The following is a 55,696-nucleotide window of genomic DNA, read 5'->3' on the forward strand; positions in this document are numbered from 1 at the left end:
GGCGCAGCCGATTGATGGTGTGGAGCGGGGACGCATAATCCGAAGGACAGCAGCAAAAAACGTCAGGGTCGGGTGCGACGAAGGAGCGCCCGGGCCTTATCAGGCCGGAGCGAAGCGAGAGGACCATTGCCCTGGTTGGAGCGCCAGCGGAAACCAGGGAAGCACTACAGGTGAGACACCCGCGGCCGCTGGCCACGGATGGTTTTTCCCCTGGGCCGTAGCGACTGGGAACGTGCTCGCCATAGGGTGAGCTGCATGCGTGGCGTCGCCAATCTCCTAGTAAAGCTCGCCCTCATCGTCGGCCTGGTGTTGGTGGCCAGACTGGTCTTCAATCTGAGCACAGCGGGCGTGCTGGGTGGTGGCGCTGCGGGGCTGGGCTTAGCCGTTGCCCATTATGTGAGGACCCGCAGGGAAAAGCGCGTAGCCGGTTCGTGGTGCCGGCAACCGGCCACCGGAGAGTTAAAAGGTGGAAGCGGGAGCTGCACCACCAGCTCCCGCTTCCGTTTCTTGCGTTTCCCCGCAACGAGGAAATCTATAGGGCCCGGTTCTTCTCTTCCTCGAGAGTCCGTCGGCCTGGCCGGAGGGCCCCCGGTGCTACCGGTTCCCACTTCCTGCCGTTGTTGTGCTTGCGCTGCAGGCGCTTCACTTCGCGCATCACAGCCGCTTCGATCAAGTCTGTCACAGACCGGTATCCCTCGGCCTGGCCTGCGGCGAGGAACGCAGCTCGCACCTGGTCGGCGTCCGCTTGCGTGAAGTACGGGGTGAACGAGGCCGGCTTCCGTTTACTCATCCGCTCGACCCACCGCCGGGGGCGCCGTCGTCGCGGGCGAAATCCCGTCGGGCTTTTGTGTAGGCGGCGGTGATGTAGTCCTCAAGCTTGGTGCGCTCAATCCGCCACTGCCCGCGGCCGCCGACCTGAATCGCTGGCAGTTCCCCTGACAGAATGAGCCCGCGGACGGTCGGAGATCCAGTGTTTAGCTCATCTGCTACCTGCTGCGGGGTGAGAAAACGTTGGGGTCTGGGGTGCTTATTCATGGGCGACCACCGGGTGTTTCGTCATGTGGCTGGCTTTGACTTACCACCAGTCACCTCTGCGCTGGGGACGCTTGGCTTTTGGGTCGGGGTGGTTGTCGTGGCCGGGGTGGGTGGGGTTATTCGTTCGAGCAGCGCGTCATAGGCGCCCTGCAGGGTGGTGATGTGCGTTTGCGCGCTTGCCAGGTCCCGGCCCGCGTTGACAGCCTCCTGCCGGGTTTCCTGCACATCCGTCCGAGCCCGCTGCAATTCCTCATCCTGGCTTCTCAGTTGTTCCTCGAGCGCCGCCACCTGGGCGGTGAAATCAGCGACCAAGGCGTCTTTGTCGGTGGCAGCCTGATCAAGGTCAGCGACGAGCTCTATCATCTCCGTGTCCTTGTCCTTGCTTTCCTGCTTCCACGTCGCTTCCACGGCAGCGTGCCGTTCCGCGGCGATCCTCGACGCTTCAGCCCAGCACTCCCCCGCCAGACGAGAGGCCATCTCGAGCAGCGCCGGCGGCGCCGCCGCGATGGTTCGGTGCGCTGAGAGTTTCTCCTCGTTCCATTCCTTCAAATACCGCGTCGCGTCAGCGTTACTGACCCCGGCCTCAGCGCGCACCGTTGACACCGTAGGCCGGCGATCGGCCCCGATCCGCTCCGCCGCTGCGTACACCCGGTCCCGGGCGCTTAACCGACCCTGAGGGCCCTGCACCTCAACATTCACGCTTTCACTCATATTCAACCCCTTCTATGTGGCGTCAATCAGTTAAAGTAGTAGTAGTAGTAATCCTACTACTACTGAGGCTCGCACACTGCGTTCTGCCGCGTCCTTCCTGGCGCCTCCCTGATCGAGGGGGGTAGCTCCGCCACTAGGCGGGATACCCCTCACGAGGTGCCGGTCAGAACGGTGGCTCGCTGTCAGCGGGTCCGTTGCCCCATCCACCGGCGGTATTCACGCCTGCTGGGGTTCCCCAAGGATCATCGGCGGACTGCTGACCCTGGTTGTACTGATTGCCCTGCCGCCCTCCCCCATCCTGCCCGCCCGCGCTGCCGCTGCGTTGGGTGCGGCTGACCTTCGCGGAAGCGTAGCGCAGGCTCGGTCCGACCTCGTCGACCTCGAGTTCCATGACGGTACGCTTCTCGCCTTCCTTGGTGTCGTAGCTGCGGGACTTCAACCGGCCCTGGGCGATGACGCGGGTTCCCTTGGTCAGGGTCTCGGCGACGTTCTCGGCCGACTCGCGCCACACACTCGCGCGGAGGAACAGGGTTTCCCCGTCTTTCCAGTCGTTGGTCTGCCGGTCGAACGTACGCGGGGTGGAAGCGATGGTGAAGTTTGCGACCGCTGACCCGCTGGGGGTGAACCTGAGTTCGGGATCTGCGGTGAGGTTCCCAATGACGGTGATGACGGTTTCTCCGGCCATGATGCTCAACTGCCTTTCGTATGGGTGCTGGTGCTGTCGTTGATGAGTAAATGAGTAAATGAGTAAATGGGGTGGGCTATCGCAGCTCGGCTACTTGCCGTCGAGGGCGATGACCTGGCTGATCTTGGTGGGATTCAGGCCGGACCAGTGGTCCTCGCTGCCGTCCTTCTCGTACACAACGACGGGCGCCTGGCTGTAGCCGAGCTCCTCTGAGATGTAGGCCAGGGCCTGGTCGTTGGTGGTGATGTCCACGGCCACGAACGCGACGCCGGCGGCGTCGAACAGTTCCTTCGTCTTCTTGCATCCGAAGCATCCTGTGGGTTTCTCGAAAACAGTGACGGTCATAGCACTCAGTCCTTGGGTTACGTGGCGGGCATCGGTGGGAGTCGACTGCTGTGCTGCTACAACCAATTCTAGCGTTTATTCATCTGAATAAATAGGCTCTTGGCGCTTGTATTCAGTGCTTTTCCCGGCCCGTTATGGCTGTTTTGCGGCTGTCATGGTGGGTGGTGGGACGGGCGCCCTGCCCGTGTGAAGGGGCAGAGCACACGCGGTAACCAGTGCCCTGGTGTTAGAAGGGTGTGGTGTATTCGGCGGACAGCTCGGCGGCGGTCTCGGGTAGGTCCTTCGGCCCGTCGGACTGGCCCATCTTCCAGTACCAGAACACGTCCGTGGTGACCGCCTTGTTGTAGGCGTCCTGGCTGCGATACCAGCGAGTAAAAGTGTCGCCCTCGATGTAGGTCCCGTACCCGTAGAGGGGGCCTGTCTCGTCCTCATGGGTGGCGACGGCGAAGATGATGTAGGGCCAGGACCCGGCGTCCCATCCATCGGTGCCCCACGCGCCCATCTCGGACCATTCAGTGCCTTGCAGGGTGCCCATCCAGTCGTAGCCATCTCCCCACCTGTCATCGGCTGGAAGGGTGGGCGCGGTGACGGTCTCGCTGGTGTCCTTCGTGGTGTGCTGAGCGTTCATGGTTGGTGCTCCTTGGTTGTGGTGGTGGCGGCGGGACCCTGTAGTGACCAGCAGTAGGTCCCTTCCCCTCGTGTTTTTTGCCTGCTGGCGAGCTCGCTCGCTCGCTCCCGGGCGCAGCAGTGCTCAACGCCGTAGGTGCGAGGGTGCGCCCGTTCTGGGAGGAAATAAGCGACGAAGGAGCGCCGGACAGGATGGGTGTGCCCGATGCCGGCGGAGCCGGTTGACGCTGTGGAGCGGGGGCGCATAATCCGTAGGACAGCAGCACAAAACGCCAGGACCGGGTGCGACGAAGGAGCGCCCGGGCCCTTTCAGACCGGAGCGAAGCGAGAGGACCGCTCAGGGATTGAGAACGCTGGGCAGGCTCGGCAGATGACGGCCGTGCCAGCCAAAGGACCCACCCCGTTCGTGTTACGCGCTACGACGTACTACACGACCTCGAGGTGGCTCCGCCGCCGAGTGCGTGTCTTCCGCTAGGACGTCCTATGGGATGACAGCACCGGCTTCGCCGCCGCTGAGGACGCCGCGCAGGAAGCCCTGCTGGAGGCGGTCCGGGTATATCCGGGCGACCCGCCGCGCGACCCGAAGGGCTGGCTGGTCACGCCGAGTCGGCCCGGGCGGCAACGAACCTCGCCGAACGCGCACACCTGACGTGCCAGGCCGCCCGGCTGAACGCCGGCGCGGCCGAGGCTCAGCCGAGCCAGTCCGGGGGGCCGGCGAGGCCGACCCGGTAGCGCGCCGCGTCCTCGGAGGGGCTGAACGGCCCGAGTGCCAGCTGGAAGGTCCTCAACTGCCAGCGGGTGCGCTGCAAGCGGAGGCGGGCCGCGGGCGAGCGGTCGCCGCGGCCGGGCACCCCGGCGAGGGGGGCCACGGATGGGGAGAGCACCAGCGCCCCGGCGCTGGCGAGGCCGTTGTAGAAGACCCGCTCGGCCCGGTTCAGCCCGTCCGGGGCGGCGAGGAAAGTGAGGAGCTCGGCGGGGACGGGTTCGAGGTCGGGCTCCACCGCGCGCAGGGCCTCGGCGAGTTCCCGGCGGTTGACCGGGAGGTCCTCGGCCCCGAGGGCCCGGGCGCTGCGGGACCAGTCGGCGACGTAGGTGTCGGCCCAGTTGCGGCCGAACTGCGGGGCCAGGTCGTGGCCGACGGCCTCGTGGGCCCCGAGGAAGGCGTCGGTGAAGGCCAGGTGCACCCAGCGGAGCAGGGCGGGGTCGGAGGCGGAGTAGGCGCGGCCGTCGTCGGTGTTGCCGCGGACCCGCCCGTGCAGGCCGCGGACCCGCGCCGAATCCCGCTCGGCGAGCTCCGCGGAGCCGAAGGTGCTCACGGTGAGCCAGCGCGCGGTCCCGGCGAGGCGGGCCCAGGGGTCGCTGCGGTAGGAAGAGTGCCGCGCGACGCCGGCCATCGCCAGCGGGTGCGCGCCCTGCCCGAGGAGGGCCGCGACCCCGCCGACGAGGGTGGAGAGGTCGCCGTGGACCCGCCAGACGACGCCGTCGGGCTCGAACCAGCCTGGTCCCTCCCCGACCAGGGCGATGTCGCGCACCCAGTCCGGCGCCCCGGTGGGGTCGCCGGAGACCCGGGCGCGGAAGGCGCGGCGGACGCGGTGGGCCAGGTCGGCGGGGTGCGGTGTCGGGCTCACATGCTTAACTGTAGCCACCGCTACCCCCTGTTCGGGCAGCTGATCCGGTCGTCGGACCGGTCGCGGTGGTCAGGGTTTGCAGGCCGGGCTGTCACATGCCGGTGATCGCCCAGCCGATGCCGCTCGTGGTGATCAGGTCGCCCTCCCATAGTCAGAAGAGCGTTGGTGCTCCTGGGTCGATGCCGGTGAGCAGGGGGCGGATGATCGGCTCGTTCCATCCGTGCTCGAGGAGAGCTGCGCGCAGTGTGAGCGACTGGGCGCAGAACTGGGCGCGGCCGACGCCGCGCCACCGGAAGGTCGAGGCGTTGGCATGCCGGCCTTTCTGGGACCGGTCGACCATGTTCAGCGCTTGGGTCCCGGGCAGCAGGTGAGTTTCTGTCCCGGTACTGGCATGGACGCAGAGCGGCACGTCACAGACGTGCATCAGGGCGATGCCAGGGTGCAGGGTCTCTCCGGTGAGGTGTTCGTAGGCGTAGCGTTGCGGCCGCAGGGCGCGTTGCTCGCCGTCCCTTGTGACCCAGAACCGGCCGTAGCCGTCGTCGGCCACTGCGCCGGTCCAAATCCAGCAATCGTTGGACTTTAGGCCCTTGACCACTTTCTCCCAGAATCGATCCTCTACTGCCCTGCGCTGTCTCACTGCCCGCTCCCCCACCACGACGTCACCAGACCGCGGCGGGCCGTCGCTGAGAGATCGGTTTGCGCCCTTCCATACGCACAGTCCCGGCAATGACCAGGACAGCAGCGGCGGCGACCATCAGCTGACCCCACCACGGCGCGGCGGCCGCAACGACGACGACGTACAGGCCGGCGAACCAAAGCGCGATCGCCAGGGCGCCAGCGACCTGGTTGCGGACCCGCGGCGGAATGGGCAGCAACAGCAGCGGCAGCCGGAGGATGAAACGGACGAACCGGTAGCTATACCGGATACTCGAGGTGAGCAACCAGCGGATGAGCCTGATCATGATGCGCTCCTGATGACCGACGAGTTCTGTCGCTTGCGGTCAGCCCACATGGCCTTGAGCCGCATGTGCTTGCTGGTGCCTGTATAGGGTTGCTCTGCTCCAGCCGACGAGGTGCGCGGCTTCTGCTGCGGTCTTTCCCTTCTTGCGGGCGTCGACGACGACGTCGAGCTTCGCTGCGATGACCTTCGGGTCGGATCGTGGCCGACCGAAGCGGGTGCCGTTCTGTCTGGCCGCGACGAGGCCGGCGTTCACGCGTTCGACGATGAGTTCACGCTCGTACTCCGCCAGCGTCGCCAGCATGTTCAACATCAGCCGTCCCGTCGAGGTTTCCGGGTCGATGCCATCGGAGAGGGATCGCACTAGAATCCCTTGCTCGCGCAGCGAGTTGACTGTGTTCAGCACATCGATGAGGGACCGGCCCAGCCGGTCGACGCGCCACACCACCACGGTGTCGCCTTCATCGGCATACTCGAGGAGCTTCTTCATCCCGGGACGCTCAAGAGCTGTCCTGCTACCCGAGGTGACATCAGCGAAGACATCGCGCTTTTGTACGCCGGCAGCGACGAGCGCATCGAGTTGCAACTGCGCGTCCTGGGACGATGTACTCACGCGGGTATAGCCGAGATGCCTCATTTCAACAGTCTGCCTCACAAAGTCCTAGCGACGCGACTGCTAAGACACTTCATGATGAGGCAACTTTCCAAGACAGTCGAAGTCCCGAGACCTCGCCAAAGTTCTCGGGCCTCGATCAGGAGGAGGTGGTGTCTTGTAAATCTGTAGTTTTTCGAGACACTCCGAAGCGGGTTTCGGTTCGTTTCGGTGTTTCACATATGGGGCGTGCACCGGGCATTAAGTCGGGCGGTTCTTATGGGAATGGAGGCTTGTGTCGTGAGTAGGTCGAGTTAGCCGGCTCGAGGCAAGCTGTCGGTGTACCGGTGGCGGACCGGCTTGCGGGCCAAGCAGAACCGGAAGGCGATTGCTTCAACGAGATTGACCGCGACTAGGATCGCGCCATGAAGGAGAGCAGCACCGGTCATCGGCGCTCCTTATAAGGAGCGGAGCGAGCGAACTGCTGGAGGAACTCCGCGTACTAGCTTCAACGACTGGCTGAAGAATCTCTCAAAGATGCGGATCGTGTCCCGCTAGGATCGAATTATGAACTGGGGGTCTACGACGTGAAGCTACGCCGCTTCGCCGCATCCCCGGAAGTACTAGCGTGGGCCCGCACCTCAGCGCGACTTTCGGATGAAGAAGCCGCGCGGCGCATCGGAGTGTCGATCACTCGAATAACGGAGTGGGAGCGTGGTGAAATTGAACCCACCATCAATCAGCTACGAGTTGCGGCAGACGCCTACAACCGCCCACTCGCTGCCCTCTTCCTCTCCGCTCCACCAGAGGAAGATAACGTCTTCGAACTACCCGACTTCCGCCGCCCAGAGTCGGAAGGTGAAGAGTCATCACCACTTCGCAAAGCGATTCTGCGCGCTAAGCGCCAGCAGGAGGCGCTTTCAGATATCCACGAAGAACTCGGTGAAGACTTCCTGCCGCCGCTTCAGATTTTCCAGATTGACGCAAAGGATCCAGAAAAAGCGGGTCACCAGCTTCGGGAACACCTTGGCTTGGACAAGCTTCCGGCCCGTAGCCTGATCCAGCCCCTGGAGTTACTTCGAACACTCGTGAGAAGGGTAGAAGAGCGCGGGTACCTGGTAATTCAGGTACAACGTGTGCCCGTCACCGAGATGCGCGGCTTCTCTATTTCAGGAGACCCTGCGCCCGTCATCGCCCTGAACGGAGCTGATTGGCCGCGAGGGAAGATCTACACCTTCCTCCACGAGCTGGCACATATCAGCTTGCGCCATAGCGGGCTGTGCGACCTCAGTCGCCAATCCTCGGCCCCCGAGGAACGATACTGCGACCGAGTGGCTGCCGCCGCTCTCATGCCAGGACAAGCATTCGCCGCCTTATCCCGGACCCTCAGTATCAACCCGACCTCCTACACGGATCTCCGAACGGTTTCGGACAAATTCGGCGCCAGTGCCGAAGCAGGGCTAATCAGGATGATTCACCTCGGACTGGCTACCTGGGACGACTATGCCGAAATGCGCGGCGAATTCCGCCTAGCGTACGAACGTCATAAGCAAGACGAGAAGGATGCTCGAGGCGGACGGGATACCCCCATCTATTACCAGCTCAAAGTACGTGACCTCGGTCGACCCTTCATCGCCTCCATGGTCCGCGCTCATCACGAAGGTGCCCTGAGCTCCAGGGACACCGCCCGACTGCTCGACGTCTCGTACGACAAGATCCCGAAGCTTGTTGAACGAATTACTTCCGCGGAGGTTCCTGCGTGACCCCTCTGACCTACTCGCTCGATACCAGCGCCTTGATCGACGGGATCGAGCGGTTCTACCCGCGGCGTCACTTCCCAAAGCTCTGGGATCATGTGGACGCTCTCATCTCCAACGGTCGCCTGCTCATCTCTGAAGAGGCTTGGGCGGAAGCAATCTCCACCGACGCGCCCTTGAAGGAATGGTGTGAAGAAATCGGCATGGGGCGAGCATCAAGTATGTACGCGACGACAACTGAGGTCGCGTCAGTCGCCGGCCAGATCGTCGCTCAATATCCCCAGTGGCTCAAGCAGGGAGGTAAGAACGGCGCCGACCCATTCGTCATCGCCGTAGCTGAAGTGAAATCGGGCATGGTCATTTCCGGCGAGACCAATGGCGGGCCAGCCAAACCGAAGATTCCTTATGTTTGTGAACAGAGACAGATCAATCACGGGAAGCTGATCGACCTGATCCGCACGGAAGATTGGGTCGTTGGATGACACAGATGAGCGGCCCCCTCAGGTCATTCCCTCGCTCATAGCTTGGGCAGTGTTGCCAGAGCAGGCGGCTTTGGCCGAAACGACGCCTGATTCACATGACTTCGAACATCTCTGCGTCCGCAGTGCCTTGCACTACAGACGCCCCTCGGCGGCTCCCACTGCGGCCGACTACGGAATCTGACAAGCCCTGTCGGTCCTCGCGGTCGTCGCGCAACTCCTTGGGGTTGCCTGCACGGGCGGTGGACCATCGCAACCGTGCACGCCCGACCGTCTCGAACCGTGCCCGATGAGAGGCCACTCCCCCACGAACTACTGCCGGGCAGGCGTTGCGTGACGTCTAGACCCTCGAACGTCTCTGTTGCAGAAGCCGTGAACGGACCCTAGAACCACGTAATTCCAGCGCTGATGCGCTGTTGCATTGGGGTGTACTCGGCGCAACGCTGTGATACCCGCCGGCAGGACCTGTCGGACTCCCGCGATTCGGCATGAGCACCGGCACCCGGCCGCCGTACCTGCTTCCATAACCGAACAACCTCGATAGTTGGAAGCCCCGGCAACACCATCTATTGACACGATCTGATTGCGTGGGTGATAGTTAGTTATTCCGGCACGGCCAACTATTAAAGGAGAACGAAGATGCTGCACATCACGGTCACCGCAAAAAAGTCTGTCGATCCCGAACTGGATGGTCTTGGCCGCCCCTTCGTGGGATATGAAGCCGGCATGACGCCCGATGAGATGTACGAGGCGAATCACGGCGAGTGGGCTCTCGGAGCTAGAGCCAAGAATGAGCGATACGCTCTTTTTTCCTTCGGCAGAACGGTCATCCAGGCGGTCGAGATCGAATCGCGCGAACTGACTAATGAGCGCCAGCCCGATGACACGAGAGACCACCGCTACACCATCCACGGCAAGATCCTGTCCGAAGGACACCCGGTCTTCGACAAGTACGTCGGAGAACCGACCCCCGTCAGCGTTGCCAGGAACCCTGTCCGGTACTTTAACGACGAAGAACTCGATGGCGGGTCCGGAGCACTCTGCCGGTGTGGCTGTGAGGGATGGACAACACGAGGCGAATTCATCCCCGGCCACGACCAGCGGGCCATTCACGAACGGATTGCACGTATCGGCACTGTTGCTGAGTTCCTGGACTGGATGGATGTCGTCAGGCCCGCGTCGCTTAGAGCCTGATCACCCGGCTTCCACCTGGGCAAACTATCCGGGCGGAAGCACGCCGTGCATGCAGGTCAGGATCATGAGCGCAGCCCAGAGCTCAATCACGTCTAGTGGCATACCACCGCCTTCCGCGCTCCCTTTCACCAAAACCCTGAGATACCGACGTCTAATGCTCGAGCATGGTCGGTTGCGTGGCTCAGACACGAGCGTCAGTACTTCGGTGTAGGTTTCGAGCAGAACCCTGCAGGCTTGGATCAGCAGGAGCACGCCACACGATGAGGGGAAGTGTTGCATGACCGAGAACCACGATGAAACGACGAGGATCGTCGAGGCACTTCGAGAGTTGAACCCTCAACCTCGGAAGGATCGATGGGGCCACCTATCCTTATGCATCCTCTCCGCCACGTTTTCTATCTCCGTGAGCTATGACAAAGTAGTCGCTCCTCTCGTCCGTCGCTACGCTACCCACGCGGGCCTGTCCTCTGTTCTTCTTACTGGCGATGCGCTCAAACCGCCTGTCAGTCCCCGGTCGGACGAGCAAACACTGAGCCAGTTCCTCGCCTCGATCGAGGACTTGGACGACGAAGCTTTTGCGGAGGTACTCGACAGTCGGCACCGCACCTCAACCAAGAGCGGCATCTTGAAGTCGGCAGCAGTCAGGCAGATAGCGCAGATCCTTGTCGAAAAACACGGCATTGAGACCCTGGCTGACTTCGCCGAACTCTCGGCGGACCCCGAGCGGACCGCTGCTGTCGAGGAGGACCTAGAGGCAGTGAAGGGAGCCGGCCAAGACGGAATCCGAACTGGATACATCTGGATGACGGCTGGGGACGACGACCGGGTGAAGCCCGACCGACATGTCTTGAGATGGCTCAGCACCTGCCTAGGGCGACGAGTGACCGTCGCTGAAGCACGCGTGCTGCTCAAGGACGCCGCCAAAGTACTAAACGTCACGCCGTGGTCAGCGGATCACGCTATCTGGGAGTACCAGGCAAGGCCTCCTAAATAGTCCCTCAGAGTGCCGACATACATCCGCATTACCAAGTGCATGCTTGGCCAGAGGAACGCGCAGATCCGCATTGGCGCGGCCTAGAGGTCTCGCAGCTCCTGCCACCTGTCGCCGTCCCACAACCAGCCCAGTCGGGACCGCTCGTGCACGACCCACAAGTGTGAAATGGCGGGATCCAGCTGCGGCTCCGTCGTGGGGAGACCCCATCCCCCGTCCGCCCAAGTAGTTGCCTCACGGCTGAGTGGGCGGACGATGTTGTACGAAGTGTCGTCGTTTAGCCACACAAACAAGTGGCACTGCTCGGCGCCGGATTCACGCAGCTTCGTCGGATTGTCGCTCTTCTCATTAAGCACCTTCATCAGTCGGCCCAGTGACTCATCACTGCCGCTCACCGAGCCGCCACTTCCGGGGCTAACCCACATACGGTGAACGTGATCCGGATCCGCCGGGCCGTCCGGATGCGGGCCGTGAGTTGCTCTCTCGACGCCAGCCCTCAGTAGCGGCAGGTAGACATGCGAAAGGTCACCCTTCTCGATAACCTGCACCATCGCATGCTGATCGTCGAAGTACGTCTCGCCCGCGAACTCCAGTGCCGCGATCGCCGGCTGCACTCGCTGAACGAAGGTTTTCATCCGCGCCTGGGTGTCCGAGGCGAACACCAGCCAGCAGCCCTGCAATCTCGTCGGAGAACCCTTTGCCTCAGACCTCGCAAGCGCGGCACGAGCGCCCTGCTTCTCGCCGTCGGTGACAGCCGTAACTTCGAGGGCGACGGTGCCATCGATGGAAATGTAATCGACTCCGCCGATGGTGTCCGCATGCTCGAGCTGAATTCCCATCACCCGCTCAACGATCTGCTTCGCGATGGCCTCGTTCGGACGCTCCTGGTTCATCGGCCTCTTCCGCTCGCAAATGCTGTTCGTGTGTACCTGAAGTAATTGTGCCCGGACTTCTCCCTCGCCATGAGTATTAGGTGCCCGCTGAGGGATCGACTCACGGGCGCCGTAGCGGGAAAGTAAAATGCACACCTAAAACTTTCTACTTGCGAAAGTGATAAGCAAGTGCCATGCTTTCCGGTATGGACAACCTCGACGCAGACCTCCGCTCCACTGACCGCGCGGCTGCCGCCCCTTTCACCCAGACGCCGCGTATCTCTGCCTGGTACCCGTTCGCCATGGCCACCTACTTCACAGTCGTCGCCGTAACCTTCCCGCTCATGCGAGACGGCAAGATCATTCTGGGCATTGGCTTGCTCCTCGTGGCCGTCACCGCCGTTCTGATTCTGACGCTGACCATCCGGGCTCGGTGGGGCACCTGGCCACGACTGTCTGTAGCCCCTCCCGAGATCAAGCGCGCGTTTACGCTCTTCACAATTCTGGCTATGGCCGCCCTGATCGTTTCCGGAGCCATCTGGTTATCATTCGGCGATATCGCAGGGCTGATCGCGGTCTTCCTCACGGCACTAGCCATCGTTTGGGCGTACGAGTTCCGGCTGTATCCCGTCGCCGCCCAGCAGGTACGGCAGCGCCTGGCATGACTTCCCCCCTCGAGGGACTCGATCCGGCACTGAACCAGCCCAAACGCCTCGCCGCCATCGCCATGATCGCGGCGAGCACCTCATGCGACTTCGCGTTCCTACGCGACCAACTCCAACTCAACGACTCCGACCTGTCCAGACATATGACCGCACTCAACCACGCCGGACACGTAACGGTGCGCAAGACCGGCCGCGGCCGCGGCAGCACCACCACCTACTCCATCACCCCCGCCGGCCGTGCCGCCTATGGGCGACACCGCGACACACTGACAGCCTTCCTCGCCGCCCATGACCCCAGCACGCCGTCCCCATAAGCCGATCCCTCAGCGGTTCCGCAGCCGAGTCGACCGGTCGGGGACGAGACCGGGCAATGACCGGATGCCGTGCAATTTTCGTTTGGGGATGCGGCCAGAACGACCAGTTGGGGCATCACTCTCTTGGAAGGCTGCATAGCGCTCGGCGTGACCGTCGATTACGTTCGAACTCATGAGTGATCCGAAACCAGTCAGCTGCCCACAATGTGGTGCAGAACTTCAAGTATTGAAGCGAAATTCCACGACGTCTCATGGCTACCCGCAGCCGGTTCGAGTCGATTGGGACTTTCGCTGCGGTGCCAATTTGGCACACGATTCGATCCACTGGATCGAGTATCCGTAAAGGGTTCCCAACGTCGGCGTTGGGTCGGCTCCTAGAATCGTCAGATGGTAGCTACCCACCTCCCGCTCGATGTGGTGCCTGATGAAGACGATCCGCTATGTGCAACGGTGTGGGTCACCGTTGAGGTTGGCGAGGACCGCATCCCTTTCGTGCTGGATTCAGGTGCTCGACGAAGCCAGGTGCGCGCTGACCTCGCGAGCAACTGGCCCGTCCTCAGCGAGGACAAGTCCTACACAGTGTTCTCGGAACGCCGAAGCCTCTACGTCACAGCGCCCCCCTTGCGCTTAGGTGAGCTGCTGATCGAGGATCTGGAGGTAAGTCGAGCCCTGGATGATGCCGTAGGCGCTCACAATCTCCTGGGACTCGACGTACTACGCCATCACAGCTGCATCCTCAATCTGGCAGAGAAGACACTGACCCTCGACGGCCCGACGGACACCACAGGAGCAACGATGCCTCTGTACCTGGACGACGTCGGCCACGCCTACCTTGATGTAGTCGTGGAATCCGAGACAGCATCCGCGGTATGGGACACCGGCGCCGGAATCACCGTGGTCGACACCTCGCTCATCGCCCAACACCCACAGATGTTCTACCAAGTAGATCCGACAAGCGGGACAGACGGCGCCGGCCAGACACAGCAGACACCGACCTATATCATGGGTCCGGTCACCACCGCTGGCGTCTCCTTCGAAGCCCAGAAGGTCGCGGCCGTCGACCTCAGTGCAGCGAACGCCACGCTAGACCGACCGATGGACCTCATTCTGGGCTACCCCGCACTAAATCAAGCCACCTGGTACATGGACTTCCCTCGACGCCAATGGACGCTCTCGCTGCTACTTCGCTGAGTAGCTGACGCCTCTCCAGGAATTCGATCCCTCTGAGTGTCCCGCTCGAGGATCCACTACCAAACGCAGGAAGCTGGCATCTTCAGTTGAGACTCACAGGTGAAGGAGCCGTTGTCATGCAGATCAACGAACCAGTTATTAAAGAAGCCGGTGCGCTCATGCGTACTGTGGCCGGGTCCCTCTTTCGAGCTGTCGATCCCGCTTACCGTGATGCCGCTCTTACGGGATCACGGTCCGCCGGCCGGTATTCACCGCCGGACGTGCCGACTCTGTACCTCAGCTCGTCGCAGGCTGGTGTTGCCGCTGCAATGATCGCTCACACACACGACCACACTCCCAAACTCGAAGTGCTGGAGTTCGATGTCGAGGCGGATCGGATCGTGGATCTTCGCGATCATCAAGCACTCAGGTCAGTTGGGGTTGATCCGGCAGACGCTGCAGCCCTGTCTGTCAGCATTGGGTGAGACACCGCGTCCTTTCCCACTGACTCCTTAAGGGCGAGATTTGGAAACCGATTCCCTGTGACCACCGCACTTGCTTCGCCCACCGCCAACACCGACGGTGGATCCATGGCTGATCCCGAAAAACCTAGTGCAGATCGCCCCCTCCGCCGCTCCTTCACCCCAGGGGAAAAACTCTCGATCCTGGAAACCTACGAGTCCCTCGACGGCCCCGGAGCCAAGGGCGCCTTCCTCCGCCGCGAAGGCTTGTTCTCCTCCCAAATCACCACCTGGCGCCGGGCACGCAACGCCGGCGCCCTCACCGGCCTCGCCACCGCCGCCAGGCCCGTGAAGAAGAACAGCCCCGAGGCCCAGCTTGAGGCCATGAAGACCCGCGCCGAACGGGCTGAAGCGAAGCTCGCACGGACCGAGGAGGCGTTGAGCGTGATGGGAAAATTACACGCTCTCTTGGAGGACATCTCCACGAGAGCGGACAACGACAAGCCGTGAGCGCCGCAGTAGACGAGGCCTTCACCGGGCTCACCGGGCTGCTTCCCGTACGGATCATCTACACCCTCACGGGACGCGCCCGGGCCACGCACTACCGTTCCCGGGCCCCGAAGGTCCACGGACCCAAACCCCGGCGCCCGGTCCCTGCCAACAAGCTCACCAGCGGGGAGGTGGCGCAGGTGCTGGAGGTGTTGAACAGCGAGGAGTTCGCCGACAAGGCCCCGGCCCAGATCGGCGCGATCATGCTGGACCAAGGCGCCTACCTGTGCTCGGAATCAAGCATGTACCGCATTCTTCGCGGCCGCGGCCAGGTGCGTGAACGCCGACGCCAGGCCACCCACCCGGCGAAGAAGAAACCCGAACTCGTGGCGGTGAAACCTAACGACGTCTGGTCCTGGGACATCACTAAACTCCCCAGCCCCATCCGGGGCGTGTACTACGACCTGATGGTCATCATTGACCTGTTCTCTCGCTACGTCGTCCACTGGCACATCACCACCCGCGAGTCCGGGCTGGGCTCCAGGGAGTTCATCGCTGACGCGGTCATGATCCACGGCACCCCGGGCGTGATCCACGCCGATCGGGGGACGTCCATGACGTCCAAACCGGTCGCCGAGCTGATGATCGACCTGGGCATCGACCGCAGCCATTCAAGGCCGCGCGTGTCCAATGACAACCCCTATTCCGAAGCTGCGTTCAAAACTACGAAGTACCACCACAGCTACCCCGGGCGGTTTGGCTCCCGCCAGGACGCCACCGTCTGGGCCAACGAATTCTTCCTTTACTACAATTTCGAACACCGCCATTCCGGGATCGGGCTCCACACCCCCGCCACTGTCTTCGACGGCACTTACACTGCGATCCAGGCCCTCCGGGCCGCGGTACTCCAGGACGCCTACGCGGCTACCCCGCACCGGTTCGGCCAACCGCCGGTGCCGCCGGCAGGCCCCTCAGCTGCGTGGATCAACCAGCCACAGCAAAGAGAGGTCCCCTCACACGCCTAACCACTTGGCTGTGTCTCAAACGCCTTGACAGATTCCGCAGCGGATTGGCAGGACGTGGTTGCTGCGGGTGGTTCACCTTCATCATGGAGAGTGCGTGAAACGCTAGAGCGTTTAGGTGCACACGGGCTTATTGATCCGTCTCGAAAGCAGCCCCAGCTCTGGCATCTGACGCTCTTTAAATGGAACACCAACGGCGCTCCTACGGTCCGAGAGGTACGCGACCGGTAGAGGATCCTTGGGCGGGACGCTTACTCAGCGGTGGACGAGTTCAGTGATCGAGGGCTGCAAGGAGTTTTGCGAGAGTGTTCTGCTGCTCTGAGCTGAGGGCTTGAATGAATTCATGTTCTACAGCCACATGAACCGGAAGAACACTGTCGACGATGGTGCGGCCTGCGTCGGTGAGGTGAACCAGCTTCCCGCGGCCGTCGCGCTGATTCGAGGTTCGTTCGATTAGCCCCTCGGCCTCGAGCTTGTTCAGGCGTTGAGCGATCGCACTCGAGGTCACCATCGAGGTCTCGACCAGGTCCTTCGGACTCAGAGCGTAGGGAGCCCCGGAGCGGCGAAGAGTCGCCAGTACGTCGAAGGTCGCCGCATCGATTCCCTGAGCCGCGAAGTTCTCACCCAAGCGCACCTCGATCCTTCGCGCCACGCGGGAGAGTCGGCCGATCACGGCCATCGGGCTCACATCCACGTCAGGCCGTTCACGCGCCCACTGCTCCAGCACAGTCGCAACATGATCCTCATCAGTCGTGTTGGTCATGCCACCACCCTAGCTAAAAGCTAAGCGCTAAGATATTATTGCGTAGTGCTTAGCAAACAGTGGATGGTCCTGCTCCTCACAGCCGTCGCTCCCTGCGTGTGGGGAACGACGTACCTCGTCACTTCCGAGCTCCTTCCACCTGACCGGCCGCTCCTGGCCGCAGCCCTACGGTCCCTCCCGGCAGGTGTGTTGCTGGTCATCCTGGTCCGCCGGCTACCTACGGGGTGCTGGTGGTGGCGAGCCGGTATTCTCGGGGTGCTGAACATCGGGGTGTTCTTCGCGCTCCTCTTCATCGCCGCATACCGGTTGCCCGGTGGCGTCGCAGCCACCATCGGGGCTGTGCAACCGCTCCTGGTCGCTGTCCTTGCCTCGGGCTGGATCGGAGAGAAACTGACACCAGTGAAACTCACTGCAGGGGTTACCGGCCTGATCGGGGTGGCCATGCTCGTCCTTCAAGCCCAAGCCCGGCTCGATCTCGTTGGGGTCATCGCCGCTCTTAGCGGTGCGGTCGCCATGGCAAGCGGTGTCGTACTGACCAAGAAATGGGGTAGACCCGACACCCTGCTGGCCACCACGTCCTGGCAACTCGTTGCCGGCGGACTCTTCCTCGCCCCCATCGCTTTCCTCGTCGAGGGTCCACCGCCGCAGGCCCTGACCCTGCCGAACATCGCAGGATATCTTTACCTCGGTGTCATCGGCACCGCCGTGGCTTACACCCTCTGGTTCCGCGGGGTACACCTGCTACCAGCATCAACAACGGCGATACTAGGTCTCCTCAGCCCACTGGTGGCAACACTCGCGGGGTGGGCAGTCTTTAATCAGACCCTGACCTCCGGTCAACTCATCGGGGCGATCATCATCCTGAGCACCCTCGTTCTAAGTACGATTCGACCACCACAGAGCACGACGCCCGGCCCATATCCTGCCGCCCACCAAACTAACCCGAAAGCAAAAAACGCACGGTGAACGATCCCCTTGCGGCTGACTGTGACAGGTTTGAGTGGCCCCGTGTGACGGGGTGGATTCTAACGATCGCCACAATGGGGCCATCTACGGTTGACACAGTCATGCGGCAATCCCTGTTGCGCTGGGCGTACTCGGCGCAACACCTTCATCGCAAAGTGCACACCCAACGCATTAAGGATGGCGTGTGGAAGAACTTCGTCTCGGCTCCGCCACGCGGGTAAGGTTCAAGTGAAGTTCGTGCCACGCGATCAGCGATAGGACACGGGCTTCACTCATGTAACAGTAAGGATGGGGATGTCACGGCTTACCGACCTTCTGCGCGCTGCCAAGCAGCTTGATCCGCAGCTCGGCAAGGACCTGGAAGACGAGATTCAACCGTTGCAGCAGCGCCTACCATTTGGTCTTAACTTCGAACGACATGCACCTGAGGCAGTCGAGCTCGCAGGCCATAAGGTACGTCGGGGGAGCAAGGTCCGCGTTCTTCCCCTTAGGGGATCCGCGACATCTGGTGACAAGCGCCTGTGGCGAGTGGATGCTATCCGTGGTGACACCGTCGATATTTCGCTTCTAGACACTGCCGAGATTGAAACCCGCACAGTACAGGGCGATGACCTCATTCTTGTGGCTGAGTTCCGAGACTGGATTTATCCTGGGCTTCGCCCGGATGGGACTGTCGAGCGTGGAGGCAGTAAGTCCTTTCACACTGTTATTAACGGTGAGAACTTTCATGTTCTTGAACAGCTCACCTTTACCCACGCAAAATCCATTGACGCAATCTATATTGATCCACCTTACAACACAGGCGCTCGAGACTGGAAGTACAATAACGACTACGTTGAGGGTGACGATCTATACCGGCATTCGAAGTGGCTGGCCTTCATGGAGCGCCGACTCGAACTAGCAAAACTTTTACTAAACCCAAACGACTCAATTCTTATTGTGACAATCGACGAAAAGGAATACTTACGATTAGGGCTGCTTCTAGAGCAAGTATTTCCAGATGCTTCAATACAAATGATTAGTGATGTCATCAACCCGAGCGGTTCATCGCGACAACAGATGTTTTCACGTTCTGACGAGTACGCATACTTTGTATTTTTAGGAAATTCTTCGATAGCCGAATCCTCCGACGACATGCTTAACACTTCAAGAGAGTTGGGTTCTAGGGAAGTACGATGGGACTCTCTTATGAGGCGCGGCGATAATGGCCGTCGTTCACGACGGCCAAACCTCTACTACCCGCTCTACTTCAGCATCGACGACGGTTCATTTAGCGGCTACGGACCAGCCTTAGCAGAGAATGAAGTAGGAGCCCCACCGCGCGAAGGTCAACTCGCAGTACTTCCCGTCCGCGACGACGGAGCTGAAATGACGTGGGGAACGTCAGGCGAAATTTTTACGAACCGCCTTCGAGCGGGCTATGTTCGTCACTATTTCAACAGTAGTAGTCGAATGGTTATCAGAGTTCTTCAAAGCGGGACTATCCAAGAGATTGAATCTGGATTAATCGATCGTGTAGGTATGGACGCATTAGGGTTTGATAAGTTCGTGTACAAGCATGCAAAGCAAGTACGCCCCATGACCACTTGGCACCGTGGATCTCACTCCGCATCCGACTACGGAACCCCTATATTATCAGCATTAATTCCGCGTAGGCGTTTTCCGTTTCCGAAATCTCTCTATGGGGTTGAAGATGTATTGCGATTTGCGGTTGGCAACAAACCCGACGCCGTGGTTCTCGACTTTTTTGCGGGGTCTGGTACAACGGCCCATGCAGTGATGCGCCTAAACAAGCAAGACGGAGGATCGCGCCAAGTAGTTCTCGTTACAAATAACGAAGTTTCTTCCGATGAACAACGCAAGTTACGTGCTAAAAATCTTCGACCCGGTGATCCCGAGTGGGAGCAGCACGGGATCTGCGAAGCAATTACAAAACCTCGAATCCGAGCTGCCATTACTGGCCGTACGCCTGAGGACGAACCAATTAAGGGCGACTACAAGTTTGTGGACGAGTTCCCGATGTCAGATGGATTTGTAGAGAACGCGGCGTTCTTTACGCTGACGTATGAGTCTCCGTGGCGTGTTAGCACGGACCGAGCGTTCGCGGCAATTGCGCCGATGCTGTGGTTGCGTGCTGGCGCTAAGGGACAGCAGATCGACAACCTATTGGAGGGATGGGCTGTCGCTGAGGCGTATGGCATCATCAAGAACCTTGACCTCGCCGCGGACTTCATCGCCGCCGTCCAAGCACAGAGCGACATCCGGATTGCATACATCGTTACGGATGACGAGGGGCGCTATCAGCAGATCGCGAACGAGATCCCTGGTATTGAGACTGTCCGTTTGTACGAGGAGTACCTCTTAAACTGTGAGAGCAACGGTAATTTCTGATGCGCTTCACCCTCAAGGACTATCAAGCAGACGCTGTCGGCGACACCCTGGCGGAGCTGGCTGACGCACGCGAGTTCTACCACGGACCACGTAATCGGGTCTCCTCGGTTGCTCTCACAGCCACTACCGGTGCCGGTAAGACAGTCATGGCCGCAGGAGTCATCGAAGCCCTGTTCTGGGGCAGCGATGACTTCGATACCGTTATTGATCCAGGGGCGATCGTCCTGTGGTTTAGCGATGATCCGTCCTTGAACCAGCAGACACGGCACCGGCTGGAACAGGCCTCCGACCGGCTCCGCAATCGTCTGATCACGGTCGAGCACCCTTTCCGTTATCGCAAGCTCCAGCCTGGGCACGTCTACTTCCTTAACACCTCGAAACTGTCCCGTAACAGCCTTCTCGTACGCGGGCATGACAGTGATGGCATCCTGCCGGGTATCGAAATGAACCCCGACCTGGTGCCGTTCACGTTTTGGGACACTCTTCGGAACACGATCAACGATGAGAGCACTACGTTGTACATGGTGCTCGATGAGGCGCACCGGGGCATGGGTCGGCGAGCCTCCTCGGACACTCCAACGATCGTGAAGCGTCTGATCAATGGGCACGGGTCTGTGCCACCGATGCCTATCGTGTGGGGTATCTCGGCGACAGTAAAGCGCTTCGAGGACGCCATGAGTGCCGCCCAAGTCCAGGAGAACCGCGTCCATCTGCGAACTGTCACCGTGGATCCTGTGCGCATCCAGGAATCAGGGCTGCTCAAGGACGACATCGTTCTGGACTTCCCCGCGGAAACAGGGGACTTCAATACGGTCCTCCTGCGCCGGGGTGTTCGTAAAGTCAAAGACCTTTCAGCAGCCTGGGCTGAGTACGCCAAGGACCAGAAGGAGCCAGAGGCCATTCAGCCCCTTCTGGTCCTTCAAGTACCGAATAAGCCCTCCCCTGCCGAGGTGGCATCAGCACTCGATGTCATCCGGAACGAGTGGCCCGAGATTAGTTCTGATGCTTTCGCGCATGTCTTCGGTGAGCACACTGCTCAGACCTTCGGCACACATAGCGTCCCGTACATTTCCCCTGAGCGGGTCCAGGATGCCACCTATATCCGTGTTTTGCTCGCCAAGGATGCCATCAGCACCGGGTGGGACTGCCCGCGGGCAGAGGTCATGGTCTCATTCCGTCCCGCTGAGGACGAAACGCACATCACCCAGCTTCTGGGCCGGATGATTCGCTCGCCGCTTGCACGCCGCGTCGAGGGCGATGATCTGCTCAACAGCGTCGAGTGCATCCTGCCCCGATTCAACAAAACCACCGCCAGCCGGGTACTCGAGCAGATCATGGGAAGCGAGCTTCTCGAGTCCGGCACGGGCACAGGTCAGCGGGTCCTGATCAATCCGCAGCTCATGACGTCGAACAGTAGGGTGCCCGACGCGGTGTGGGAGTGCTTCACTAACCTCCCGGCCGAGACACTGCCGCGCAAGCACGCGAATCCGATCAAGCGGATCACCGCGCTGGCTCATGCGCTGGCAACAGACGGGATCGTGCCCGAGGCAGGCTGTATCGCCCACGCGCGTCTCCACGGGGTCCTAAACGGGCTCACAGCGCAGTACCCGACGGAGCTTCGCAAAGCTGAGGCCGATGTGCTGACCGTCGCCGGCGGCACAGTGCGCGGACACGCCCGCTACGGTCTACGTGCTGACGAAACGTGGACGGAGATAGCCGATGACCGTGCCATCCAGGAGGCATATCGGCACGGGTCACGCACGGTCACCCCGGACATCGCCCGCACGTACATCGATCATCTGACGACTGAGGCGGAGGATGAGGACGAGCTTCGAGACGCGCACGTTCGTGTGGCGAGTCTTGCGATGCTTCCGCAGACACGGCCGGCCCTTGATGCTGAAGCCAATACCCTCTCCGGCGAATGGTTGGGTCAACATCGGGTCGCCATCAAACAACTCTCGGAGTCCCGTCAGAGCCTCTACGCCGAGATTACGGCCATGAGCACAGATCCTCAGCTGATCTCCATGGCGATGCCGAAGAACAGGCAAGAGGAGACACGCCGCTCGGTCGGCGATGCCACTCAGCTCCTCGAGCAGCGCCCGCTGCACCTTCTGTCGGACCAGGACGGCATGTTCCCGGTCGGCAAGCTCAACCCGGACGAGGTCAAGGTCCTCGATACAGAGATTAGTCGTGGTGACATGCTCGGCTGGTACCGTAACCCAACCGGTGGCCGTGACTCGATGAGCATCGCTTACCAGGACGCACACGGGACTTGGCGCACACTCCGCCCCGACTTCCTCTTCTTCATCGACAGCCCTGCTGGCGTACAAGCAAACATCGTCGACCCCCACGGGTCGTGGCTACCCGATGCATTGCCCAAGCTGCGAGGCCTAGCCCGGTTCGCGGAGGTCTACGGTGACAGCTTCCACCGCATCGAGGCCATCTCGCGCATCGACGGTGAGCTACGGGTATTGGACCTTACCGTGCCGGCGCAACGTGCAAGCATCCTGGAAGCACTCGATGCCGACCACGCCTACCGTGAGAGCTCCGTCGTGTACTAACCACTGTGGACATGCTCCACGTTCACAGCTTGTCGACCCAGGTGTCTTCCTCACGGCTGTCCCACGACGAACCAGTCGCGGGCCGGGACGCACCAGTGCGTTACCGCAGATGGGTTAGAACTCGCCGTGCTTCAACTGCTGACAACTCGCGCAGATTCTCTACCGGGTGCATCGTCGCCGACTCGATGAGTTGTCGCCGGTCAGTCACCGAGTGGGTATTCAAACGTTCGACTGGGTCTGCCCAGAGTTTGGTTGACACCTAACCTGTGAGGACTCGTTCTCGCTGGAAGGAGGTCAATCATGGCAAAGGCATACCCTTACCAGTTCTATGTCTTGGAATGTGCCTCTCGGGGTCGAACTCCTCAAACCCGTCCGGGATGACGCCGGTAATGTCCTCCGGCATAGCTGTCCCAGGTTCCCCGACGTAGAACCTGGCTGCTTGCTCGAAGTGGGTCTCGGTCACAACGACTTCTTCCGCAAATACCCCGTCTGCCAACTCAAGCAAGCCTGCGTCTTTAAGATCCCTGATGAAGCGAAGCGTCAGACGGTTACAAATGAGCCCGTTAGCGACAAGCATCGTTGCTGCTCTATACCGCTCGGTGATGCCGTAGTCCGCTCCGGCGGCCCGGCGCTTCTTGTCTGCGTGCACAACGTCGCCATAGAACCAGGACATGCCTAAATCTGAGTCCACAACGGTTGACGCATCCTCGTCACCGACTCGTCGCATCTGTAAGAAGTAGCCCCGTACTTTACCTGGCGCCGGTGCAACCCTCTCCTGCCAAAGCCACTTTATCTCCGCTAGGACGTCTTTCGCTTGTTGGTCCCGGCTATCTTTTAAGAAGTATCCAATGGCATTAGTTGCCTTGCCCCAGTACACCGGATCCTCTTGAAGGATCAAAGGTCGAAGCCGAGCTGCAGCTGACTCCAGCACTTCCTCTGCCGGAAGGTCCTGCACAAGAAACTGTTCGCCAGTCTGCGGCATCAATCGCACCTTGATCTGCCCCACGGATAAGGCGTGAACCCGGGCAGGGTCCGACATGAGCGAATGAGCATCAACCCGCCGACTGCGGACAACGAAAGCCTCGAGGGTTTCGCGATTATTCGCTGTCACACCTTTCCGGTCGACCACGTTTAACGCTCCCAATCCGATCCCGCTGGCTCAACTAGGTGCGGTCCGTTGTTGCGGACTGATCCGACCTCTTTGCCGACGATCCGCTGGACGAGGTTGGGTTCGGGGATGGTGTCGATGAAGTGCTGCACCTGGTCTCGCTCCGTCATGGTCGGGTCCAGCCACTGATCCTGCAGGTCCTTCGGGATGATGACCGGCGTCCGGTCGTGAATGTGCCCTAGCGCATCGTGCGCTGCCCGAGTGAGGATCGTCGCGGTCACCAGCCACTTGTCGTCGGCGTCCTCTGCCTTAGCCTTGATCCACCGATGTGGGTCGGGATCCTTACGGCGGTTTAAACCGAGAATGCCCGTCTTTTCAGGGAAAATGGAGCTTGTCTAGAACTTATTTTTCGCCGAAGAGAGGGCATCTCGTAGATGCAAGTTTCCCATAAACCGTCCGCGGTGTCAGTTTCCTTTGACGAGCCCAACCTCGTGGCGTCGGCCGGGCTGCTCCCGGTCATGACATTGGCCCGGGACGCCGGGCTGCACGAGCTCGCCCAGGATTGGCTGACGGTACCAACGGACAAGGGCGCGAACGCCGGACTGAAGGTCGCTTCCCTCGTCGCCGGGATGGTCGCCGGGATGGTCGCCGGCGCGGACTCGATTGATGACATGGCGTTGTTGCGCCACGGCGGGATGAAACGCGTATTCACCGCCTGCTATGCGCCCTCCACCCTGGGCTCGTTCCTGCGGTCCTTCACGTTCGGTCACGTGCGCCAACTGGACGCTGTCGCCTCTCGTTTCCTGGCCAACCTGGGGACCCGGGCCCGGCTGCTCGGGAGCCCCGGGGTAGGAGACTTCGTGTTCGTCGATGTTGACGACACGATCATCGAGGTCCACGGCTACGCCAAGCAGGGCTCCGGCTACGGGTACTCCGGGGTCCGCGGGCTGAACGCCCTGCTGGCCACCGTCTCCACCAAGAACACCGCCCCGGTCATCGCCGCCCAGCGGTTGCGCAAGGGCGCGGCGAACTCGGCCCGCGGAGCCAAACGCCTGATCACCGATGCCCTGTCCACCCTCAAACGCCTCCAGGCCGGCGGGCAGAGCCGCGGGCCGGTGCTCTGCCGGTTCGATTCGGCCTTCTACGGGTATACGGCGGTTTCCGCCGCCCTGGCCAGCGGGGCGGACGTGTCGGTGACCGTGCGCATGGACCCGGCCGTCAAACGGGCCATCGCCGGGATCCCGGAAACGGCATGGGAAACAATCGACTACACCGACGCGGTCTTCGACGAAACCACCAACACCTGGGTGTCCCGGGCCGAGGTCGCCGAGATCAGGTTCACCGCGTTCTCCTCCCGCAAAAAGGCCGAGCAGATCACCGGCCGCCTCGTCGTGCGCCGCATTCCGGAACTCAACCAGAAAACCAGCGACGGACAACCCACCTTGTTTGAAATACACCGGCACCACGCGTTCTTCACCACCGTAAACGCACATGTTCTGGACACCGTCGCCGCGGACAAAACCCATCGCAAACACGCTCAGATCGAGCAGGTCAACGCCGATCTGAAGGACAGCGCCCTGGCCCACATGCCCTCCGGTGTTTTCGCCGCGAACTCGGCCTGGCTCGTAACCGCGGTCATCGCCTATAACCTCACCCGGGCCGCAGGCATCCTCGCCGCGGACACCTTCAGCAAGGCCCACACCGGCACCATCCGCCGCAAACTCATCCACGTCCCAGCCCGCATCGCCACCAGCGCCCGGAAAATCCGGTTTCATCTCCCAGAAGCCTGGCCCTGGCAAACACCATGGCAGGCCCTCTTCGAGCACCTCTACCCGCCGCCGCAACGGGCCTGAACTCCCACCAACCCAGCCACACGGCGCAACCAGGACCACCAGTGGAACATCAAAAGGCAGCGAGGCCCCGCACCCCGCCACGCCCACAGCCCGACCAAACCGCCCAACCAGGATTCAGATCATCCACCCAGGCAGATCGGTGGATCGAGGCTTAGTGGGGTCGGGCCAGAACTCGTACAGGCCGGCGAAGCCCAGCAGCTGGTCCTCGTCCTCGCCGTGGAGGTAGTGCGGGGTCTTCGTTCCGTCCTCGTTCTTCTGCCACTCGTAGTACCCGTTCGCCGGGATCAGGGCTCGACGTTTTGCGGCCGCGGTCCGAAACGAGGGCTTCTCCGTGACAGTCTCGCTGCGGGCGTTGATCATCCTCGCCCCGGTAGCTTTTGGGTCCTTTGACCACACGGGGACGAGTCCCCAGCGGGCTATCTCGAGGCGGCGCACCAGCTCGCCCTCGCGCAGCTGCTCGGACACGAACGGGATCCCCTGCATCGGCGCCACGTTCCACGAAGGCTTCAGCTCGTCCTCGAAGGACTCCTCGACGCTGAACGCGTCCCGGATGGCGACTTTGTTGCCGGCGATGACGAAGCGTCCACACATGCCCGCCATTCTGCCCGCTGCAGCCGACACTAACCGACAATGCCCAAATGAAGCTTACGCAGCCCAGTGCGGCGAGTAGTCGGGATGGTTGCGCCAGGGCAGGGCCATCAGCTCGAGGATTGTGCGCATGTAGTCCTGCTCCCCTGCCGGTTCGTAGTCCCAGTCAATGCTCTGCACGTGCGCGACCAGACGCTGTTTCACGACGCAATCCGCGATGACCTTCTCTGGGCTTTGGTTCATGGTGTGGCAGGCAAGCGGGTCCAGCAGCAGCTCGTGGCCGGCTACGTCGACGGACCGGCCGGCGTCGGCCGCGTGGCAATTCCGGGTGTGGGCTCCGAGGATGCCGCCGGCTCCTGGGTCATGAGTGCCTGGTAGGCGAGGTCGTGGTCTTCTGCGACGCGGGCGAGGATGAAGGCAGCTAGCTCGTCCATCTAACGAGCCTACGGTCCGATGCTGAAACCTCACAGCAAGGCGTCTCCCCTGCCCATCGCTCATTTACTCATATGAGTATTTGAGTAAATGAAGTAGCAGAACTTTCGCTTTCTGCTGCACCACCGCGCGCCCGGCTTCCCAAATAATCGAACCTGTGTTCTATTTTAAACCCTGCACGAGGGACGGCAGAGGATCAGGACGGCACGGACGATGACAACGCAACCAGTTGGCAGACCACGCTCTACAGAGGACTTTGCGGTACCGGCGTGGCACGTGCTGGACGAGACGGCCGACGTGCGGTTCCTGCCCTCAGGGTTGCCGTTGGCGCTGCGCTGGCGGGGTTGCCTGTGGCAGGTCATCGGTGAGCCGGTGTCGTGGTCGAGCTCGAGCAGCTGGTGGGAACCAGCCAGCACTCCCCTGGGCGGTAGAGGCAGCATGCTCACGACGAAGTTCTGGCGGTTTCAGGCGCAGACCGGACCGGCGTCCCCTGTGCTCGAGTTCGATATGAGTGCGGATCCGCGGTGGGAGGACTGGCGGCTGCGCCGCGTCGCTGGCGTCGACGGGTTCTGAGCGGCGGTAGGTAGGACGTGGCCGGCTCATGGGTCAGTCAAAACGCTATGGGAAGCATTACGCCCGACTGATGGATGATCGGATCGAGGAGTTCGTCATGCGCGAGGAGCTGATCATGCTCACCGCGGCCGAACTCGACGTCGAGAACTGCCGACCTACTGACTTCCCGGTACCGCGCCGTGTGTACGCGTGGGTCCGCTACCCCTCGAAAGCCATCCGGGTCCAGGCGCACGCCATCGCCTACACCCGCACAGCGGTCAAGATCCGGTTCCTCGAACCGCTCATCAAGATCCAGCGCGAGGGCTGGGTGTGGCTCAGTGCCGTAACGCCGGCACCTGACGGACAGGACGAGCGTCCGTCGTAGAACGGGCCGTCAACGGCCTACCGGTGCTCGCGCAATAGCCGGTCGATAATCGGCTGGAGTCTCCGGTAGGGCACCTCGGGGTGCGTCGCTGCCCATGCTTCCAACGCCTCGCTGTAAGCGCCAAGAAGAGGCCCACCAGGATCGCGTATCTTCTCCGCTTCGGCCGCCAGTTTCTGGAGCTGCAGATCAACCACGCCTACACCTCGCCGTGGGCGATGTCGGTGCGGGCCTTGGCGTAGGCGCCGGTGATGTAGTCCTCGAGCTTGGCGCGTTCAACGCGCCACTGACCTCTGCCGCCGATCTGGATGGCCGGCAGGTCCCCTGAGGTGATGAGTGCCCGGATGGTGCTGTGCTTGGTGTTCAGCTCGTCGGCTACCTGCTGGAGGGTAAGGAACCGCAGCGGCCTGGGCTGCTCATCGTCCTGGAATTGGTCTGTTGGGACTAGAGCAAAAACGGAAAAACCGCCGGCAACAGGACCAGCCAGCAACGAGTAAGGGTCAGCACCCATCGGTGCCGACCCTTACTCAATAGCTCAAATACTCATTTGCTCAAATACTCATTCACTCATCGGGGAGTGAGTCGATGTAGGCGGTGAGGAAGTCCTTAATGGACATGCCGCGCTTGGCCGCCTGGATGCGGAGCTTCTGGTGCTTAGACGCGGCAAGCTCGAAGTTCACGCGGCGGGTGGGCTCTACGTCCTCGAGGGACTGCATGAGCTTGTCTTTGCTCTTTGCCGCACTGGGGCGACCTGGGCCGAGGTTTCCGAGGCTACTCATTTACTCCGTTACTCATTTCTTCATTGGTGAACTGTTCGACTTCGGCGATTAGTTCGAGAACCTCTTTGGCCGCTTCGGACTTCGGGAACAGCTCGAGGACTGTGCTGCCGGTGGCCGCAGTTCCTGGGTAGTCGACTCGCTGGTGAATGCGACTGGTGAGGACGGGAAGCTCATAGCCTTCGAGGACCTTGGCAATGTCCTTGCCGATGTTGGTGCCGGCAATCGCGCGTGAGACGACGAATGCTGCGCGCAGTTTCCCGTCAGTGATTTCAATGCGGCGCTTCACCAGGTCGACGAGGTCGGAGGTGGCCCAAATATCGTAGGGGGAGGGCTGGACGGGGATGAGGACGACGTCGGCTGCTTTGACCGCTGATACAGCGAGGTCGGCGGCCTGGGGGGCTCCGTCGATGATGACGTAGTCCACCTCAGCCAGCGCCTTAATGTCCTTGTCGATAGTAGGGCGGTCGATACCGATGACGGTGAGGGGATGGTCCTCGCGGACCGCAGCCCAGTCGCGGGCGCTGCCTTGTGGGTCGGAGTCGACCAAAAGCGTGGACTTGCCGGAGAGCTGTAGTCCTCTGGCGAGGTGGGTGGCGAGGGTCGTTTTCCCTGCTCCACCTTTCTGGTTCAGTACGGCGATGACTTTCAACGGCTGCCTTCCTGCGCTCATTTACTCAGATACTCATTTACTCAAATACTCTCATGAGTAAATGAGTAGTACAAGTGATCAGCCGTGCGCCCTTAGGCTGGTTTGATGATCGTTACGGGTGTCGTCCGAGGGGATGAGTTGGACCAGGTCAGCGCCGAGGGCGCGACCTACGAAGAGGCGAAGGAGCTGATGCTCTCGCGTGTATCCGAAGGAGAGCGGTTGATCGCGATTCACACGGATCGGGACTCGTAGATCCTGAATGTCGGGTGAGGCCAGTACGGTATGCCGGTGACTTCAGATCCTCGCCCTGGTTGGCATGGCATCCCGCCGAGCGCGGACCGCTACGTGCCTCCGCTGCAGCTCGACGCACCCGATAGACCAGCGACGGAGCCGGAGCCGGAGAAAGCACCTGCGCTGTGGGTTGAGCTGGAGTACCCGGACGGGCAGAAGCAAACGGTGAAGGGCTTCGCGATGGCATGGACCCCTGACGCTGTCTACGCGCAATGGGTGGAGTTCTCGCGGGCCCGTGAGGCATGGGTGAGGCCGGACCAATGCACTCGGCGCGAGATTCCGATCAAGAATCGTTTCGGTACCTGAGCGCCAGGAGGCTGTGCACGGCTACCACTCGCTCGAGGCGAGCTACCCGTGTCGGTGACGTAGGTGGTTGTGCGCAGGCGGGCCCTTTGGTTCCTGCTTTCCACGTGTGTGCGGGTCAAGCAGCGGAGCGTGGGGGAGCTTGAGCCGTGCCCAGGTGGGAAGGAGGCCCAGCACGCAACGACCGATTAGTTCTCGCTCTTGTTGTCCTTACGGCCCTTGGATCGGGGACCGAGTGTGACCCCGGCGAGCAGCGCAAGTAGGACACCCACAACGATTGCAATTTCCACGGCCGAGTCCTCACAACGATGGCGGCACTGCGCCAACCCGTGAGGAGGCAATCCGTTCAGATCGGCGCAGCGGAGCCTAAGTTCACCACAACAAGAGTCCTGGGGCGAGAGCCGGGACAGTCCGTTGACCGTCTACGCGGCCTGCCAGAGTACGCGTTGATGCTCAGGTTCGTCTTCCAACGGCGGGAGCCAGTATTCCTCGGCCTCGGCGTCGTACAGCTCGTGCTCGTTGAGCTGGGGGATCAGGTGACGGTCAAGCCATGCGTGCCAGGCGGCGCGTTCCTTGCGGTAGCGGGTGAGCTGGGCTTCCCGGTCCTCAGCGGCTCCGAGTCGGTCCGCGAGCTGGGCGAGGTTGGTGGTGGCCACGAGTTCCCAGCGGCCGTGGTGCCGGCGGATCATCTGCAGGGCTTCCATGCCGGCCAGGTGGTCGGTGAGCGCGCGGCGTGAGATTCCGGTGGTGCGGGCGAGGTCCGCGGTGGTGGGGGAGTGGTGTCCGCGTTCAATGGCCTCGTAGGCGAGGGCTGAGACGTCTCCAAGGACCCGGAACACAGGCCGGATGGCGTGGATCTTGCCCTTGCGCCAGGTGAGGTCGCGGGCGAACTGCTGGAAGTTTTCGGGGAGCTGTACGGCGTAGGTGTCGGCGTTGCGGCCGCGTGCGCGGTCGATGCGGGTAAGGATGCCTGCTGATACTTGCTCGAGGACGGGCAGGAGGCGTGCGATGGTGGCGTGGCTCTTGCCAAGGGCCAGGGCGAAGGTGCGGCATCCGACGTCGAGGATATTCGTTTCCATGGTCCGCATGTAGGCCAGCACTGCACGGATGAGGAAGCGAAGATGAATGCCTTCCCTTCCTCGTTCCATGAGCCTGTAGTCCAAGGTCGCGTAGAGGACATTTTCGAGGTCGTTCACGAGCTGATGAATGGAGTGCTGGCTTGGCTGCGGAGCAGGGTTGGGGCTGCCCCCCGTGAAGGAAGTAGGGCTTGTGTCGTATTTGTGCGCAGTCTTCTTCCCGGCGCGCTGGGCCGGGTCTTTCGCTGGCGCTGTGGTGGCGGTGAAGGCTTGGGCCTTGGCCCACTCAACGGGCAGAAGCCGATCGGTCTTGGCGCCGTAGAGGGCGGCGAGGCCGACGAACTGATCGGTCATGCCTGCGCGGACCTGGTCGAGGGTCCAGTGGCAGGCGGAGAAGTGGTTTAGGACCGCCATGCGGGCCTCTGAGTCGCTGGGGTAGCGGCTGGTGTCGTAGAGCCCTGTGCGGGCTACCGCGCGCAGCGGGCGCTCAATACCGGCCGACGGTGCCAACGGTGCTGCGGTGCCCTTGGCGATCGTGCGGACGGTTGCTGTCGCGGCCGTTGCGCGTTCCTGTGTGCGGCGTTGCTGCTCGATGCGGTGCAGCTCCGGTGCCAGGGCTTTGCGGAGGTTCGCTACGGCGCTGGTGGGGTTTCGGCGGGTGAGGATGCCGTAGGCGTCCGTGTGTGGCGTGATGAGCCTCTGGTGGCCACCGGCTTTGTGTGCGGATCCGGGTACGCGGATGCAGCCGTGGACGATGTTCTGGTGCGGGCTCGGGTCAAGGCTGACGGCGCGGCGCCCGAGGGCCTCGACCAGCTGGCGGGCCTCGGCCGCGGTGAGGGGTTCCTGCAGGGGCACGTACAGGTGGCGGCCGCCGCTGGGGGACTCATCCTCGACGTAGGCGAGGTCGGCTGCGTGCAGGATCTCTCCGAGGCGCCGGGCGTCGTCGTCGACGACAGTCTTCCGTGCCTTGGAGGTGTCGAGGTCGAGGACGAGTGTGCGGACAGTGCCGTCGACGTCGTGCAGCATGACTGCCGCAGGCCGCGCAGGAGGCGTCCTGGTGATCTGCAGGGGAGTAGTGGGCCGCGGGTACTGAAACCGGCCGTCCTTCCACCGCCCAAGACGGTAGAACTGCTGGCCCGCAATGAGCGGCGCCAGGATCCAAGCAGCGGCGTGCGAATCGTCACGGCGCGGCGCGGCATAAAGAGCTGGAGGTGCTTCGAGCACTCGGTGTACACTTTCGGCAGAGGGTACGACCTGAAAAGGACGCACTCGGTTGAGCTGCTCACCGCTGATCTTGGCGGAACTACCGGTGAGAAGCTTGAATAACTTGATACGAAGGCCCGCCGGCTAGGCGGGCCTTCCTCGTTTAACTGGCCTGTGCCAGTGGCAAAGCCTCCTCGAGCTGGTTACGGTCAACCCACACGGGCAGGCCATCGTCGGCCAGTTCCAGGTGCGCAAGCACCAGTTCCAGTCCTTCGGATGCACTGATGCCCAAGCGGCGAGAGATGTCGGCAAGAAGCTGCTTCGACTCGGGTGGGATGGTGTACCCGACCTGAACGTTTCCGATGCTTGTGCCGCGTGCGCGGCGAAGAATCTGTGCCATAGGGTCGAACTTATCCTTAACCGTAAGGATTGCGTCCGACTGCTCCGGCGTGTCGCCGCAGCGTCGTGAGCTTTGCGAACCGGTGAGCACGGGACCCCTTAACAATTGAAGGACCGTACCAATATGGCACAGTCCTTCAATCCACAGCAATTAGAGCAAGGCTAGCTCTTCCACGCCCACTGGATCAGTTTCGCCTTGGCGTCTTCTGCTGGAACATCGATTGACCTGGAGCGGAAGGCTTCTCCGAACATGGTCCTAACCGACTTCGCAGTGCGGAAATATTGGCCGTGCTTGTCGATCCTGCGGGCGGAAACGCCGAGGTAGCGGGCTGTCTGCCGGCGGTTCATCCCTGCCTCGATGCAGATTCTGACGGCGCGGAAGATGACAGCGTAGGCGGCCTCGTTCTCGGGGTTCGCCTTGGTCAGGATGCGCTCTACAGCGATTTTGGCCTCTGGTGGTGTCTGACTCACGTTCCACTCCTCACTTGATCGACAGGCCGGTGTCGAATGTCTTGCGTGCCAGCTGGCGTGACCTGGCGAAGGCGAAAGCCCACAGTCCGAGGACAACGCAGGCCGTCGATACGTGCGTGACCAGCTCGAAGATGTAGAACGCTTCGGCCCCTGCCCGTAGTTCCAGCGGGTAGGCGATGGCGCGTGCGATCGAGAGGACGAAGCCGACGAAGATCAGCCTCGAGGCCAGTCTCCCGAAGCGCAGCGGGTTCCTGCGGCTGTCTCGGAAGACCGGCAGCAGGAGGGGCCCCAGCACGTAGGCGGTGTAGGCGAGGACGATCCACTCGTTCCATTCCACTGCCGCCTGATCCGCGTAGTCGACCAGGCGGGGGGATGGCGTGGGGGTGTCGGCGGCGAGGAGCGTGAGAAACACTCCAAGGGCTGCGATCACGACTGCCAGAGCGCCGCGGACTCCGACGATCCATCTGATGGCCGTCTCTGAGCCGTAGGCGAGGGCGAGGTGAACGCCGAGCACCGCTACAGCGGTCATGGCGCAGCATTTGGCGATGAAGTCGGTGCCGTTGGAGATAGGCACGATCGCTTCCAGTACCTCGTAGACGCCCGGCAGGGAGAAGACGTAGGCGGCGGTCAGCAGCACTCCCATGAGGGCCAGCCTGCCACTGGGTCTCAGCAGTGCTCGCGCCCCTTCGGGTGTGCGCCTGGAGGTCATGCGGTGGAACGTCAGTCCACCAAGGAGGATCAGCATGAAGCTGACTGAAATGACGTAGATGCTGTCGTTCATCCGATCAGGTCCGTAAGTTTCTCCGCGTATTCGAGGGCTTCCTTGCGCTGCCGGAGGCGGCGCTGGAGGAGGTTAAGCCGTTGCTGGATGAGTTCGACCAGGTCCTCGTTTTTCATCACGATCAGGGCCGTTTCCCGGACGTCCTCGGGCCAGTCGCCCTCTTCCATCGTGATGAGTCCGACGACGACCAGCCCAGCGACCATCGACGTTCCGCTGACCCGGGCAGCAGTGACCGCCTGGATGGGGGTGAGCTTGTTGTCGGAGAGCTGGCTGAACAGATAGGTGATCGCCGTTCCCGTCTTCTCGGCCACGTCGTGCCGGACGTCGCCGGTGTCGATGGCGTCGATCCACGCGCGATGGGAGCCGTCGTGGGGAAAGTCGATTTTGACCTTGTCGTTCCGTGGGAACAGATCTTCGTGGAAGCGGTGCTGCAGCTCGACCATGAGGTCGGCGTGGTGGACCTGACTCAGAACTTCCGCGGCCGTTGGTGTGCGGGGCCGGCTGTCGAGGTCTTGGTACTCCTTGAAGTCCGCCAATGCCACGATCGGGTCGATACCGACGCCTCGGGCCACGCCGACGACGGTCGATTCCGGGACGCTGCCGCGCCGGATCTGGTTGCCCACGGTGACGCGATGCAGTCCGGTCAGGCGGCCCAGCTCGCTCGCTGACGTGGTGATGCCGCGTCGTTCGAGCCATTGCTTGAAGTCAGAACCAGAAACAGCCACGGCACCTCCTTCAAGAGAGCACTAGATGGGCACGGCGTACACGTATAGCCATGATGTCAAAATCTAAGCTATTCTATTAACTAAGGAATTGGCATCAGCCTTCTTCCTCACCGTCTCAAATTTTACCGGGCAAGCCCTAACCAGTCTGTGCCCATCACACCCGGGGGAGGTAGTCGTGGACGAAGACGAGAAGCGTGGAGCGTCACCGCTACTAGCTCTGGTGATCCTTGTACCTCTCCTGGCGGGCCTGCCCGTCGTCGGCATCGCGGGTGCTGCGATCCTCACGCAGACCGAGGAGAAGCCTGCTGCGTGTGTCGTCTCCGCAATTGGCGAGACAGCCGGGGACCTCACTTCGACGCCGGCCATCCCGAACGGCTGGGGGGACCTGGTCGACGCCGCCGCGAAGACCGCCGGCCTGCCGGTGAGCGTGGTGGCCGCGCAGCTCAAGCAGGAATCAGGCTGGAACGAAGGCGCACGGAGCCCTGCAGGGGCGCAGGGTGTCGCTCAGTTCATGCCCGGTACCTGGGCCATGTACGGAGAGGGCGGGGACCCGTTCTCAGCCGAGGACGCTATCCCCGCCTACGGCCGCTACATGGCGGCCCTCAAAGAGCAGGTGCAGCCGCTGGCTGGGGACGACGCCGACCTGCTCGTCCGCCTGACCCTCGCGGCCTACAACGCCGGCCCCGGTGCTGTTCAGGCAGCCAAGGGCATCCCGGCGTTCACGGAAACCCAGCAGTACGTCGAGAAGATCCTTTCCTCCGGGCAGGGCGAGTTCTCCGCCGACTGCACCGCTCCGGCGGGCACCGTCAGATGGGACGGCGACCTCGGCGACGGCGAGTGGACCAACCCGCTCCCGGGCGGCGTCTTCACCTCCGGCTACGGCCACCGAAACATACCGAACCTGCCCGCCTGGGCACAGGACCACGTCGGGGTAGACCTCGCAACCCCGGGCGCCGGCACCGGCAACGGCGGTCCAGTCATCGCACCGACTGACCTGCGCATTACGGGCTTCAACGACAAGGACGGCTGCGTGATCGCGAAGGAGGACGGCGACGATCCCGATTTCGGGTTCGCGTTCTGCCACCTCAACGCCTACAGCGTCGCCGTGGGGGACAGGTTGAAGCGCGGCGACGTCATCGGCACCGAGGGCAACAAGGCCGGCCTCGGGCTGGTCGCCACTCACCTGCACTTCGAGATTTACAAGCCGGAAGCCCCGGCGGTCGTCTACCCGTACCAGGGCTGGAACCTCGACCCGGAACCGATTCTGAAAGAGAAAGGAGCGTGGGTGCGATGACCGCTCGCTCACGACCACAGCAGACCGCGGCCCTCGCCGCAGCAGTCACCGCTTGCCTGATCGCGCTCACCGGTTGCGCCGCTGACGCGCCCGCGTCCACGGACGGCGCCCCGATCTCTGCTCCCACGCAGACCCCGGAAGGCACCGACACTTCCGCCCCTGCAGAGAAGAGTCTGGGCGGAGACACGTTCGCCTCGCCGGAGGATGCGGACCGTTCCGATGTCGACTCGACCGCCCGCGTCGCGGCCCTGATGCTGCACTCCTGGGATACGACGGTGGACCGCACGGAGACGGCGGCCGCGGTGCGCGCCAAGCCGCTGATGTCGGATGAGTGGGCGGCTAACCAGGTGGAGCCGGAACGCAACGCGAGCCAGGGCGAATGGTTGGAACCGGCAGAGCACGACGCGTACAGCGTGCCCCGTGCTGTTCCTGCGATCGGCGACGCCGCGCAGGACATCGCCTCGGACAAGGCCATCCGGGTTCTTGACGTGACGTGGCGCTGGGTCGCACGGGATGAGACACCCCTGCAAGGAACGGGCCACCGGCAGGTGACGGTGTACCTCGAGAAGTCGGCTGACCGGTGGGACGTCGTCGGGCACCAGACCCGCGACATGACCACCGCGATCACGGGGGAGGGCAAATGACCCCGGCAGTGCATTCATGGCCCGTCATCCGCCTCACCATCGGGGAGGGGGAAATCGTCGCCGATGCGAACGGTAACGTCCTGACCTACCCGGTGCTCGATGACGCATCCGCAGCCGACGTGGCCGCCGACGCGGCAGCGGAAGCGTGCCGCCGTCTGGGCTTGGCTGCCTGCCGGGTGCAGGGGCTCACTGAGGACGGTGAGGTCTACGAGATGATTGTCGACGCCGACCTGGGCACCCTCGAGGAACGCGAGGACAGCACCGCATCCGGCGCTGCCGGCGGCACCGGTACTGGCACTGCACGTTCCGGGGCGACGACTGCACGCCGCCGTACTCCTGCACGCCGGAAGGCTGTGCTGTGGGGGAGCGCGGGCGTCCTTGCGGCCACCGTCGGGTTCAGCGCCTTCTACACGCTGCAGGACAACACTGCCGAGCCTGTGGCGACGGTCTACACGCCGCCTCCCGCACAGCTGCCGGTTCCGGCTCCTGCCGGGTGGGACACCTACGGTGACTGGACAACGCCGATGACAGGCTCGACCGTTCGGGCGATCCTAGATCCCTCGGGGCAGCCGGTGAGCGTGGACGGATCGAAGCTGATCGGCCATGACCCTCGGACGGGTGTGGAGCGATGGACCCGGACAGCCCCCTTCACGGTCGCGCAGCTCGCCCTGTTCACCCTCGACGGGCAGTCCAGGGTCGCGGCTGCAGCAGCCCGCGACCTGGTGCTGTTCGGCGACGGAGCAGACCCGATCCGCGTCGACGTCCCCAAGGACGGAACGATCGTCCTGGACGGCGGCACGGCCCCTCGGGTGGACCTGCCGAACAAGCGGACCCTCATCGTCTCAGCCGACGGCAGTACAGCGGCGCGCGCGGTCCCGGCGGCCGCGGAACCCATCGAAGCCCTCGGCGATGACCTGGTAGCAGCCGATACGCGCTCGGGCCGGATTTGGCGTGTCACGCAGGACTCAGCGGCCCTGCCCGCCCCGGCGAAGCTGCCTGCACCGTCAGCCGGGGCCGAACTGGTCACGGTCCTTGGATCCGTGAACGGGACGGTCGTCGCGGCATGGAAGACCGACGACACCACCACCATCGGCTTCTACGCCCTCGGCGACGCCGCCGACGCGACGGAAGCGACGCAGGTCGGCATCGTCGACGTCGAAGGAACCGACGTCGCCACCTCCGGTATCCAGGTGGACCGGAAGCACGGTCTGCTGATGGCCGGCACCGTCCTCGTCGACGTCGACGCGAAGCAGGCCCACCGCCTGCCCGGGGCCGGGAAGCTCGCCGCCGGCTACGCCTGGGTCACCACCAACACCGAGCAGCTGCGGATCAACGCGCAGGGCGTTACCGAGACGACGACCGACGCCGCCCGTGCGGCGATCCCCGACGTCATCACCGACGACGGCAAGGCAATCACCCGGGCCGACGGATCCTCCACCGGCCTGCTGTATGCGCTGACGCAGGTCGCACCCCGACCCACAGCAACACCCACCCCTACTTCCAGCCCTTCCTCCACCGCGACTTCTACTCCGAGCCCCACCTCGACTGTTTCCCCGAAGGAGAACCCCTGATGAGAATGACCGCTGTCATCGACCCGGCCGGCACCCTCGAGCTTGACCTGGGAGGCGAGAAAACCACCGCCCCGTACCCGTCTGTCATGGACGCCCGTCGCTCCGTCATGAGCACCGCGACCGACCTCGCGGCCGAGACAAGGACCGCCACCGAGCTGCACATCGAGGACCCGTCCGGCTCCCGCACGATCCTCGTTCAGACCGATGGCGCCATTGTCGAGCAGCCCGCCGAAAGTGAGCCGACGGAAAGCGGGCCAGTACAGCCCGCCGAAGCAGTCGAACCTGCACCGGCGTCCCCGGTCACGCCAGAAGAGCCGACCGTGCCGGAGGCCACGGCGGAAGCACCAGAACTTGTCGCCACTCCTGTTCCCGTCCCTGTTCCCGCTCCTGCTCCTGCTCCTGCTCCTGCTCCTGTGGAGGCTCCCGTGGCCACGGAAGCGAGGGCACCGGAAACCGTCGCTTCATCAGCCGTGGCGCCGGCAGTGGTCCCGGTAGAGACGGTGGAGCCGCTGCCGACCCGCAGGACGGCGATGCCGTCGTTCGTCGACCGGCCCGACGCCGACTCACCGGCACAGGTCGGGGTCCGTGGTCTGCTGAATCAGTTCGGGTTGAAGTTCGCGGCCTCGCCGGCGGAGCTGGAGCAGCGCCGGGACGAGAAGACCGTCTCTCAGCACTGGGCCGGGCCCCGCACGATCACGGTCCTGAACCCCAAGGGCGGGGCGGGTAAGACGCCGACGGTGATCTGCCTGTCCGCTGTGTTCGCCCGCCTCGGCGGCTCCGGTGTCCTGGCGTGGGACAACAACAACTCTCTCGGCTCGCTCGGCTGGCGGACCTTCGACGCCGGCCACGAGGCGACGGTGGTCGACCTCCTCGAGCAGACCGACTACTTCATGACCGCCGGCGCGCGGGCCGGGGATCTGGCGTCCTACGTCCACCACCAGCCCTCGGACCAGTACGACGTACTTCGTTCCGATGACCGGTCGGGCGCGAAGAAGCGGCACGAGGTCACCGGCGACGAGGTCCACCGCCTCTACTCGGTGGCCGCAAAGTATTACCGGCTGATCCTCATGGACTCGGGCAACACCGAACGCGGGGATAACTGGGAGGCGATGATCGGGCACTCCGACCAGGTCGTCATCCCGGTCAAGTCCGTCGACGACGCCGCCGAAGGCGCGTCCCGGGTCCTCAGCGCCCTGCGGGCGGGCAACGAGCACGCGCAGTCGCTGGCAGACCGCGCCGTGGTGATCGTCCTGGGCTGCACCCCGTCGCACGGGCCGGCGAAGCTGAACGAGCTCGCTGAGTCCTTCCGCCCGTTCGTGAAGTCGGTCGTCACGGTGCCCTACGATCCATCGCTGATCGAGGGCAGGATCCGGTTCTCCTCGATGCTCCCGCAGACCCGCCGCGCCTGGCTCCGGGCCGCCGCGCAGATCGCGGAGGGACTGTGACCGTGACCCCGCAGCGCAATCCGTTCGTCAACGAGCCGGAGGTAGAACCGCAGGAAGACCCGATCGACGATGACCCGATCCTCGGGCAGCGCGAGTCGCTGAGGGGCCCGCGGAACATTCAGCAGACCCTCGCGGCCGAGCCTGTCGAGGAAGAGGAACCAGCAGCCCCCGTGGCGGTGACCAGCGCAACACTGTGGCTGGTCGGCGCGTCCGGCGGCGTCGGCACCAGCACCCTCGCGGGCCTGTGCTCCGAGAACGTGGTCGACGAATCCGAACGCCGGCCGACCTGGGCAGGCCGAGCCTTGTTGGTCTGCTCGACTAGTGCGTCCTCCCTCGAGGCCGCGCAGCAGCTGGCCCGCAAATCCGCATCCGGGCAGCTGCCCTATGAACTGGTCGGCCTCGTGATCGTCCACGACCGACCCAAGAACCGGCTGACGAAGCCGACCCTGGACTTCGCGCGCGGGGTTGCGCGGATGTTCCCGGTGGCCATGACGGCACCGTATGAACCCTCGTGGCGCGAGGTCGGCGTCACCCCACAAGCTTCCGGCACACGACTGAAAAGCGTGCTCCGGAAAATCGAAAAGATCGCCCGCTCCGGGCACTGAGAAAGGGAACTCCCATGTTCGGAAACACTCTGGCAGCACACACCCTGACCACCATCAACGCGCTCACTCCGGTCCGCGAAGGATCGCTCTCGGCTCAGACCTTCACCCCGACGCAGCCTCCCGGCACCGAGGGGCTGACGCAGGTCATCGGCTGGGTCCTGTGGGGCGCGGGTCTGGTCCTGTTCGTCTTCTTCATCTTCGGCCTCGTCTCCGCAGGCAGGAACCGCCGGCAGGGCAACGAGATCGAGGCGCCCATCTGGCCTATGGTCGCTGCCTGCCTGCTGGGCGCTTCGGGTGCAGTGTGGACTGCAATCACCTGAGCAACAACGCCCACCCATTTGATCGAGAGAAGGACAGACGATGAGCACACAGGACACCACCCAGGAACCGAAGGCCCGCCCGAAGTGGTTCGGCGCCGCCGTGATGCTGCTGGCCCTGGTGCTGGTCGGCCTCCTCGCATGGGGCCTACGGGTATTCCTCTTCCCCAGCAACGACGAAGCGGCAGCGGAGCCCACTACCGCTGCCTCGCAGACAGCGTCATCGTCTGCCTCGGCGTCCGCGTCCGCGACGGCAGGACCTGTCGCGGACGCGGATACCGCGTGGGATTGTCAGGCGGACCTCAACAACGACGACGTATCTGTCGCTGACAGTGCTCCAGTGGTCGAGGAATGGGTAGCCGGCGGATACAACGTCATTCCATTCTCGGAGTTCGGCGGATGCCAGAAGCAGCCCTCCGGACTGAGGGTCGGGTACGCGCACACTGAGACCGGATCACTCATGGCCGCTGCCACCTACTCCGTCGCACTCGATCCTTCCGTCAGTGATGAAGCGGCGCAGGACCTCGAAGTGGCGGTAGCGGAAGGATCTAACCGGGTCCTTCTGGGAGAGCGAGCACAGCGAATCAGGGACGGCCTCGAGCAGAGCGACGACACCTCTGCCATAACCCGCCTGACCCTGCTGGGTTATATCCAGAACAGCTACACCGACGACGCAGCGTCCTACCGGCTTGTGTACTCAGCACCCGATGCCTCCGGTCTGGAACAGACACTCATGGCTCAGGTTGATCTGGTGTGGGAGGACGGGGACTGGAAACTCGACCCGGCCTCCGGCACCGAATTGGTAACCGGCAGTCGCTACCAGGGCCAGCCCTATGTCCAGTGGGGGCCCAAGCAATGATCGGCTGGGCCGGAGAATTCCTAGAAGGCGTTGCAGGCAGCGCGATCCAGAAGCTGATCCAGTTCCTCGCGAGCTGGCTGGTGCAGGTCCTGACGGAAATGATCAACTTCGTCGGTACCTGGTGGTTGAAGATCGGCGCACCGGATATGGGTGCAGGGTCCGCGACCGACCGCATCCAGCAGTCGACGTTGATCTTCGTCGGCATGGCCGGTGTCATCGGGACAGCGTTCGCGCTCATCAAGCTCGCCCGCGATCAGGACCGCGCCTCGACCGAGAACCTGATCATGGGCATGGTGCGCACCGTCCTCACCACGGCGCTGGCCGTCCCGATGGTGGGCCTGCTGTTCGGCGTGACCGACGTCCTCGCGCCGTGGCTGGTGAGGACTATCTCCGGTTCCGCGCAGGAAGACGGGCTCGGAACCGCGATGGGCCTGGATGCCATCGCGGGAACCACCATGACCATGCAGCTCGCCGGCATCATCCTGTTCGTCGTACCTCTGGCCCTGCTGGGCGCAATCATCAACGCGGTCATCGTCATCTTCTCCTACGGTGCGGCGATCGCACTGTGCGGGATCCTGCCGATCTTCGCGGCCGCCTCGCAGACCGAGCGCGGCCGGAAGTCCTTCGATAAGGCTGTGGGCTGGCTGGCCGCCGTCATCCTCTTCAAGCCCGCCGCAGCGATCCTCTACGGGGCAGGACTCGCGCTCCTGAAAGGCATCAACGGCAGCGCGGACAACGAGCTCGGGAACACCGCGATCGGCCTGATCACCGGCCTCGTCATCATCAGCAGTGCCTGCATCGCGATGCCGGCCCTGGCGAAGGTTCTCGTCCCTGCCGTCAGCGCGGGTCCGCAGGGCATGGGAGCCTCCGGCCTGGCCATGGTCGGCGGTGCCGTCGCAGTCGGCGCGCTCACCGCTGGTGCAGGTGCAGGAGTCGGAGCCGCATTGGCCAACGGCGGAGGCACTGCAACGGCAACCGGAACCGCAGCAACAACCGCGACCACGGATGCGGCCGCTACCGCTGGGACGGGCGCAATCCAGAATTCCAGCAGTGCACCCGCACTGACCAGCGGCACTGGCGGTAGCGAAGCCACAGGCGCTGCAAGCTCGGGCAGCAGCGGTGGCACAGGAGGAAGTCCAAGTGCCGGAAGTAGCGGTGGGGTCGGCGGCGCGAACGCGTCCGGTCCTTCGGGAGCAGAACAAAGGCCAGAACAGCCCACCGCGCTGGCATCAGATGCAGGTGGCGGGGCATCCGGAGGAAGTGCTGGGGGTCCCGGTGGAGGTTCTGGTGGGCCTTCGGGCGCAGAGCAGCGCCCGGAACGGTCCGGGGCAGAGACGTCCCCAGTCGGAGATGCAGGCAGTGCCGGCAGCGGTGCCGGTGGTGCTGGCGGGAACAGCGGACCCGGTTCGACCGGACCAACGGGCGCGCAGCCTCAGGCAGAACGGACCGGCGCACCTTCGGAAGCACCAACCGGTACCGGTGATGGCAGCTCGTCAGCTGGAGGACCAAGCGGGGCAGAGCCCGCAGCATCAGGCGACAAGCCTCCAACGGAAGCTCCTGGGGCCACACCCGCGACCTCGCCGACGGCTGAGGGGTTCCGGGCCGGGGCGCCGTCCGGGGCGGACAAGTCGGCCCAGAGCCAGCAACGCATCGAGTACGCGGTGCAGAACGCAGTCAGGGACATGGAACGCGCAGTGGAAAGTGGGGATGACCAGTGAGCACGGAACAGACAATCGTCCGGCAGTACGGCAACATCGCAGAAGACCAGACGGCGGGTCTGATGGGGTTCTCGATGGCGTCGACCGTCGTCCTGGGCGCGGGAGCAGTCGGGGTGTTTATCGCGATCATGGCCTCGCAGATTTGGGTGGCCGTCGGCATCGCCCTGGTCGCGTTCATCGCCGCGACGATCCTCGGCTCCAAGGACCGTCATGGTCGGTCCAAGCCTGAGCGGTGGCTGGCGCGCAGCATGCACGCCAAGGCCAAGAAGGCCGGGAAGACTGTCTACAAGTCCGGGCCCGTCTCGCAGATTCCGGACGGTTCATTCCGCGCACCTGGCCTGCTGGCCGCGACCGAGCTGATCGACTTCCAGGACCTCTTCGGCAACGAGGGCGTCATGCTGTGGCACCCGAAACTGAAGACCGGCACCGTGTTCTTCTCCACCAACTCCTCGGGCCTGGGCCTGCTCGATCAGGACCGCGTGAACCGGCTCGTCGGGTCGTGGGCCGCGTTCCAGTGCGACGCCGGCTCCAACGCCCGGGTCGAGCAGATTTCCGTGACGACGCAGTCGACCACCGATCCGGGCGAACGCCTGCCTGACGCTATCGCGGTGGCCCGCCAGCAGGCCGGATCCCACGAGGTGCCGTCCTTTGCACGTCAGGTGATGGATGACGTGGTGAACAACCTGAACCTCGATGTGCCGAAGCTCGAGCAGTGGGTGGCGCTGACATTCAGCGGCAAGGCCAACGACGGCGACCGTGCACCGGAGCGCTCCGCCGAGGAGCTGGTGGCCGATGTGAAGTCCCTCCTGCAGGGGTTCAAGGAAGAACTCGAGGACGTCGGCGCGGGCAGCGTGTCCCTGATGCGGGCCGCTGACCTCACAGACCAGACCTACGTCGCGTTCAACCCGCACGCGGCAGCCGCCGTCGAACGCGCCCGCCTGTCCGGCGACGGCACCGGCCTCAGCTGGCACGAGGTGGGACCCTCGGCCGCCCGGACGATCGGGTACCCGGGCCGGTACGACCACGCCGGGGTGACGAGCAAGTCGTGGCAGATGTTCCGGCCGCCGGCCGGGACGTTCCGCGAGAACGCCCTGGTGGCCCTGCTGGGCCCCGATGCGAGCATGCTGCAAAAGCGCGTCACGGTGTTCTACCGCCCGCAGCCGCCGGAGAAGTCCGCGCAGCAGGTCGCGCAAGCACTGACCAATGCGCAGTTCGCCACGAACCAGAAGGGCAGACGCCCGACCAGTTCGCAGATCATCGCCCTCGAGAAGGCACGCAAGGCCGAGCGGGAGCAGGCCGAAGGGGCCGCGCTGGTGCGCTTCGCGATCGGTGTCACCGCCACGGTCGAGAGCCCCGAGCAGCTGCAGGCGATGGAAGCGAAGATCATGCGAAACGCGGCCACCGGTATTCAGATCCGTATGCGGTCCTGCGACTACAACGATGACGCCGCGTTCTCCTTCAACCTTGGGCTGGGCCTCGTCCCTGAGCACCTGGCCACTATCTCCTCCGACGTCAGGAAGGCCCTCTAATGTCCGCCTTTGATCAACTCATCGACAAGGTCATGGACCGGTTCCTGGGCCGATCCGAGGCGGCAGCCGCCGTTACGGCTGCGTCCTTCCCACAGCTCACGGAGAAGGGCATGCGCGTCCGCGAGGGTGGGATGGTGACGTGGGTCGAACCGCCACCGGAGTTCACGGCCACGTCGAACCAGACCGCCGGCCTGTGGCCGTTCTGCGTCGGTACGTCCTCGCCGCTGGTCGGCGCTGTCCTGGGACGGAACCTGCTCAACAGCTCTGTCGTGTGCGGGGACCCGATCAGCTTGTTCCTGCACGGCATCATCTCCTCGCCGTCCGGGTTCATCCTCGGCCTGAATGGTCGGGGAAAGTCCTCGGTCGCCGTCCGCATGGCACTGGCGCTCATTGATCAGGGGTTCCTGATCCTGGTCGCAGGGGATCTCAAACCGGACTTCGCCGGCGTCGTCCTGGAAACCAACGGGCAGGTCGTGCAGGTCGCCCCTGGGGTCGGGGCGATCAACCCGCTAGACGCCGGTCCGCTCTGGCGGGAGCTGGAACGCCTTCCGGCTCCGATGCAGCGGCAGATGCGCGCCGAGATCCATGCCCGGCGCCTGATGACCCTCACCGGACTCATCGAACTGGTGTTCAAGGAACCGCTGGATGCGAAGAAGCAGGAGCAGACGGTGCTGTCCATGGCGATCGCCATGGCCGCTGAGAAGGCGGAGGCGGAGGACCGGCAGCCGCTGGTCGGCGACGTCGTCGACGCCATCAAGTCCGCACCACCGCAGATCCAGTCGGCACTGCTCATCGAGGACTCCAAGGAGTACCTGCCGCAGGTCAAGAACCTCCTCGCGGGCCTGAACGCCCTCGGGGAGCACGGCCCGTTCGGGGACGTGTTCTGCCAGCAGACCACGAAGGAAATGAAGATCGACACCTCCGTGGACTTCGACATTTCTCTCATCGACGAGTCCCAGCTGACCCTGCGGGCCGCGGTGCAGACGGTGTGCTGGTCCTATGGTCAGGCCGGTATCTCGGCCGCGAAGACCCTCGCCGATGCGGGTCTGATGGAGGAACGCCATCACCTGATGATCATGGACGAGCTGTGGCAGTCCCTGCGCGCGAGCGAGCTGCTGGTCCACCAGATCGACTCCATTACCCGCCTGAACAGGACCAAGGGCCTGGGGCAGCTGATGATCACGCACTCCATGAAGGACCTGCAGCTGTCCACGGACGAGCTGACGAAGATCGCGACCGGCTTCGTGGAGCGCTCTTCCGTGAAGATCCTCGGTGGGCTGGCGCAGAACGAGATGGACCTGCTGGAAACGGTGTTCCCCGTCTCGGAGCGGGAGAAGGTGATGCTGGTCGGCTGGTCGGCCGAAGGGTCGATGAACCCCAACACCAATCAGGTGTCACCTCCTCCCGGGCGGGGCCGGTTCATGCTGAAAACCGGGTCCGAACCCGGTGTGCCGTTTCGGGTGAACCTCACCGCAGGCGAACTGAGGGCCCACAACACGAACCAGGCGTGGGCTGCTGCGCAGGCGAAGGTGAACCGATGAAGAACGAAAAAAACGGCCCAGTCATCGCGTTCTCGAGTGTGGTCCTGGCCGCGTTCGTCGCGGTCGCCCTGATCCACCTCGGGGAAGCCTTCACGCCGGTTCCTACCGACCTGTCGTGGAACCCGATCGCGTTGGCGATCGGTCTTGCCACGGGGGATCCGTGGCCGGCGGCCGCGAGCTGGTTGCTCGGCGCGGAAGCGGTCGGGGTCATCGCTGCCTTTGCGTGGTGGAGCACCCGCCCGGTGTCGAGGACCGCGGAGGCTTCCCGGCGGATGAGTCCTGGCGGGAAGATGCGCCCGGCGATGCTCGATGCCCGCCTCACCGAAGCTGCCCGCCTCCACCCTGACGCGGAAGGTATCGGCCCGGGCCTGACGATCGGGTACGCCGGCGACGCCGGCACGAAGGCTGTTATCCAGGGTTGGCGGGAGTGCTCGACCCATGTGTGGGGGACCGGGCGGGGCAAGACGACGACGCAGGTCGTCCGGCATGCCACTGAAGCTCCCGGTCCGTACATCATGACCAGTAACAAGGTCGACGGCGTCGCCGAGGTCATTGCCGCCCGTTCCGAGGCCGGAACGGTGTGGCTGTTCGACCCGCAGCGGATCTGGCGCGATAGCCACCGGCCCGCGATGATCTTCAACCCACTCTCCGTGGTCGCTGACACCGTGAGTGCCGGCGAGGTCGCGTCGATCTTCGAGACGTCGTCGGCTCCCAGTGCGGGATCTGGTCGAGGCGATGCGCAGTTCGAGTCTCAGGGACGCGACTTCCTGTCCTGGTGCCTCCTCGCTGCCGCGAAAAGCGGCGGCACCATGAAGGATGTTCTGCGGTGGGTGGCCGGTGCCGACTTCATGGAACCGGCGAGCCTGCTCGAACAGGCAGGACATGCCGGTCCGGCATCCGCGTTGCAGGGAATGAGCTTGCAGCCGGATGACACCCGCGGGTCCGTGGCCGCCAGCGCCCAGCGCATGGCGTCCGCGCTCGTGCACGACGAGCTCGTGGCGTGGTCGACGCCCACCCCGGGCGTCCCGGTGTTTGATCCGGCCCGGTTCGTCACCAGCAGCGACACCCTGATTCTGCTCTCGCAGGACGCCGCGGGCTCCGGTGCAGCGTTCGTGTCCACCCTCGTCTTCGCGGTGTTCACGGCCGCGCAGCAGGCCGCTCGGCGGGCTGGCGGTCGTCTACCGGTCCCGCTGGTGGCTGACCTGGATGAGGTCGGGAACGTCGTCAAACTCAAGCAGCTGCCCGAGTGGTATTCGTTCTTCGGGTCCATGGGCATCGTCGTCAGTGCCTACTTCCAGACCCGCGGGCAGGGCATGGCCATGCTCGAGCGAACGGGCTGGGACACGCTTTGGTCGGCGGCTGCGATCAAGGTCTACGGCGGTGGATCCGACGACACTCAGTTTCTCGAGTCCCTTTCCAAGACGATCGGCCAGTACGACGCGAAGGTTCGCAGCAGCTCGACCTCGAGGAACGGGTCTTCCCGGTCCGTGCAGACCCAGCGGCGCGACATCATGTCCGTCTCCCAGCTCTCCGAGCTTCCGGCCAACCGCGCGTGGGTGAAGACCTCCAACGGGGGCGGAACCATCGTCCGCACAGTCCCCTGGTTCCGAGACAAGACGATCAACGAGCGTATCGGTTCCACGGTCGAGCGTATTAAGGCAGGACAACAATCGTGAGCGAGCAGATCGAGAGCGCGGAGGATTTCACGCCCGAGGATCTTGTGGACTGGGTGGAGCATCTGGTGGCCACACTCGAGTCCGTGGACAAGTCCACAGGCATGTCATGGTGCGCGCAGTGGTGGAATCACCCCGAAGCCGTCGAAAGGTTTCGGGCGCTCTTCGAGAAGTGGGCAGAGGCTCAAAAGGAGGGCGGAATGTCGTCCTGGTGGATTGATCACTTCGACCGTCATGCTGTCGTCCTGTTCGCCAAGCGTGGCCCATTCGGTGAGTGCGGCACGAAGCACGTTGAAAAGGGCACACGCAGGATCCTGGCGACAGAACAACCACCTAGCGACTGGTCCTGGTGATCCCGAGACAGCCGCTCTAACGGATAAATCTAGAGCGAGCGTCCCATGCTTCGATCTGCGGCTTCCGCGGCCCTACGGGCTGCGGAGGCCGCTTCTTGTTGTGCGGACTTCGTCACAGGCTTGTCTGATGCCGCTTTCTTCCTCTGGACAACTGCCTCGGCCTTCTTTCCCCACCGGGAGCTGAGATTGGTGGGTTGGGCGGCATCTTTGTTCTCGTTCACGACGGACTCCTTGGTGTTCTGGCTCTGAGCGGTCGGGGCCGAATCGCCGGCGACCTTGGGTGTCTCCGGCGTCGCCGTCCCTGCGGCCGCTGCGGCCTGTGCGCGGTGCTTGGCGAGCACACGGGCGACGGCGGCCGACATATCGTCGCCCTGCTGCGGTGCCGGTTCGGCCTGTACGGCGTCCACGATCCGTGCCTCGCGCTGCTGGGGTACCGGTAGCGGGTCACTGGATACGGCACGTTCCGCGCGCATCCTGTCGATGACGCGCCGGGCTGCTGCCTGCTCGGTCGTCATGCGCTCGACGATCGCTGCTTCGTCTGCTCCCTGCTGGATCTGCACGGCCGTCCTCGGCACGACGGTCGTGAGTTCGCTGTGCTTGTGCAGGGCGGTGGCGCGCTCGATTAGGCGCTGCGCGGTCGGGTCGTCCCGGTACTGCTTGGGGATCAGCGCGGTCTCGTGGGCGCCGATGTTGTACCGGTTCCGGTACGCCTCGGTCTCGGCTGCGATGCGGTGCCACTCGGCTGCCTTCGCATCCCTCCCGGGCACGGGACCGAGCGCGTTCGTCCACGCGGGCTTCTCTTCCGCGAGCTGCGCGCCCCGGACCATGACCCTCTGCCCGAGGTGCGCCCGGAGCCGGTCAAGCTCAGTCCGGTAGGAGGCCGGCACCAGCTCATCGCTCAGCAGCACGGACGGCGCGAGGTCATCGCTAACCGTCGCGGCGGCCGCTGGCCGCATGCTCCGGTTGTCGGCCTGTGGCAGTGCGACGGAGCGGAGCTGCTGCTCGTACCTGATGGCCTCGCCGATGGTGACCTGGTGTGCGGTGCGGGGATCTTCCCCGCGTGCGGTGCGCTCGATCGCGGCCTGGGCCGGGGAGAGATCCTGCCGGCGTTCCAGTTCGACGGTCATCGCCTGCACCGTCCACTGTGCCTTCCGGGTTGTGGCGTCGACGGGCTGGGTCGGGTCGATGGCCTGCACCCGGGCCAGGGCATCGGTGCGTGCATCGGTGAGCTTGTCGGTGCGCATGAGTGCGAACGGTCGTGCCGCCCACTGCGTGTCCATCGGCACTTCACCGGGCGAGCGACGCGGCAGCTCGGCCCCTGCTGCGTGCTTAGTGGCCTGGTCTGCGAGGCGCTGCAGGTGCTCGTCGGACACAGCGCCGAGGGGACGCTGGTCGGTGTTGACGACGAGGCTGTGGGCGGCGTCGATGCGCTGCTCGAGCCGGTGCGCGAGGACGGCGGCCGGGTCCTGGGCTCCGTCGAAACCGCGCAGGTGGCCGGTGTCGGCGTGCTGTCCGTGCCCGGTGCTGTCACGGGTGACGCCGGCGGCTTGGGCGAGGAGTGCTGCAGGGTCGAGGCCCTGTGTCTCGGCTGCACGCAAGTGAGTTGCTATTGCTTCCCACGCTTCGTGGGAGGTGAACTGCACGGCGGTCCGCGGTCCCAAGACGGAAGCGGCGATGGTTCGAGTCTTGGCTTCCCATGCGGCGTTCTCGACCTCGTTGTAGACGCCGGCGAGGGTGGCGACGTCGCCGGTGCGGATGGCTTCGGTCCGTACTGCTTCGTGCGCGGACAGGGTGCGGTCGTAGTTCGCGGTGATCGTGGACAGGACGCTGTCGCGGGTGACGGCCTGGTCGTTGTCGTCGCCGAGGGCGACGTAGAGACGGTTCATCTCGCGCCCTCGGGTGGCGGCGACATAGGCGCCGGCGCGGTCGGTCCGCTCGTCGACGATGGCGTGCGCGGTGTCCACGGTGGCGCCTTGGGCGCGGTGCACGGTCGCGGCGTAGCCGAGCTGGCCGTGCTGGTGGAGGTAGTCGGCGTCGACGGTGATCCGTCCGCGGTGGCCTGCGTGCCGGAGAGTGATGCGCTGCCGCTCCTGCCCTGCAGCTGTGTCGGTGGCGGGGTCGGCGGTGACTTTCTCGACGGTCCAGACATCGTTGTTCTTGACGAAGTCCTTGCCCTGGTTGACCTGCAGGGTGCGGTCGTTCTTACGGGTGACGACGGTGTCCCCGGCATAGGCGCGCAGGCCGTCGCGGAGAACCACGGACGGTGTCGCCTCGGTGATCGGGCCCATCCCGTCGGTGAGGTCGCCGGTGGCGATGCGGGCTGCCTGTGCGCGGGCGTTGAGGTCGGTCACGGTCGCGTTGTCGGTGGCGATCAGCAGCGACGTCTTGCCCGCCTGAGTGTCGGCCATCCATGCGCCGAGGGCGTCCTGGGTCATGGCTTCGGTCGTACCGGCGGTGATGCGCTTGTTCTCGAGGTACCAGTGGAACGGAGTGTCCGCGCCGGCGGCAGGCGGTTCGCGCAGAGCCAGGGACGCCTCCGACTCACCCTCGGTGCGGAAGCGGTGGACTTCCTCGAGGCGGACCGCTCCGACCTCGTTGTTGAGCAGGCGCAGCGCGCCACCGGAGCCGATGGCGCCGAGCTGGCGGTCATCTCCGATGGCCCTGACGACGGCCCCATTGCGGGCGGCGACAGCGACGACGTCGGCGATCTTCGGGGTGGTGACCATGCCGGCCTCGTCGACGATGATCACATCCCCGGCTCCAAGCATGAAGGCCGGGTTGATGAAGCTCGAACGGGCGCCCGCGCCGTTGTCCTGCTGGTTCTGCTGCTGGTTGCGGTGGGCGGCCAGGAACGCGTCGATGGTCGTCGCGTCGGCTCCGAGGTCCCCGCTCATGACGGCGGCAGCGGCGGCAGTCGGAGCCAGTCCGATGACCCGTCCTCCGGTGTCGCGGACGGCGTCGGCGGCAAGGGAAAGGCTCGTGGTCTTACCTGTTCCTGCCGGTCCGATGCCGAGGGTGAGCAGCTTCTCGTCGGTGGCGAACGCGCGCGCCAGGTCGATCTGTCCTCTCGACAGCGGGTGTCCGCCACTCGTCGCCAGGGCTTCTGTGTGCCGGGCGAGGACTGCGTCGAAGCGTTCCATGGACACAGCAGGAATGACGGTTTTCTGTCCGGCGGCAAGGACCCTGTGCTCGGCGTTCAGCACCTCGTGGGAGGTGAACAGGGCGCTGTCTGCCTGCTGGAACTGGCTGGATCCGTCGGCCCGCAGGAACTCGCGCAGGCGCGGGGTGATGGCGTCCGGGGTGACCTGGAGGCTGTGCGTACCAGTGACAGAACGAGTCACCTTCTCCACGGTCTCGTCGGTGATGGTCTGGCCGGGGAAGGATTCTTTGAGGTGCCGGCGGGTCTGGGCGATGACGTGATTCCGGCCCCACACCGCGCGCTTGGCGGAGAGCTCGTGAACGATCTGGCGGGCGTGTTCGTGCACGTTGAGGTCCTCAATGCTGGGGCCGGCGGGCGCGCCGGGGCTGGCACTTCGGACGTGCGCGAGGAGAGCCGGTCCAACCGGCATCCCCATCCCGCCATCCAGCCCGGTGCTGTAGTCCTTTTGCCATTCCTCGACCAGCTCGGAGAGCCGGCGGGCGCTCTTCTTCTCGGGCCGGGTCTCCAGTGTGGCCTGCTGCGCCAGGGCGATCTTCTGCTTATCGCTGGGCGCGTAGCCGTGCTTGTCGGTGAATTCGCCTTCGAGGCGGTTGATCGCTCCGGCAATGTCGGATCTGCGGGATGATGCCCGGTGGATGGTGTCGAGGTCGATGCCGGCCACCTCGTAGATAGGCTCTCCACTACCGGTGGATCGGGCGACGGTGCTCACGCCGAGGGACGCGCAGACCTTCTCGATGACCTTCGCGTTGTACGTCTCGGACGCGGCGACGTTCATCTTGTAGAGGGTCCGTCCGTCGATGGATGACCACTTCCCGTCGGCGCCCTGGACCTTGTTGGCGACGACAACGTGGTCGTGCAGCTGGGGGTCTCCGGCGCGGGAGTCGTAGTGCCTGAACTGGGTGGCGACCAACCCGCCCTCGACGTCGATCTGGCGGACGCCCTGCGCTCCCCTGCGGGTGTAGGTGGCGTTCTTCTCGAGGAAGGTGATCGTCTCGGCGATGGCTTCGTTGTGCGCAGCCTCGACTGCTTTGCGGGCTTCGTCGCCGCCGAGCGCCCAGAGGAGGGATACCGATTTGGCGGGAGAGAACACTAGGTCGTACCCCGCGACGGTCTGCTGCTTCGGTGTGGTCTGCGCAGTGATGTAGCGGGCGAGTTCTTCGTTGCTGCGGGCGTTCCGGCCGTGGGATTCACGGAACAGCTCGCCGCCTACCCGGGTGCGGATCTCGTGCATGACCTCTGTCGGCAGCGCCTTGTCTGCGTTCTCCGGGCCCTTCCACGCGGGCCCGCTGGTGCGCCGGAACCGGGCCGCTTCCTCGTCGATGCGGCGCGTCATGTCCGTGTCCGCAGCACCGTACTGCCGGTACTTGCGGCCCAGTGCGGCGTCCTCCACGCTCTTCCCGGCAGCGAGCATTTCAGCTGCGTTGGGATTGATTCCTTCGCCGTAGAGAGCTTTCATCTGAACTTCAGTGACCTCGCCAGTAACCCCCAACAGTTGCTCGGAGTGTCCGACCCACTGACCCGGAGGCATGCCCTCGACGGTGTAGTAGTCGCCCAGCTCGCGGTCGCCTGAACGCAGCTCGTCGGCACTGGCGACCTCGGAGGTGTAGTAGGTGTAGCCGTCCCCAGCGCTGAGCTTATGGACGGTCATCACAAGCCCTATTCTCGTAGGCTGTGGCGCGAATGTCGACCTCACTTACATAAGTGCATGAGGTGTGACAGATTGTGCTGGTTGGAAGGGTGTGGAATCGCATGGTGACGACGGAGGAGGAAACCCAGATGAAGCGCCGTGGAAACCAGTACGATTGGTCCATCAAGAACTTGATGCGGTTGTGCATATGAGAATGGGCGGTGGGTAACACGATTTTCGTTATCCACGGGTCGTTTGATTGTGTGGAACCGCTGACGGACGTTATCCACCAGGTGGGGCAGGACAGAGACGCAAGGGTTATCTCGGAGCTGTCCACGTGTGGTCAACGTCCGTTGCATCCAGTCCGAGCGTCAGCGAGGTCCGTATTGGCTTTTCGCGGGCAGTGGGTGGGTGCCCGCGGTGACGTCCGGTGGTGTCGGTGACTGCTCAGTGAGTGGTTGGGTTCGCCTCGTGGTGGGCGGGCGCTAACCGTTAGGTTTGGCAGGGAATGTGCGGCGTTTCGCAAGTCGCGGCCGGGGCAGCATCAGGTACAGGTTTTGAACGCAGGATGAGTGAAGGGGACGGGTCATCATGGCAGCACCGAGGAAGTCAGCGCAGCAGGTAGTGGCACGGGAGAAGGCGAGGGCGAAAGCTCAGGGGCTGACTGAGCGGCATGAGCGGTTGATCGACCTGGCTGCGGAGTTCTTCGAGCAGGAGCAGCAGGCAGAGCAGATCCGCGCCGAGGCGCGGGAGCGTGCTGACGCGATCCTGGCGAAAGCCGAGCAGGACGCCGAGGCGGCCGCGAAGGAAGCCGGCGCGAAGGTGCAGCAGATGCTCGACACGGGTGAGAGCAGGGCGGCGGTCGCCGCCCGTCTCGGCCTCAGTACCGCCGAGATGAAGCGTGCACTGGACGGTGCCGGCGTTGGTACCTCATCCGCGGACGGCGGGAACGCAAAGGACGCGGGGACGGCGTCGCCGCTGGCGGAAACAGCGGACGAAGTCGCAGAGCAGGTTGCTGCCGAGACGAAAGCCGCGTAGCGGGCGACGCTCTAGGTAGCAGCACGAAGGGAGGGGACCGACTGTGTCGGTCCCCTCATCTGTTGGCAACGCATCTGGGGGTCCCTTCTCCTGGTGGTGTCGGTGTGCAGCGCGGCCAGGGTGCGCGTGCCTCGCGCTGCTGCGGCACCGGAGCCAGGGTGAGCCTGAGTGCGAGGACGGCGGTTCGTCGCCCGCGACCACCGCTCGAGGTTCCCGCAGCGGCGGCGAACCGCCCCACCGACCAGCGGCGAGCTGACCGGCTCCCCTATCCCGGGCCGGAGCCGGTGGTGCAGAACCGTGAAGCTTCCTGCACCACCGGTGCCCGGTTCTACTCGGCGGCGTACTCTTCCGCGATCATCTCCTCCTCGTCGGCGTGGACTTCCTCGAACGTTTCGCCGTCCTCCGTGTCCTCGGTGTCCTCGTCGAGTTCGGTGGCCTTGTTGGCGCTGTCGAGGATGATCTGCTCGACCTCGCTCGGGGTGTATCCCCACGTAACCAACTGGGTCAGGTAGGTCAGGTGGCTTCGGTGCGGTGAGCGCCACGAGTCCTTGGCGATTGTCTTTTCGAACCCTGCGCAGACCAGCGCGATCAGGGGCACCTCGGGGCGTGTGGTGGTCTTCGCGACGTGGTCGCGGAGCGGGTTCCATCCCCACGTTTCCTTGCCCTCGATCTTCGCTCCGGCCATCTCAGCGGCCACGGCTCCCTCGTAACCGCTGGCGACTTCGGAGTGGTGGGTCAGGGCGTGGACGGTGAAGTACTGCCAGCCCTTTGGTGCCTGCTTCTTTGCTAGCAGGGACCGGACGAAATCGCGGCGGACGACCGTGGCCGATTCCATGGCCTTGTTGTTGGCGATCAGGGTCTTCCGTGCAGCCTTCTGCTCGTCGGTCATGGGTCCGCTGGTTGCCGCAGAACCGGAGTTGTAGCGGAGCTTGAAGCCCAGCTCCTTCCATCCGGTGACGACCGGGATGACGGTCAGCGCACCGTTAATGTAGACGGCGTTCGCGTCCTCCTTATCGGCCTGCGATCCGTCGGCGCGGAGCAGTTCGGTGACGCGCACGTTGTCGTCGGTCGAGTGGTAACCCCAGCTCACGTCGTCCACTATGGGCGTCCCTGCGGCGTCCAGTTCCGCGACCAGCGCGGCACGTGCGGCTTGGTGTGCCCGGTCGTCGCGCAACTGCTGGGCGACGTGGGCGAGCATGTCCGGCTCGTCCGTGAGGACGGCTTCAAGGTGCGCTGTGGCGTCCTCATCGTCGGCGAACTCGACCAGCACGAGAGCTTCCTCGATGGTGCGTCCCTTGGACAGTGCGGCCTCCCCTGCGGCGCTCTTCTTGGCCTTCAACGCACCCTCGACGGTGGTCTTGGCACGTCCGGTCTTCTTCGCGATCTGCGCCGCGCTCACCCCGAGCAGGGACAGCTGGTGGAAAGCGTCGGCCTCGTCCGCGTCGGTCAGCGCGGACCGCTGGACGTTCTCCACGACCTGCGTGGTGATCCGCTCGGCTTCCTCGGGGCTGGCGACGACCATGACGGGGATGGTCGCGGCTCCTGCTTCGACCGCGCCGCGTGTGCGGCGCTGGCCCATCAGGACGTGCACGGTGCCGTCCTCCTTACGGTGCCCAATCACGGGTTCGATCACGCCGTGCTCCTTGATGCTCGCGATGAACTCGGGCGTCAGGGCGGCGTCCTTGCGCACGTTCACGTCGACAGTGAGCGTGCGCGGGTCGATCATTTCAAGGGTCGGCTGAGTAGTCAGCTGAACGTTCACGGTGTTGCTCCTTCGTTGCGGTGGTGGTGTCGGGGCCCTTGGTGACCAGCAGTGGACCCTTTCCCCGTTGTTTTTTGCCTGCTGGCGAGCTCGCTCGCTCGTCCCCGACGGAGCACCGTGCAACCCGAAGGGCGGGGGTGGGCGGAAACCTCGAAGGAAATAAGCGACGCAGGAGCGCCGTAGAGGTTTATGGCCGGCCCCGTCGGCGCAGCCGATTGATGGTGTGGAGCGGGGACGCATAATCCGAAGGACAGCAGCAAAAAACGTCAGGGTCGGGTGCGACGAAGGAGCG

Annotated in this window: 58 protein-coding genes; 31 read left to right on the forward strand and 27 right to left on the reverse strand. The window is 63.7% G+C overall.

What is annotated here, in order from left to right:
* Positions 1-532: 532 nt before the first annotated feature.
* From IWX75_RS15095 to IWX75_RS15140, 10 genes are all read right to left on the reverse strand, one after another.
* A complete protein-coding gene (locus IWX75_RS15095; protein ID WP_196823081.1) occupies positions 533-790 on the reverse strand; it encodes a ParB family protein in 258 nt (85 codons plus the stop codon).
* Complete coding sequence (locus IWX75_RS15100; protein WP_196823082.1) at positions 787-1,035, reverse strand: helix-turn-helix domain-containing protein; 249 nt, start codon at positions 1,033-1,035, stop codon at positions 787-789. Before IWX75_RS15100 ends, IWX75_RS15095 begins: the two co-directional genes overlap by 4 nt.
* Before the next feature lie 21 nt (positions 1,036-1,056).
* The gene (locus IWX75_RS15105) at positions 1,057-1,746 is read right to left on the reverse strand and encodes a DNA-binding protein (protein ID WP_196823083.1); all 690 of its coding nucleotides are present in this window, start codon (positions 1,744-1,746) and stop codon (positions 1,057-1,059) included.
* Positions 1,747-1,909: 163 nt separating this feature from the next.
* The gene (locus IWX75_RS15110) at positions 1,910-2,431 is read right to left on the reverse strand and encodes a single-stranded DNA-binding protein (protein ID WP_196823084.1); all 522 of its coding nucleotides are present in this window, start codon (positions 2,429-2,431) and stop codon (positions 1,910-1,912) included.
* A gap of 90 nt (positions 2,432-2,521) precedes the next feature.
* The gene (locus IWX75_RS15115; protein WP_196823085.1) at positions 2,522-2,776 is read right to left on the reverse strand and encodes a glutaredoxin family protein; all 255 of its coding nucleotides are present in this window, start codon (positions 2,774-2,776) and stop codon (positions 2,522-2,524) included.
* A 226-nt stretch (positions 2,777-3,002) separates the two neighbouring features.
* Positions 3,003-3,404 (reverse strand): hypothetical protein, encoded by a 402-nt coding sequence (locus IWX75_RS15120; RefSeq protein WP_196823086.1) that lies wholly within the window; start codon positions 3,402-3,404, stop codon positions 3,003-3,005.
* Between the two features lie 688 nt (positions 3,405-4,092).
* Positions 4,093-5,049 carry an oxygenase MpaB family protein gene (locus IWX75_RS15125; RefSeq protein WP_334684386.1) on the reverse strand — a complete coding sequence of 319 codons (957 nt, stop codon included), beginning with the start codon at positions 5,047-5,049 and terminating at the stop codon, positions 4,093-4,095.
* A gap of 133 nt (positions 5,050-5,182) precedes the next feature.
* Positions 5,183-5,668, reverse strand: coding sequence for a hypothetical protein (locus IWX75_RS15130; RefSeq protein WP_196823087.1), 486 nt, complete (start codon positions 5,666-5,668; stop codon positions 5,183-5,185).
* Between the two features lie 22 nt (positions 5,669-5,690).
* Positions 5,691-5,993, reverse strand: a complete 303-nt coding sequence (locus IWX75_RS15135) for a hypothetical protein (protein WP_196823088.1) — start codon at positions 5,991-5,993, stop codon at positions 5,691-5,693.
* A gap of 39 nt (positions 5,994-6,032) precedes the next feature.
* Complete coding sequence (locus IWX75_RS15140) at positions 6,033-6,626, reverse strand: recombinase family protein (RefSeq protein WP_196823089.1); 594 nt, start codon at positions 6,624-6,626, stop codon at positions 6,033-6,035.
* A gap of 542 nt (positions 6,627-7,168) precedes the next feature.
* On the opposite strand from IWX75_RS15140, the gene IWX75_RS15145 reads away from it, so the two are divergent.
* The 4 genes from IWX75_RS15145 to IWX75_RS15160 all read left to right on the forward strand — a co-directional run bounded on the left by IWX75_RS15145 (position 7,169) and on the right by IWX75_RS15160 (position 11,005).
* Complete coding sequence (locus tag IWX75_RS15145) at positions 7,169-8,344, forward strand: helix-turn-helix domain-containing protein (RefSeq protein WP_196823090.1); 1,176 nt, start codon at positions 7,169-7,171, stop codon at positions 8,342-8,344.
* Positions 8,341-8,820, forward strand: a complete 480-nt coding sequence (locus tag IWX75_RS15150) for a DUF4411 family protein (protein ID WP_196823091.1) — start codon at positions 8,341-8,343, stop codon at positions 8,818-8,820. Before IWX75_RS15145 ends, IWX75_RS15150 begins: the two co-directional genes overlap by 4 nt.
* Before the next feature lie 636 nt (positions 8,821-9,456).
* Positions 9,457-10,011, forward strand: a complete 555-nt coding sequence (locus IWX75_RS15155) for a hypothetical protein (protein WP_196823092.1) — start codon at positions 9,457-9,459, stop codon at positions 10,009-10,011.
* Between the two features lie 277 nt (positions 10,012-10,288).
* Positions 10,289-11,005, forward strand: coding sequence for a hypothetical protein (locus IWX75_RS15160; RefSeq protein WP_196823093.1), 717 nt, complete (start codon positions 10,289-10,291; stop codon positions 11,003-11,005).
* Positions 11,006-11,085: 80 nt separating this feature from the next.
* Here the strand turns inward: IWX75_RS15160 and IWX75_RS15165 are convergent, their stop codons facing one another.
* Positions 11,086-11,895 (reverse strand): hypothetical protein, encoded by an 810-nt coding sequence (locus IWX75_RS15165; protein WP_196823094.1) that lies wholly within the window; start codon positions 11,893-11,895, stop codon positions 11,086-11,088.
* 173 nt (positions 11,896-12,068) lie between these two features.
* On the opposite strand from IWX75_RS15165, the gene IWX75_RS15170 reads away from it, so the two are divergent.
* The 6 genes from IWX75_RS15170 (at position 12,069) to IWX75_RS15195 (ending at position 15,998) form a co-directional block, all read left to right on the forward strand.
* Positions 12,069-12,539 (forward strand): hypothetical protein, encoded by a 471-nt coding sequence (locus IWX75_RS15170; protein WP_196823095.1) that lies wholly within the window; start codon positions 12,069-12,071, stop codon positions 12,537-12,539.
* On the forward strand, positions 12,536-12,853 hold the full coding sequence (locus tag IWX75_RS15175; protein ID WP_196823096.1) for a transcriptional regulator: 318 nt from the start codon (positions 12,536-12,538) through the stop codon (positions 12,851-12,853). The genes IWX75_RS15170 and IWX75_RS15175 overlap by 4 nt, the downstream gene beginning before the upstream one ends.
* 387 nt (positions 12,854-13,240) lie before the next feature.
* The gene (locus IWX75_RS15180; RefSeq protein ID WP_196823097.1) at positions 13,241-14,044 is read left to right on the forward strand and encodes a retropepsin-like aspartic protease; all 804 of its coding nucleotides are present in this window, start codon (positions 13,241-13,243) and stop codon (positions 14,042-14,044) included.
* A gap of 116 nt (positions 14,045-14,160) precedes the next feature.
* Positions 14,161-14,508, forward strand: a complete 348-nt coding sequence (locus tag IWX75_RS15185) for an RES family NAD+ phosphorylase (RefSeq protein ID WP_196823098.1) — start codon at positions 14,161-14,163, stop codon at positions 14,506-14,508.
* 105 nt (positions 14,509-14,613) lie between these two features.
* Positions 14,614-14,994, forward strand: coding sequence for a hypothetical protein (locus tag IWX75_RS15190; RefSeq protein WP_334684387.1), 381 nt, complete (start codon positions 14,614-14,616; stop codon positions 14,992-14,994).
* On the forward strand, positions 14,991-15,998 hold the full coding sequence (locus tag IWX75_RS15195; protein ID WP_196823100.1) for a DDE-type integrase/transposase/recombinase: 1,008 nt from the start codon (positions 14,991-14,993) through the stop codon (positions 15,996-15,998). The genes IWX75_RS15190 and IWX75_RS15195 overlap by 4 nt, the downstream gene beginning before the upstream one ends.
* Positions 15,999-16,266: 268 nt before the next feature.
* Here IWX75_RS15195 and IWX75_RS15200 read toward each other — a convergent pair whose 3' ends face one another.
* Positions 16,267-16,758: a MarR family winged helix-turn-helix transcriptional regulator gene (locus IWX75_RS15200; RefSeq protein ID WP_196823101.1), complete on the reverse strand. Its 492-nt coding sequence runs from the start codon at positions 16,756-16,758 to the stop codon at positions 16,267-16,269.
* A 45-nt stretch (positions 16,759-16,803) separates the two neighbouring features.
* Here IWX75_RS15200 and IWX75_RS15205 point away from each other — a divergent pair, with 45 nt between their 5' ends.
* The 3 genes from IWX75_RS15205 (at position 16,804) to IWX75_RS15215 (ending at position 22,676) form a co-directional block, all read left to right on the forward strand.
* Entirely contained in the window at positions 16,804-17,724 is a 921-nt protein-coding gene (locus IWX75_RS15205) for an EamA family transporter (protein ID WP_334684388.1), read from the forward strand.
* A 294-nt stretch (positions 17,725-18,018) separates the two neighbouring features.
* Positions 18,019-20,115 carry a DNA methyltransferase gene (locus IWX75_RS15210; RefSeq protein ID WP_196823102.1) on the forward strand — a complete coding sequence of 699 codons (2,097 nt, stop codon included), beginning with the start codon at positions 18,019-18,021 and terminating at the stop codon, positions 20,113-20,115.
* Complete coding sequence (locus IWX75_RS15215) at positions 20,115-22,676, forward strand: DEAD/DEAH box helicase (protein WP_196823103.1); 2,562 nt, start codon at positions 20,115-20,117, stop codon at positions 22,674-22,676. Before IWX75_RS15210 ends, IWX75_RS15215 begins: the two co-directional genes overlap by 1 nt.
* Before the next feature lie 298 nt (positions 22,677-22,974).
* Here the strand turns inward: IWX75_RS15215 and IWX75_RS15220 are convergent, their stop codons facing one another.
* The gene (locus IWX75_RS15220; protein WP_196823104.1) at positions 22,975-23,658 is read right to left on the reverse strand and encodes a hypothetical protein; all 684 of its coding nucleotides are present in this window, start codon (positions 23,656-23,658) and stop codon (positions 22,975-22,977) included.
* Positions 23,659-23,807: 149 nt separating this feature from the next.
* A complete protein-coding gene (locus IWX75_RS15225) occupies positions 23,808-24,170 on the reverse strand; it encodes an SOS response-associated peptidase family protein (protein ID WP_196823139.1) in 363 nt (120 codons plus the stop codon).
* A gap of 48 nt (positions 24,171-24,218) precedes the next feature.
* On the opposite strand from IWX75_RS15225, the gene IWX75_RS15230 reads away from it, so the two are divergent.
* Positions 24,219-25,637, forward strand: coding sequence for an IS1380 family transposase (locus tag IWX75_RS15230; protein ID WP_196823105.1), 1,419 nt, complete (start codon positions 24,219-24,221; stop codon positions 25,635-25,637).
* Positions 25,638-25,751: 114 nt separating this feature from the next.
* Here the strand turns inward: IWX75_RS15230 and IWX75_RS15235 are convergent, their stop codons facing one another.
* The 3 genes from IWX75_RS15235 to IWX75_RS15245 are packed head-to-tail and all read right to left on the reverse strand — an operon-like array spanning position 25,752 to position 26,659.
* Positions 25,752-26,228, reverse strand: coding sequence for an SOS response-associated peptidase (locus tag IWX75_RS15235; protein ID WP_196823106.1), 477 nt, complete (start codon positions 26,226-26,228; stop codon positions 25,752-25,754).
* Between the two features lie 54 nt (positions 26,229-26,282).
* The gene (locus IWX75_RS17775; RefSeq protein ID WP_334684391.1) at positions 26,283-26,570 is read right to left on the reverse strand and encodes a DUF6221 family protein; all 288 of its coding nucleotides are present in this window, start codon (positions 26,568-26,570) and stop codon (positions 26,283-26,285) included.
* Positions 26,510-26,659, reverse strand: a complete 150-nt coding sequence (locus IWX75_RS15245) for a hypothetical protein (protein ID WP_196823108.1) — start codon at positions 26,657-26,659, stop codon at positions 26,510-26,512. Before IWX75_RS15245 ends, IWX75_RS17775 begins: the two co-directional genes overlap by 61 nt.
* A gap of 211 nt (positions 26,660-26,870) precedes the next feature.
* On the opposite strand from IWX75_RS15245, the gene IWX75_RS15250 reads away from it, so the two are divergent.
* Positions 26,871-27,230, forward strand: coding sequence for a hypothetical protein (locus tag IWX75_RS15250; RefSeq protein ID WP_334684389.1), 360 nt, complete (start codon positions 26,871-26,873; stop codon positions 27,228-27,230).
* 28 nt (positions 27,231-27,258) lie between these two features.
* Positions 27,259-27,594: a hypothetical protein gene (locus IWX75_RS15255; protein ID WP_196823110.1), complete on the forward strand. Its 336-nt coding sequence runs from the start codon at positions 27,259-27,261 to the stop codon at positions 27,592-27,594.
* A 196-nt stretch (positions 27,595-27,790) separates the two neighbouring features.
* On the opposite strand, the gene IWX75_RS15260 is transcribed toward IWX75_RS15255, so the two are convergent.
* The 3 genes from IWX75_RS15260 to parA are packed head-to-tail and all read right to left on the reverse strand — an operon-like array spanning position 27,791 to position 29,040.
* Complete coding sequence (locus IWX75_RS15260; protein ID WP_196823111.1) at positions 27,791-28,102, reverse strand: helix-turn-helix domain-containing protein; 312 nt, start codon at positions 28,100-28,102, stop codon at positions 27,791-27,793.
* Between the two features lie 52 nt (positions 28,103-28,154).
* Positions 28,155-28,370: a hypothetical protein gene (locus IWX75_RS15265; RefSeq protein WP_196823112.1), complete on the reverse strand. Its 216-nt coding sequence runs from the start codon at positions 28,368-28,370 to the stop codon at positions 28,155-28,157.
* Complete coding sequence (gene parA / locus IWX75_RS15270) at positions 28,363-29,040, reverse strand: ParA family partition ATPase (protein WP_196823113.1); 678 nt, start codon at positions 29,038-29,040, stop codon at positions 28,363-28,365. Before parA ends, IWX75_RS15265 begins: the two co-directional genes overlap by 8 nt.
* Positions 29,041-29,124: 84 nt before the next feature.
* On the opposite strand from parA, the gene IWX75_RS15275 reads away from it, so the two are divergent.
* Together IWX75_RS15275 and IWX75_RS15280 are read left to right on the forward strand one after the other, a co-directional pair.
* On the forward strand, positions 29,125-29,271 hold the full coding sequence (locus tag IWX75_RS15275; protein ID WP_196823114.1) for a hypothetical protein: 147 nt from the start codon (positions 29,125-29,127) through the stop codon (positions 29,269-29,271).
* 36 nt (positions 29,272-29,307) lie between these two features.
* A complete protein-coding gene (locus IWX75_RS15280; protein ID WP_196823115.1) occupies positions 29,308-29,616 on the forward strand; it encodes a hypothetical protein in 309 nt (102 codons plus the stop codon).
* A 419-nt stretch (positions 29,617-30,035) separates the two neighbouring features.
* Here the strand turns inward: IWX75_RS15280 and IWX75_RS15285 are convergent, their stop codons facing one another.
* The 5 genes from IWX75_RS15285 to IWX75_RS15305 all read right to left on the reverse strand — a co-directional run bounded on the left by IWX75_RS15285 (position 30,036) and on the right by IWX75_RS15305 (position 34,268).
* Complete coding sequence (locus IWX75_RS15285; RefSeq protein WP_334684390.1) at positions 30,036-31,913, reverse strand: hypothetical protein; 1,878 nt, start codon at positions 31,911-31,913, stop codon at positions 30,036-30,038.
* A gap of 142 nt (positions 31,914-32,055) precedes the next feature.
* Positions 32,056-32,292: a hypothetical protein gene (locus IWX75_RS15290; protein WP_196823116.1), complete on the reverse strand. Its 237-nt coding sequence runs from the start codon at positions 32,290-32,292 to the stop codon at positions 32,056-32,058.
* A gap of 161 nt (positions 32,293-32,453) precedes the next feature.
* Entirely contained in the window at positions 32,454-32,762 is a 309-nt protein-coding gene (locus IWX75_RS15295) for a hypothetical protein (protein ID WP_196823117.1), read from the reverse strand.
* A gap of 10 nt (positions 32,763-32,772) precedes the next feature.
* Positions 32,773-33,543 (reverse strand): hypothetical protein, encoded by a 771-nt coding sequence (locus IWX75_RS15300; protein ID WP_196823118.1) that lies wholly within the window; start codon positions 33,541-33,543, stop codon positions 32,773-32,775.
* Positions 33,540-34,268 (reverse strand): hypothetical protein, encoded by a 729-nt coding sequence (locus IWX75_RS15305; RefSeq protein WP_196823119.1) that lies wholly within the window; start codon positions 34,266-34,268, stop codon positions 33,540-33,542. Before IWX75_RS15305 ends, IWX75_RS15300 begins: the two co-directional genes overlap by 4 nt.
* A 175-nt stretch (positions 34,269-34,443) precedes the next feature.
* On the opposite strand from IWX75_RS15305, the gene IWX75_RS15310 reads away from it, so the two are divergent.
* The 12 genes from IWX75_RS15310 to IWX75_RS15365 are packed head-to-tail and all read left to right on the forward strand — an operon-like array spanning position 34,444 to position 47,817.
* Complete coding sequence (locus IWX75_RS15310) at positions 34,444-35,562, forward strand: transglycosylase SLT domain-containing protein (protein ID WP_196823120.1); 1,119 nt, start codon at positions 34,444-34,446, stop codon at positions 35,560-35,562.
* Entirely contained in the window at positions 35,559-36,206 is a 648-nt protein-coding gene (locus IWX75_RS15315; protein ID WP_196823121.1) for a hypothetical protein, read from the forward strand. Before IWX75_RS15310 ends, IWX75_RS15315 begins: the two co-directional genes overlap by 4 nt.
* Positions 36,203-37,777, forward strand: coding sequence for a hypothetical protein (locus IWX75_RS15320; RefSeq protein ID WP_196823122.1), 1,575 nt, complete (start codon positions 36,203-36,205; stop codon positions 37,775-37,777). The genes IWX75_RS15315 and IWX75_RS15320 overlap by 4 nt, the downstream gene beginning before the upstream one ends.
* Complete coding sequence (locus IWX75_RS15325; RefSeq protein WP_196823123.1) at positions 37,777-39,222, forward strand: MinD/ParA family ATP-binding protein; 1,446 nt, start codon at positions 37,777-37,779, stop codon at positions 39,220-39,222. Before IWX75_RS15320 ends, IWX75_RS15325 begins: the two co-directional genes overlap by 1 nt.
* 2 nt (positions 39,223-39,224) lie before the next feature.
* Entirely contained in the window at positions 39,225-39,827 is a 603-nt protein-coding gene (locus IWX75_RS15330; RefSeq protein ID WP_196823124.1) for a DUF6668 family protein, read from the forward strand.
* A gap of 14 nt (positions 39,828-39,841) precedes the next feature.
* On the forward strand, positions 39,842-40,147 hold the full coding sequence (locus tag IWX75_RS15335) for a hypothetical protein (protein ID WP_019481169.1): 306 nt from the start codon (positions 39,842-39,844) through the stop codon (positions 40,145-40,147).
* 40 nt (positions 40,148-40,187) lie between these two features.
* Entirely contained in the window at positions 40,188-41,003 is an 816-nt protein-coding gene (locus IWX75_RS15340; protein ID WP_196823125.1) for a hypothetical protein, read from the forward strand.
* A complete protein-coding gene (locus tag IWX75_RS15345; RefSeq protein WP_196823126.1) occupies positions 41,000-42,721 on the forward strand; it encodes a hypothetical protein in 1,722 nt (573 codons plus the stop codon). The genes IWX75_RS15340 and IWX75_RS15345 overlap by 4 nt, the downstream gene beginning before the upstream one ends.
* Entirely contained in the window at positions 42,718-44,250 is a 1,533-nt protein-coding gene (locus IWX75_RS15350; RefSeq protein WP_196823127.1) for an SCO6880 family protein, read from the forward strand. The genes IWX75_RS15345 and IWX75_RS15350 overlap by 4 nt, the downstream gene beginning before the upstream one ends.
* Positions 44,250-45,791, forward strand: a complete 1,542-nt coding sequence (locus tag IWX75_RS15355) for a hypothetical protein (RefSeq protein WP_196823128.1) — start codon at positions 44,250-44,252, stop codon at positions 45,789-45,791. Before IWX75_RS15350 ends, IWX75_RS15355 begins: the two co-directional genes overlap by 1 nt.
* A complete protein-coding gene (locus tag IWX75_RS15360) occupies positions 45,788-47,467 on the forward strand; it encodes a type IV secretory system conjugative DNA transfer family protein (RefSeq protein ID WP_196823129.1) in 1,680 nt (559 codons plus the stop codon). The genes IWX75_RS15355 and IWX75_RS15360 overlap by 4 nt, the downstream gene beginning before the upstream one ends.
* Positions 47,464-47,817: a DUF4913 domain-containing protein gene (locus IWX75_RS15365; protein WP_196823130.1), complete on the forward strand. Its 354-nt coding sequence runs from the start codon at positions 47,464-47,466 to the stop codon at positions 47,815-47,817. Before IWX75_RS15360 ends, IWX75_RS15365 begins: the two co-directional genes overlap by 4 nt.
* A 29-nt stretch (positions 47,818-47,846) precedes the next feature.
* Here IWX75_RS15365 and mobF read toward each other — a convergent pair whose 3' ends face one another.
* The gene (gene mobF / locus IWX75_RS15370) at positions 47,847-52,625 is read right to left on the reverse strand and encodes a MobF family relaxase (protein WP_196823131.1); all 4,779 of its coding nucleotides are present in this window, start codon (positions 52,623-52,625) and stop codon (positions 47,847-47,849) included.
* A 570-nt stretch (positions 52,626-53,195) separates the two neighbouring features.
* On the opposite strand from mobF, the gene IWX75_RS15375 reads away from it, so the two are divergent.
* Positions 53,196-53,642 (forward strand): hypothetical protein, encoded by a 447-nt coding sequence (locus IWX75_RS15375; protein ID WP_196823132.1) that lies wholly within the window; start codon positions 53,196-53,198, stop codon positions 53,640-53,642.
* Positions 53,643-53,970: 328 nt separating this feature from the next.
* Here the strand turns inward: IWX75_RS15375 and IWX75_RS15380 are convergent, their stop codons facing one another.
* Positions 53,971-55,392, reverse strand: a complete 1,422-nt coding sequence (locus tag IWX75_RS15380; protein ID WP_196823141.1) for a ParB/RepB/Spo0J family partition protein — start codon at positions 55,390-55,392, stop codon at positions 53,971-53,973.
* Positions 55,393-55,696 lie beyond the last annotated feature (304 nt).

Source organism: Arthrobacter sp. CAN_A6 (genome assembly GCF_015751715.1).
Lineage (GTDB): Bacteria > Actinomycetota > Actinomycetes > Actinomycetales > Micrococcaceae > Arthrobacter_D.

What these genes read in the sequence shown, in the direction of transcription:
- IWX75_RS15325 (WP_196823123.1), top strand. Translation starts at nt 37,777, where the DNA reads ATGAGAATGACCGCTGTCATCGACCCGGCCGGCACCCTCGAGCTTGAC.
- IWX75_RS15345 (WP_196823126.1), top strand. Translation starts at nt 41,000, where the DNA reads ATGATCGGCTGGGCCGGAGAATTCCTAGAAGGCGTTGCAGGCAGCGCG.
- IWX75_RS15135 (WP_196823088.1), bottom strand. Translation starts at nt 5,993, where the DNA reads ATGATCAGGCTCATCCGCTGGTTGCTCACCTCGAGTATCCGGTATAGC.
- IWX75_RS15245 (WP_196823108.1), bottom strand. Translation starts at nt 26,659, where the DNA reads ATGGACGAGCTAGCTGCCTTCATCCTCGCCCGCGTCGCAGAAGACCAC.
- IWX75_RS15175 (WP_196823096.1), top strand. Translation starts at nt 12,536, where the DNA reads ATGACTTCCCCCCTCGAGGGACTCGATCCGGCACTGAACCAGCCCAAA.
- IWX75_RS15105 (WP_196823083.1), bottom strand. Translation starts at nt 1,746, where the DNA reads ATGAGTGAAAGCGTGAATGTTGAGGTGCAGGGCCCTCAGGGTCGGTTA.
- IWX75_RS15275 (WP_196823114.1), top strand. Translation starts at nt 29,125, where the DNA reads ATGATCGTTACGGGTGTCGTCCGAGGGGATGAGTTGGACCAGGTCAGC.
- IWX75_RS15170 (WP_196823095.1), top strand. Translation starts at nt 12,069, where the DNA reads ATGCTTTCCGGTATGGACAACCTCGACGCAGACCTCCGCTCCACTGAC.
- IWX75_RS15200 (WP_196823101.1), bottom strand. Translation starts at nt 16,758, where the DNA reads ATGACCAACACGACTGATGAGGATCATGTTGCGACTGTGCTGGAGCAG.
- IWX75_RS15180 (WP_196823097.1), top strand. Translation starts at nt 13,241, where the DNA reads ATGGTAGCTACCCACCTCCCGCTCGATGTGGTGCCTGATGAAGACGAT.
- IWX75_RS15220 (WP_196823104.1), bottom strand. Translation starts at nt 23,658, where the DNA reads ATGCCGCAGACTGGCGAACAGTTTCTTGTGCAGGACCTTCCGGCAGAG.
- mobF (WP_196823131.1), bottom strand. Translation starts at nt 52,625, where the DNA reads ATGACCGTCCATAAGCTCAGCGCTGGGGACGGCTACACCTACTACACC.
- IWX75_RS15140 (WP_196823089.1), bottom strand. Translation starts at nt 6,626, where the DNA reads ATGAGGCATCTCGGCTATACCCGCGTGAGTACATCGTCCCAGGACGCG.
- parA (WP_196823113.1), bottom strand. Translation starts at nt 29,040, where the DNA reads ATGAGCGCAGGAAGGCAGCCGTTGAAAGTCATCGCCGTACTGAACCAG.
- IWX75_RS15250 (WP_334684389.1), top strand. Translation starts at nt 26,871, where the DNA reads ATGACAACGCAACCAGTTGGCAGACCACGCTCTACAGAGGACTTTGCG.
- IWX75_RS15230 (WP_196823105.1), top strand. Translation starts at nt 24,219, where the DNA reads ATGCAAGTTTCCCATAAACCGTCCGCGGTGTCAGTTTCCTTTGACGAG.
- IWX75_RS15215 (WP_196823103.1), top strand. Translation starts at nt 20,115, where the DNA reads ATGCGCTTCACCCTCAAGGACTATCAAGCAGACGCTGTCGGCGACACC.
- IWX75_RS15265 (WP_196823112.1), bottom strand. Translation starts at nt 28,370, where the DNA reads ATGAGTAGCCTCGGAAACCTCGGCCCAGGTCGCCCCAGTGCGGCAAAG.
- IWX75_RS15115 (WP_196823085.1), bottom strand. Translation starts at nt 2,776, where the DNA reads ATGACCGTCACTGTTTTCGAGAAACCCACAGGATGCTTCGGATGCAAG.
- IWX75_RS15165 (WP_196823094.1), bottom strand. Translation starts at nt 11,895, where the DNA reads ATGAACCAGGAGCGTCCGAACGAGGCCATCGCGAAGCAGATCGTTGAG.
- IWX75_RS15190 (WP_334684387.1), top strand. Translation starts at nt 14,614, where the DNA reads ATGGCTGATCCCGAAAAACCTAGTGCAGATCGCCCCCTCCGCCGCTCC.
- IWX75_RS15355 (WP_196823128.1), top strand. Translation starts at nt 44,250, where the DNA reads ATGTCCGCCTTTGATCAACTCATCGACAAGGTCATGGACCGGTTCCTG.
- IWX75_RS15100 (WP_196823082.1), bottom strand. Translation starts at nt 1,035, where the DNA reads ATGAATAAGCACCCCAGACCCCAACGTTTTCTCACCCCGCAGCAGGTA.
- IWX75_RS15320 (WP_196823122.1), top strand. Translation starts at nt 36,203, where the DNA reads ATGACCCCGGCAGTGCATTCATGGCCCGTCATCCGCCTCACCATCGGG.
- IWX75_RS15340 (WP_196823125.1), top strand. Translation starts at nt 40,188, where the DNA reads ATGAGCACACAGGACACCACCCAGGAACCGAAGGCCCGCCCGAAGTGG.
- IWX75_RS15120 (WP_196823086.1), bottom strand. Translation starts at nt 3,404, where the DNA reads ATGAACGCTCAGCACACCACGAAGGACACCAGCGAGACCGTCACCGCG.
- IWX75_RS15210 (WP_196823102.1), top strand. Translation starts at nt 18,019, where the DNA reads ATGTCACGGCTTACCGACCTTCTGCGCGCTGCCAAGCAGCTTGATCCG.
- IWX75_RS15110 (WP_196823084.1), bottom strand. Translation starts at nt 2,431, where the DNA reads ATGGCCGGAGAAACCGTCATCACCGTCATTGGGAACCTCACCGCAGAT.
- IWX75_RS15235 (WP_196823106.1), bottom strand. Translation starts at nt 26,228, where the DNA reads ATGTGTGGACGCTTCGTCATCGCCGGCAACAAAGTCGCCATCCGGGAC.
- IWX75_RS15300 (WP_196823118.1), bottom strand. Translation starts at nt 33,543, where the DNA reads ATGAACGACAGCATCTACGTCATTTCAGTCAGCTTCATGCTGATCCTC.
- IWX75_RS15375 (WP_196823132.1), top strand. Translation starts at nt 53,196, where the DNA reads ATGGCAGCACCGAGGAAGTCAGCGCAGCAGGTAGTGGCACGGGAGAAG.
- IWX75_RS15185 (WP_196823098.1), top strand. Translation starts at nt 14,161, where the DNA reads ATGCAGATCAACGAACCAGTTATTAAAGAAGCCGGTGCGCTCATGCGT.
- IWX75_RS15160 (WP_196823093.1), top strand. Translation starts at nt 10,289, where the DNA reads ATGACCGAGAACCACGATGAAACGACGAGGATCGTCGAGGCACTTCGA.
- IWX75_RS15335 (WP_019481169.1), top strand. Translation starts at nt 39,842, where the DNA reads ATGTTCGGAAACACTCTGGCAGCACACACCCTGACCACCATCAACGCG.
- IWX75_RS15095 (WP_196823081.1), bottom strand. Translation starts at nt 790, where the DNA reads ATGAGTAAACGGAAGCCGGCCTCGTTCACCCCGTACTTCACGCAAGCG.
- IWX75_RS15315 (WP_196823121.1), top strand. Translation starts at nt 35,559, where the DNA reads ATGACCGCTCGCTCACGACCACAGCAGACCGCGGCCCTCGCCGCAGCA.
- IWX75_RS15360 (WP_196823129.1), top strand. Translation starts at nt 45,788, where the DNA reads ATGAAGAACGAAAAAAACGGCCCAGTCATCGCGTTCTCGAGTGTGGTC.
- IWX75_RS15155 (WP_196823092.1), top strand. Translation starts at nt 9,457, where the DNA reads ATGCTGCACATCACGGTCACCGCAAAAAAGTCTGTCGATCCCGAACTG.
- IWX75_RS15290 (WP_196823116.1), bottom strand. Translation starts at nt 32,292, where the DNA reads ATGGCACAGATTCTTCGCCGCGCACGCGGCACAAGCATCGGAAACGTT.
- IWX75_RS15260 (WP_196823111.1), bottom strand. Translation starts at nt 28,102, where the DNA reads ATGGGTGCTGACCCTTACTCGTTGCTGGCTGGTCCTGTTGCCGGCGGT.
- IWX75_RS15255 (WP_196823110.1), top strand. Translation starts at nt 27,259, where the DNA reads ATGGGTCAGTCAAAACGCTATGGGAAGCATTACGCCCGACTGATGGAT.